This window comes from Aeromonas sp. R2-3 (assembly GCF_040908375.1).
Classification (GTDB): Bacteria; Pseudomonadota; Gammaproteobacteria; order Enterobacterales; family Aeromonadaceae; genus Aeromonas; species Aeromonas veronii.
In genome coordinates this window covers 55,170-111,654 of sequence record NZ_JBFODP010000024.1, presented here as the reverse complement: position 1 = coordinate 111,654, position 56,485 = coordinate 55,170, and the positions used below count along the sequence as shown (strand labels likewise).

General features: G+C 59.0%; 54 protein-coding genes (2 of these 54 only partly in view). 30 read left to right on the top strand and 24 right to left on the bottom strand.

The window, feature by feature from the left end; translation table 11 throughout:
- The 4 genes from AB5Z02_RS12420 to ompA form a co-directional block, all read left to right on the top strand.
- Positions 1-148: the end of a branched-chain amino acid transaminase gene (locus tag AB5Z02_RS12420; RefSeq protein WP_201930966.1), read on the top strand. 797 nt of this gene lie to the left of the window's left edge; the window shows 148 of its 945 coding nt (coding positions 798-945); its start codon lies off the left edge, out of view; the stop codon is at positions 146-148.
- Positions 149-291: 143 nt separating this feature from the next.
- Positions 292-2,133, top strand: a complete 1,842-nt coding sequence (gene ilvD, locus AB5Z02_RS12415) for a dihydroxy-acid dehydratase (protein WP_368216081.1) — start codon at positions 292-294, stop codon at positions 2,131-2,133.
- 3 nt (positions 2,134-2,136) lie between these two features.
- Complete coding sequence (gene ilvA / locus AB5Z02_RS12410) at positions 2,137-3,657, top strand: threonine ammonia-lyase, biosynthetic (protein WP_106844317.1); 1,521 nt, start codon at positions 2,137-2,139, stop codon at positions 3,655-3,657.
- Positions 3,658-3,958: 301 nt separating this feature from the next.
- Positions 3,959-5,053 carry a porin OmpA gene (gene ompA / locus AB5Z02_RS12405; protein WP_368216080.1) on the top strand — a complete coding sequence of 365 codons (1,095 nt, stop codon included), beginning with the start codon at positions 3,959-3,961 and terminating at the stop codon, positions 5,051-5,053.
- Positions 5,054-5,132: 79 nt separating this feature from the next.
- Here ompA and AB5Z02_RS12400 read toward each other — a convergent pair whose 3' ends face one another.
- The 6 genes from AB5Z02_RS12400 to AB5Z02_RS12375 form a co-directional block, all read right to left on the bottom strand.
- Positions 5,133-6,242, bottom strand: a complete 1,110-nt coding sequence (locus AB5Z02_RS12400; RefSeq protein ID WP_368216079.1) for a YeeE/YedE thiosulfate transporter family protein — start codon at positions 6,240-6,242, stop codon at positions 5,133-5,135.
- A gap of 122 nt (positions 6,243-6,364) precedes the next feature.
- Complete coding sequence (locus AB5Z02_RS12395; protein ID WP_368216078.1) at positions 6,365-7,984, bottom strand: methyl-accepting chemotaxis protein; 1,620 nt, start codon at positions 7,982-7,984, stop codon at positions 6,365-6,367.
- A gap of 180 nt (positions 7,985-8,164) precedes the next feature.
- Positions 8,165-9,061, bottom strand: coding sequence for an EamA family transporter RarD (gene rarD / locus AB5Z02_RS12390; protein WP_111900971.1), 897 nt, complete (start codon positions 9,059-9,061; stop codon positions 8,165-8,167).
- A gap of 125 nt (positions 9,062-9,186) precedes the next feature.
- The gene (locus AB5Z02_RS12385) at positions 9,187-9,357 is read right to left on the bottom strand and encodes a hypothetical protein (protein ID WP_005341999.1); all 171 of its coding nucleotides are present in this window, start codon (positions 9,355-9,357) and stop codon (positions 9,187-9,189) included.
- Positions 9,358-9,483: 126 nt separating this feature from the next.
- Positions 9,484-10,980, bottom strand: coding sequence for an aldehyde dehydrogenase (locus tag AB5Z02_RS12380; protein ID WP_042079772.1), 1,497 nt, complete (start codon positions 10,978-10,980; stop codon positions 9,484-9,486).
- A gap of 124 nt (positions 10,981-11,104) precedes the next feature.
- A complete protein-coding gene (locus AB5Z02_RS12375) occupies positions 11,105-11,647 on the bottom strand; it encodes a cupin domain-containing protein (protein ID WP_005339643.1) in 543 nt (180 codons plus the stop codon).
- 186 nt (positions 11,648-11,833) lie between these two features.
- Between AB5Z02_RS12375 and AB5Z02_RS12370 the strand changes: the two genes are divergently transcribed.
- From AB5Z02_RS12370 to AB5Z02_RS12345, 6 genes are all read left to right on the top strand, one after another.
- Positions 11,834-13,165: an aspartate aminotransferase family protein gene (locus tag AB5Z02_RS12370; RefSeq protein WP_368216077.1), complete on the top strand. Its 1,332-nt coding sequence runs from the start codon at positions 11,834-11,836 to the stop codon at positions 13,163-13,165.
- Positions 13,166-13,246: 81 nt separating this feature from the next.
- On the top strand, positions 13,247-14,743 hold the full coding sequence (locus AB5Z02_RS12365; protein ID WP_368216076.1) for a CoA-acylating methylmalonate-semialdehyde dehydrogenase: 1,497 nt from the start codon (positions 13,247-13,249) through the stop codon (positions 14,741-14,743).
- An 83-nt stretch (positions 14,744-14,826) separates the two neighbouring features.
- Positions 14,827-15,555 (top strand): glutamine amidotransferase, encoded by a 729-nt coding sequence (locus tag AB5Z02_RS12360; RefSeq protein ID WP_139441137.1) that lies wholly within the window; start codon positions 14,827-14,829, stop codon positions 15,553-15,555.
- A 183-nt stretch (positions 15,556-15,738) separates the two neighbouring features.
- Positions 15,739-16,710, top strand: coding sequence for a LysR substrate-binding domain-containing protein (locus AB5Z02_RS12355; RefSeq protein WP_005356189.1), 972 nt, complete (start codon positions 15,739-15,741; stop codon positions 16,708-16,710).
- A gap of 106 nt (positions 16,711-16,816) precedes the next feature.
- Positions 16,817-17,656 carry a PfkB family carbohydrate kinase gene (locus tag AB5Z02_RS12350; protein ID WP_005339652.1) on the top strand — a complete coding sequence of 280 codons (840 nt, stop codon included), beginning with the start codon at positions 16,817-16,819 and terminating at the stop codon, positions 17,654-17,656.
- 345 nt (positions 17,657-18,001) lie between these two features.
- Positions 18,002-18,454, top strand: a complete 453-nt coding sequence (locus AB5Z02_RS12345; protein WP_005339654.1) for an Rrf2 family transcriptional regulator — start codon at positions 18,002-18,004, stop codon at positions 18,452-18,454.
- Between the two features lie 71 nt (positions 18,455-18,525).
- Here the strand turns inward: AB5Z02_RS12345 and AB5Z02_RS12340 are convergent, their stop codons facing one another.
- Positions 18,526-19,047: a ferredoxin-type protein NapF gene (locus tag AB5Z02_RS12340; RefSeq protein ID WP_368216075.1), complete on the bottom strand. Its 522-nt coding sequence runs from the start codon at positions 19,045-19,047 to the stop codon at positions 18,526-18,528.
- A gap of 140 nt (positions 19,048-19,187) precedes the next feature.
- Between AB5Z02_RS12340 and AB5Z02_RS12335 the strand changes: the two genes are divergently transcribed.
- Both AB5Z02_RS12335 and rmuC read left to right on the top strand, forming a co-directional pair.
- Positions 19,188-19,403 (top strand): hypothetical protein, encoded by a 216-nt coding sequence (locus AB5Z02_RS12335; RefSeq protein ID WP_005339659.1) that lies wholly within the window; start codon positions 19,188-19,190, stop codon positions 19,401-19,403.
- A complete protein-coding gene (gene rmuC, locus AB5Z02_RS12330) occupies positions 19,400-20,740 on the top strand; it encodes a DNA recombination protein RmuC (RefSeq protein ID WP_368216074.1) in 1,341 nt (446 codons plus the stop codon). Before AB5Z02_RS12335 ends, rmuC begins: the two co-directional genes overlap by 4 nt.
- 138 nt (positions 20,741-20,878) lie before the next feature.
- Here rmuC and add read toward each other — a convergent pair whose 3' ends face one another.
- The 5 genes from add to glnA all read right to left on the bottom strand — a co-directional run bounded on the left by add (position 20,879) and on the right by glnA (position 26,695).
- On the bottom strand, positions 20,879-21,880 hold the full coding sequence (gene add / locus AB5Z02_RS12325) for an adenosine deaminase (protein ID WP_368216073.1): 1,002 nt from the start codon (positions 21,878-21,880) through the stop codon (positions 20,879-20,881).
- A gap of 141 nt (positions 21,881-22,021) precedes the next feature.
- On the bottom strand, positions 22,022-23,440 hold the full coding sequence (glnG, locus tag AB5Z02_RS12320; protein ID WP_005339666.1) for a nitrogen regulation protein NR(I): 1,419 nt from the start codon (positions 23,438-23,440) through the stop codon (positions 22,022-22,024).
- 9 nt (positions 23,441-23,449) lie between these two features.
- On the bottom strand, positions 23,450-24,505 hold the full coding sequence (glnL, locus tag AB5Z02_RS12315; protein ID WP_231721438.1) for a nitrogen regulation protein NR(II): 1,056 nt from the start codon (positions 24,503-24,505) through the stop codon (positions 23,450-23,452).
- 86 nt (positions 24,506-24,591) lie between these two features.
- Positions 24,592-25,170, bottom strand: coding sequence for a DUF4124 domain-containing protein (locus tag AB5Z02_RS12310; RefSeq protein WP_231721437.1), 579 nt, complete (start codon positions 25,168-25,170; stop codon positions 24,592-24,594).
- A 115-nt stretch (positions 25,171-25,285) separates the two neighbouring features.
- A complete protein-coding gene (gene glnA / locus AB5Z02_RS12305; RefSeq protein ID WP_005339672.1) occupies positions 25,286-26,695 on the bottom strand; it encodes a glutamate--ammonia ligase in 1,410 nt (469 codons plus the stop codon).
- Between the two features lie 351 nt (positions 26,696-27,046).
- Here glnA and typA point away from each other — a divergent pair, with 351 nt between their 5' ends.
- Positions 27,047-28,858, top strand: a complete 1,812-nt coding sequence (gene typA / locus AB5Z02_RS12300; protein ID WP_005339679.1) for a translational GTPase TypA — start codon at positions 27,047-27,049, stop codon at positions 28,856-28,858.
- A gap of 241 nt (positions 28,859-29,099) precedes the next feature.
- Here typA and AB5Z02_RS12295 read toward each other — a convergent pair whose 3' ends face one another.
- The 5 genes from AB5Z02_RS12295 to def all read right to left on the bottom strand — a co-directional run bounded on the left by AB5Z02_RS12295 (position 29,100) and on the right by def (position 34,925).
- Positions 29,100-30,542: a TrkH family potassium uptake protein gene (locus AB5Z02_RS12295; RefSeq protein WP_005341967.1), complete on the bottom strand. Its 1,443-nt coding sequence runs from the start codon at positions 30,540-30,542 to the stop codon at positions 29,100-29,102.
- A 96-nt stretch (positions 30,543-30,638) separates the two neighbouring features.
- On the bottom strand, positions 30,639-32,015 hold the full coding sequence (gene trkA, locus AB5Z02_RS12290; RefSeq protein WP_005339689.1) for a Trk system potassium transporter TrkA: 1,377 nt from the start codon (positions 32,013-32,015) through the stop codon (positions 30,639-30,641).
- A gap of 87 nt (positions 32,016-32,102) precedes the next feature.
- Entirely contained in the window at positions 32,103-33,395 is a 1,293-nt protein-coding gene (gene rsmB, locus AB5Z02_RS12285) for a 16S rRNA (cytosine(967)-C(5))-methyltransferase RsmB (RefSeq protein ID WP_106844304.1), read from the bottom strand.
- Between the two features lie 60 nt (positions 33,396-33,455).
- Positions 33,456-34,400, bottom strand: a complete 945-nt coding sequence (gene fmt / locus AB5Z02_RS12280) for a methionyl-tRNA formyltransferase (protein WP_368216072.1) — start codon at positions 34,398-34,400, stop codon at positions 33,456-33,458.
- Positions 34,401-34,412: 12 nt separating this feature from the next.
- Positions 34,413-34,925 carry a peptide deformylase gene (def, locus tag AB5Z02_RS12275; RefSeq protein WP_005339694.1) on the bottom strand — a complete coding sequence of 171 codons (513 nt, stop codon included), beginning with the start codon at positions 34,923-34,925 and terminating at the stop codon, positions 34,413-34,415.
- Positions 34,926-35,033: 108 nt separating this feature from the next.
- Between def and AB5Z02_RS12270 the strand changes: the two genes are divergently transcribed.
- From AB5Z02_RS12270 to AB5Z02_RS12230, 9 genes are all read left to right on the top strand, one after another.
- The gene (locus tag AB5Z02_RS12270; protein ID WP_368216071.1) at positions 35,034-36,125 is read left to right on the top strand and encodes a LysM peptidoglycan-binding domain-containing protein; all 1,092 of its coding nucleotides are present in this window, start codon (positions 35,034-35,036) and stop codon (positions 36,123-36,125) included.
- A 1-nt stretch (position 36,126) separates the two neighbouring features.
- Positions 36,127-37,242 carry a DNA-processing protein DprA gene (dprA, locus tag AB5Z02_RS12265; RefSeq protein ID WP_368216070.1) on the top strand — a complete coding sequence of 372 codons (1,116 nt, stop codon included), beginning with the start codon at positions 36,127-36,129 and terminating at the stop codon, positions 37,240-37,242.
- Positions 37,235-37,708 (top strand): DUF494 family protein, encoded by a 474-nt coding sequence (locus AB5Z02_RS12260; protein WP_005339699.1) that lies wholly within the window; start codon positions 37,235-37,237, stop codon positions 37,706-37,708. The genes dprA and AB5Z02_RS12260 overlap by 8 nt, the downstream gene beginning before the upstream one ends.
- A 55-nt stretch (positions 37,709-37,763) precedes the next feature.
- Positions 37,764-38,321 carry a type I DNA topoisomerase gene (locus tag AB5Z02_RS12255; protein ID WP_005339702.1) on the top strand — a complete coding sequence of 186 codons (558 nt, stop codon included), beginning with the start codon at positions 37,764-37,766 and terminating at the stop codon, positions 38,319-38,321.
- A gap of 74 nt (positions 38,322-38,395) precedes the next feature.
- Positions 38,396-38,899 carry a 5-(carboxyamino)imidazole ribonucleotide mutase gene (purE, locus tag AB5Z02_RS12250; protein WP_245097242.1) on the top strand — a complete coding sequence of 168 codons (504 nt, stop codon included), beginning with the start codon at positions 38,396-38,398 and terminating at the stop codon, positions 38,897-38,899.
- A gap of 135 nt (positions 38,900-39,034) precedes the next feature.
- Positions 39,035-39,595, top strand: coding sequence for a Sua5/YciO/YrdC/YwlC family protein (locus AB5Z02_RS12245; RefSeq protein WP_005356244.1), 561 nt, complete (start codon positions 39,035-39,037; stop codon positions 39,593-39,595).
- Between the two features lie 112 nt (positions 39,596-39,707).
- Positions 39,708-40,616, top strand: coding sequence for an oxygen-dependent coproporphyrinogen oxidase (gene hemF / locus AB5Z02_RS12240; protein WP_368216069.1), 909 nt, complete (start codon positions 39,708-39,710; stop codon positions 40,614-40,616).
- Between the two features lie 103 nt (positions 40,617-40,719).
- Positions 40,720-41,541 carry a shikimate dehydrogenase gene (aroE, locus tag AB5Z02_RS12235; RefSeq protein WP_368216068.1) on the top strand — a complete coding sequence of 274 codons (822 nt, stop codon included), beginning with the start codon at positions 40,720-40,722 and terminating at the stop codon, positions 41,539-41,541.
- Positions 41,538-41,798 (top strand): DUF1488 domain-containing protein, encoded by a 261-nt coding sequence (locus tag AB5Z02_RS12230; protein ID WP_368216067.1) that lies wholly within the window; start codon positions 41,538-41,540, stop codon positions 41,796-41,798. The genes aroE and AB5Z02_RS12230 overlap by 4 nt, the downstream gene beginning before the upstream one ends.
- 785 nt (positions 41,799-42,583) lie before the next feature.
- Here the strand turns inward: AB5Z02_RS12230 and yihA are convergent.
- Entirely contained in the window at positions 42,584-43,240 is a 657-nt protein-coding gene (yihA, locus tag AB5Z02_RS12225) for a ribosome biogenesis GTP-binding protein YihA/YsxC (protein WP_266135231.1), read from the bottom strand.
- Positions 43,241-43,382: 142 nt separating this feature from the next.
- Between yihA and AB5Z02_RS12220 the strand changes: the two genes are divergently transcribed.
- The 4 genes from AB5Z02_RS12220 (at position 43,383) to hemN (ending at position 47,281) form a co-directional block, all read left to right on the top strand.
- Complete coding sequence (locus AB5Z02_RS12220) at positions 43,383-44,000, top strand: cytochrome c (protein ID WP_005339710.1); 618 nt, start codon at positions 43,383-43,385, stop codon at positions 43,998-44,000.
- A gap of 836 nt (positions 44,001-44,836) precedes the next feature.
- Positions 44,837-45,424 (top strand): Der GTPase-activating protein YihI, encoded by a 588-nt coding sequence (gene yihI, locus AB5Z02_RS12215; protein WP_194494719.1) that lies wholly within the window; start codon positions 44,837-44,839, stop codon positions 45,422-45,424.
- Between the two features lie 11 nt (positions 45,425-45,435).
- Positions 45,436-45,876, top strand: a complete 441-nt coding sequence (locus AB5Z02_RS12210; RefSeq protein WP_005339712.1) for a DUF2489 domain-containing protein — start codon at positions 45,436-45,438, stop codon at positions 45,874-45,876.
- Between the two features lie 31 nt (positions 45,877-45,907).
- Positions 45,908-47,281: an oxygen-independent coproporphyrinogen III oxidase gene (hemN, locus tag AB5Z02_RS12205; RefSeq protein ID WP_368216066.1), complete on the top strand. Its 1,374-nt coding sequence runs from the start codon at positions 45,908-45,910 to the stop codon at positions 47,279-47,281.
- A 737-nt stretch (positions 47,282-48,018) separates the two neighbouring features.
- Here the strand turns inward: hemN and AB5Z02_RS12200 are convergent.
- From AB5Z02_RS12200 to AB5Z02_RS12190, 3 genes are all read right to left on the bottom strand, one after another.
- Positions 48,019-48,387 carry a hypothetical protein gene (locus AB5Z02_RS12200; RefSeq protein ID WP_005339715.1) on the bottom strand — a complete coding sequence of 123 codons (369 nt, stop codon included), beginning with the start codon at positions 48,385-48,387 and terminating at the stop codon, positions 48,019-48,021.
- A gap of 1 nt (position 48,388) precedes the next feature.
- Positions 48,389-49,036 (bottom strand): AAA family ATPase, encoded by a 648-nt coding sequence (locus tag AB5Z02_RS12195; RefSeq protein WP_005339716.1) that lies wholly within the window; start codon positions 49,034-49,036, stop codon positions 48,389-48,391.
- 97 nt (positions 49,037-49,133) lie between these two features.
- Positions 49,134-49,310, bottom strand: coding sequence for a hypothetical protein (locus tag AB5Z02_RS12190; protein ID WP_005339717.1), 177 nt, complete (start codon positions 49,308-49,310; stop codon positions 49,134-49,136).
- Positions 49,311-50,057: 747 nt separating this feature from the next.
- On the opposite strand from AB5Z02_RS12190, the gene arcA reads away from it, so the two are divergent.
- The 4 genes from arcA to AB5Z02_RS12170 all read left to right on the top strand — a co-directional run bounded on the left by arcA (position 50,058) and on the right by AB5Z02_RS12170 (position 54,881).
- A complete protein-coding gene (gene arcA / locus AB5Z02_RS12185; protein ID WP_005339718.1) occupies positions 50,058-51,278 on the top strand; it encodes an arginine deiminase in 1,221 nt (406 codons plus the stop codon).
- A 62-nt stretch (positions 51,279-51,340) separates the two neighbouring features.
- Positions 51,341-52,267: a carbamate kinase gene (gene arcC / locus AB5Z02_RS12180; RefSeq protein ID WP_005339719.1), complete on the top strand. Its 927-nt coding sequence runs from the start codon at positions 51,341-51,343 to the stop codon at positions 52,265-52,267.
- 79 nt (positions 52,268-52,346) lie between these two features.
- Positions 52,347-53,351 (top strand): ornithine carbamoyltransferase, encoded by a 1,005-nt coding sequence (gene argF, locus AB5Z02_RS12175; protein ID WP_005339721.1) that lies wholly within the window; start codon positions 52,347-52,349, stop codon positions 53,349-53,351.
- A 123-nt stretch (positions 53,352-53,474) separates the two neighbouring features.
- Positions 53,475-54,881, top strand: coding sequence for a YfcC family protein (locus AB5Z02_RS12170; protein WP_005339725.1), 1,407 nt, complete (start codon positions 53,475-53,477; stop codon positions 54,879-54,881).
- 130 nt (positions 54,882-55,011) lie between these two features.
- Here AB5Z02_RS12170 and AB5Z02_RS12165 read toward each other — a convergent pair whose 3' ends face one another.
- From AB5Z02_RS12165 to pyrB, 3 genes are all read right to left on the bottom strand, one after another.
- Complete coding sequence (locus AB5Z02_RS12165) at positions 55,012-55,503, bottom strand: arginine repressor (protein WP_005339728.1); 492 nt, start codon at positions 55,501-55,503, stop codon at positions 55,012-55,014.
- 200 nt (positions 55,504-55,703) lie between these two features.
- Positions 55,704-56,168, bottom strand: a complete 465-nt coding sequence (gene pyrI, locus AB5Z02_RS12160) for an aspartate carbamoyltransferase regulatory subunit (protein ID WP_368216065.1) — start codon at positions 56,166-56,168, stop codon at positions 55,704-55,706.
- A 15-nt stretch (positions 56,169-56,183) separates the two neighbouring features.
- On the bottom strand, positions 56,184-56,485 hold the final stretch of the coding sequence (pyrB, locus tag AB5Z02_RS12155) for an aspartate carbamoyltransferase (RefSeq protein ID WP_005339735.1). It continues 619 nt past the right edge of the window; the window shows 302 of its 921 coding nt (coding positions 620-921); its start codon lies off the right edge, out of view — the gene reads right to left on this strand; its stop codon occupies positions 56,184-56,186.

The window sequence follows — 56,485 nt, the reverse complement described above, 5'->3', positions numbered from 1 at the left end:
AGTGACCCCGGTGCGCTCCGTCGATCGGATGAAGGTAGGGGCTGGCAGCCGTGGCCCGGTGACCGAGCAGCTGCAGAACGCCTTCTTCGGCCTGTTCAATGGAAAGACCGAGGACAAGTGGGGTTGGCTGACGCCCGTCAACGACTGATGAGGGAGGGGAGGCACCATGCCTCCCCGAGTCGCTTCCGGTGAGAGCTTCTCAGAGGAGTGCTCACCAGGATCGATTCCGATCCACTCGTATCATCACCGCATAACGCATCGAGCCCATATGGGCATTCAGGGAGTAGAGACATGCCGAAGTTGAGATCCGCCACCACCACCCACGGACGTAACATGGCCGGGGCCCGCGCCCTGTGGCGTGCCACCGGAATGACCGATCAGGATTTCGGCAAGCCCATCATCGCCGTGGTCAACTCCTTCACCCAGTTCGTGCCGGGCCACGTCCACCTCAAGGACCTGGGCCAGCTGGTGGCGCGTGAGATCGAGGCCGCAGGCGGCGTTGCTAAGGAGTTCAACACAATCGCCGTGGATGACGGCATCGCCATGGGCCATGGCGGCATGCTCTACTCCCTGCCATCGCGGGAGCTGATTGCCGACTCGGTGGAGTACATGGTCAATGCCCACTGCGCCGATGCCATGGTCTGTATCTCCAACTGCGACAAGATCACCCCGGGGATGCTGATGGCCGCCTTGCGCATCAACATCCCGGTCATTTTTGTCTCCGGCGGCCCGATGGAAGCGGGCAAGACCAAGCTCTCCGACCAGATCATCAAGCTGGATCTGGTGGACGCCATGATCCAGGGCGCCGATCCCAAGGTCTCCGACGCCCAGAGCGAGCAGGTGGAGCGCAGCGCCTGCCCCACCTGCGGATCCTGCTCCGGCATGTTTACCGCCAACTCCATGAACTGTCTGACCGAGGCGCTCGGTCTCTCCCAGCCGGGCAACGGCTCCCTGCTGGCGACCCACAGCGACCGCGAGCAATTGTTCAAGCTGGCGGGTCAGCGCATCGTGACTTTGGCCAAGCGCTGGTATGAGCAGGACGATGCCTCGGCACTGCCGCGCAACATCGCCACCAAGGCGGCGTTCGAGAACGCAATGGCGCTGGATATCGCCATGGGTGGCTCCACCAATACCGTGCTGCACCTGCTGGCGGCGGCGCAGGAGGCGGGTGTCGACTTCGCCATGGCCGACATCGACCGCATGTCCCGCAAGGTGCCCCAACTGTGCAAGGTGGCACCCTCCACCCAGAAGTACCATATGGAAGATGTGCACCGTGCCGGTGGTGTGGTCGCCATTCTGGGCCAGCTGGAAAAAGCGGGTCTGGTGCATGGAGATACCCGTACCGTGCTGGGTTGCTCCCTCGTCGAACAGCTCAATGAATATGACGTCAGCCGCCAGCCCAGTCAGGAGGTGGTGGACTTCTACCGCGCCGGCCCTGCCGGTATCCGCACCACCAAGGCGTTCAGTCAGGATTGCCGCTGGCCGGAGCTGGATCTGGACAGAGCCGAAGGCTGCATCCGCTCGCTGGATAACGCCTACAGCCAGGAGGGCGGCCTTGCCGTGCTTTCCGGCAACCTCGCGGTCAACGGTGCCATCGTCAAGACTGCCGGAGTGGATGAAGAGAACCTCACCTTCCGTGGCCCGGCCCGGGTATTCGAGAGTCAGGAGAGCGCGGTGAGCGGCATCCTTGACGGTACCGTGAAAGCGGGCGAGGTTGTGGTGATCCGCTACGAAGGGCCGAAAGGGGGTCCGGGCATGCAGGAGATGCTCTACCCCACCACCTATCTAAAATCCATGGGACTCGGCAAGGCGTGTGCCCTCATCACCGATGGCCGCTTCTCCGGCGGTACCTCGGGTCTCTCCATCGGCCACGTCTCGCCGGAGGCTGCTTCCGGCGGCACCATAGGTCTGGTGGAGGATGGCGACATCATCAGCATCAATATCCCGGCCCGCAGCATGGTGCTGGAGGTGGCCGACAGCGTGCTGGCTGCCCGCCGTGTTGCCGTTGAAGCCCGTGGCTGGAAGCCGCTCGATCGTCAGCGTCAGGTCTCCTTTGCCCTGCGCGCCTACGCCATGTTCGCCACCAGCGCTGATAAAGGCGCGGTGCGCGATCGCTCGATGCTGGGGGAATAAATCATGGTCTCTGCGGCGGATTATCTACGCAAGGTGTTGCTCTCCCCCGTCTATGAGGCGGCGCGGGTCACCCCCTTGCAAACCCTGAAGAAACTCTCCGAGCGGCTCGGCAACCACGTCAGCCTGAAGCGGGAGGATCTGCAACCGGTCCACTCCTTCAAGCTGCGCGGTGCCTACCACAAGATCGCCACCCTGACCGAGGAGCAGAAGGCGCGCGGTGTCATCGCAGCCTCTGCCGGCAACCACGCCCAGGGGGTCGCCCTGTCGGCCGCCAAGCTCGGCATCAAGGCGATCATCGTGATGCCCAAGACCACGCCGGATATCAAGATCGATGCGGTGCGCCGGCAGGGCGGCAACGTCATGCTGTTTGGCAACAGTTTCGACGAGGCCTACGGCGAGAGCCGCCGCCTCGCCACGCTGGAGGGCTACACCCTGATCCCGCCGTTTGACGACGTCGAGGTGATCGCCGGGCAGGGCACCATCGGCAAGGAGCTGTTGGAGCAGGATACCCACCTCACTCACGTGTTCGTGCCGGTGGGCGGCGGCGGGCTGGCCGCCGGGGTAGCGGTCTATATCAAGCAGCTGCTGCCGGATGTGAAGGTGATCGGGGTGGAGGCTGAAGGCTCCGCTTGTCTCAAGGCAGCCATGGCTGCTGGCGAGCCGGTCAATCTGGAGCGGGTCTCCCTGTTTGCCGACGGGGTGGCGGTCAAGCGTATCGGCGAGGAGACCTTCCGCCTCTGCAACCAGTATCTGGACGAGGTGGTGACCGTCTCCAACGACCAGATCTGCGCCGCACTGAAAGACATCTTCGACGACTGCCGCGCCATCGCCGAGCCGTCGGGTGCCCTGTCTCTGGCAGGCCTCAAGGCCTACAGCGAGCGGGAGCAGGTGAAAGGGGGGCGGATGGCGGCCATTCTGTCCGGTGCCAACGTCAACTTCCACAGCCTGCGCTACGTGTCGGAGCGCTGCGAGATTGGCGAGAAGCGCGAGGGCATGCTGGCGGTGACCATCCCCGAGCGCAAGGGGGCCTTCCTCGACTTCTGCCGTCAGCTCGGGCCGCGCATGGTGACCGAGTTCAACTACCGCTATGCCGATGCCGAGCAGGCGTCGCTGTTCGTCTCGGTGCGTCTCACCGGCGGTGACGAGGAGCTGGGCCAGATCATCGATCAACTCGGCGGCAACGGCTACCCGGTGGTCAATATGACCGAGAGCGAGCTGGCCAAGAATCATGTGCGCTATATGATTGGCGGCCGCCCGGCCCGGCCCCTTGGTGAACGTCTCTACAGCTTCAAGTTCCCGGAGCAGCCTGGCGCTTTGATGCGCTTCCTCGAGACCTTGGGCTGTCGCTGGAACATCAGCCTGTTCCACTACCGCAACCACGGTGCCGACTACGGCCGCGTGCTCTGCGCTTTCGAGCTGCCGGACGAGGACGTGGCCGCCTTCCACGACTACCTGCGCGAGATTGGTTACGGCTGGAAAGAGGTGAGCGACGACCCGGCCTACCGGCTGTTCCTGGCCAGTTGAGCAAGGGGGCTGCAACAACTCGTCGGGAGGGAGGCGTTATGCCTCCATTTTCTATTGCTGCGTGTGGATAGGTCCACTCCGTACGACGCAACGTCATGGTTTAACTGGCAAAATAGTGTGAATAGGTACACAGGTGATTTTTACGCCGGATATTGCTGGCAAGCTCACACTCCTGATGGCTTGGTCATTTGAGGCTGCGTTCGGATGGGATACCCTGAATAGCGGAGAGGCCGCCTGACGGCTTCACACAGGGAAAGTGCGCACTCAGGCGCCCATAACGACTTATTGCAGAGGCGAAAATATGAATAAATCCATGCTTGCCGTATTGGTCAGTGGTTTGCTGGCGGCCGGAGCCGTGCAGGCCGCCGCTCAGGACAATACCTGGTATGTCGGTGGCAAGGCCGGTTGGTCCAATTACTATGGCGTTGACCACAACCAGTATGCCGAGTCGATTGCCCAGACGTTGGGTAATACCAGCGAGAACACGGATGATCTGGGTCTGGGCCTGTTCGCCGGTTACCAGCTCAACCCCAACCTGGGCTTCGAGCTGGGTTATGACTGGCTTGGCAAATACGACACCACTTCTGGCACTGGCGCCAATACCCTCAATACCGAAGCCAAGAGCCAGATGATTCAGGCCACCATGAAGATCAGCTTCCCGGCAACAAATGTGCTCGATCTTTATGGTCGACTGGGCGGCGCCTATGCCTGGACGGATAGCGAGATCAGCTTCGCCAATACCAGCGAGACCGGTAAAAAGCATGGCGCCGCCTTCGTTGGTGCGCTGGGTGCCGAATATGCCATCGATCGTGATTGGGCAGCCCGTCTGGAGTACCAGTACACCACGCCGCTGGGAGATGCGTCTCTCGATCGCTCCGGTATCGAGATGGATAACGGCCTGATCTCGTTCGGGATGCTCTATCGCTTCGGTCAGCAAGGTGGCGAGGTTGCTGCACCGGCGCCCGCTCCGGCAGCCGAACCGGCACCTGTAGCCGTGGTTGAGCCCAAGACCTTCAGTCTGAGTTCCGATGTGCTGTTCGAGTTCAACAAGGCGACCCTGAAACCGGCTGCCAATCAGGCGCTCGATGCCCTGTTCAGCCAGATTGTGGCGGCCAATCCGAAAGATGGTGTCGCAACTGTCATCGGTTATACCGACCGCATCGGTTCCGACAACTACAACCTGGCCCTCTCCGAGAAGCGGGCCCAGAGCGTGGCCAGCTATCTGGTATCCAAAGGCTTGTATGCCGACAAGGTACGGGTCGAGGGGCGTGGCAAGGCCAATCCGGTTACTGGCAACAACTGCGCCAGCCGCTCCAAGCAGGAGCTGATTGCCTGTCTGGCACCGGATCGCCGGGTGGAAATCCATCTGGAAGGGGTCTCCCAGCCTGTCCAATAAGCAGAGCAACGGGATCGATAAATGTAAAAACGGGAGGCTTGGCCTCCCGTTTCTTATGGGGTGTTTACGATGTCGTGCCTCAGAGCCCGAACAGCGGGCGCAGGCGGATGCCGATCAGGCTGCCAGCGAGGGCCATCAGCATCCAGACCCAGCCATGCAGGCTGCCAGAGGCGGTGCCATCGAAGAAGCCGCCGAGGTTGCAGGCGGCGTACATGGCGCCCATCCCCATCAACAGGCCGCCGATGATGGAGGCCAGACTGTTGCCGATCCGCATCGGGGCGAAGTTGCCGCCACCGCTCAAACAGCGCGCCAGCATGGCCCCCAGAATGCCGAGCCAGAACATGCCGACCATGGGATTGATGAAGAGTGGCTGGGCCAGCTTGGGGTTGCCTTCGAACAGGCCGAACAGGGAGGCGCCGCGCAGCGCCATGTCATAGACGGCGCCGGTGATGGTCCAGGCCGAGCCGTGCAGGGCGACGACAGTGGAGTTGAGCAGGGCGATGATGATGCCGCCGGTCAGCACGGTGAAGCGGCCATCGCGCCAGAACAGATTGCCGCCGCTGAAGAGGGGCTTGAGCTCGCCGGTACGCTTGAGTTCGCTGTTGCGAAATAGCAGGAACAGCGCGGCGACCAGCGCCAGGTTGAGCAGCATGCCGCTCCAGATATTGCCGGTCAGATCCCGGGCTAATACCACATGGCTGGAGAAGGTAGCCTCCAGTTCGGGGCGGAACTGGTTGCTGATGAGGGTGCCGATGCCGTAGCAGATCAGCACCAGCCAGAAGCGGGGTTGCCCCTCACCGCAGCAATAAAGAGTGCCGGTGGCGCAGACGCCTGCCAGCTGCATGCCGATACCGAACAGGAAGGCACCGATGATGAAGGGAATGCCGATAGCCATCACGTTGCCCACCATGGCATCGCCAAACAGGGCGTGGCTAAAGGAGAGGAAGGTGGTGAACAGCAGAATTTCGATGGCGATGGTGAGCAGGTGAACCCGCACATAGTAGCTGTTGCGCTTGGTCAGCATTTCGCGCCAACCGAATACAATGCCGAAGCGACTGAAGGAGAGGGTGAAGCCGAATCCGAATCCGATCAGGGCCATCAGAGCCCATTTCATACCAAAGGTGTTGCCAAGCCAGAGTAACGCTCCCCCCGCGATTGCCACGATGGGGAGCGACCATTTTCGAGTCATGTCAGTTGATCCTTGCAGTTGGTTTTTAGAGGGGCGGATCCTATTCCCTCACGGAGTCTAATGCTACCCATTTAACCAGTGCAGAGAAAAAGAGGAGCGCTGACTCCCGTCAGCGCCGGGGATCAATGGCGGGTGGTGTCGAGATGGAAGTGGTGAGTCTGTCTGGTCAGGATGCGGGCGTGCTGGGCGACCATGGTCGCCTCTTCGGCGGCCTGACTGGCGCTCTGGTTGGCCTCGGCCGCCAACCGCGACATCTCCCCGACCTGATGGTGGATCCCCTGCACCAGCCGGGTCTCATCGCTCATCAACTGATCGACATGAGCGATGCGCTGGTTGATCTCCTCGCAGCTCTGCGCGATCCGGGCGACGCTCTGGCGCGCTGTCATCGTGTGAGTGACCGCCTGTTCGACCCGGGCCAGCTCGGTATCCATCTCGCTGGCGGCGCGCAGGCTGACATCCTGGATCTTGCCGATGATGGTGTTGATCTCGGTGGTGGCGCTGCCGGTGCGGGTCGCCAGCGAGCGTACTTCATCAGCTACCACGGCAAAACCGCGTCCCTGTTCACCTGCCCGCGCCGCTTCAATGGCGGCGTTCAGCGCCAGCAGATTGGTCTGCTCCGCAATATCGTGAATGGCGCCCGCCAGCCCGGCAATCTGCTGCGAGAGGCCAGCCAGATCCGAAATGGTATGGGAGACCTGCTTCACTCCCGTGACTTGCTCCCCGATCACCTGTTCCACGGTGTGGATGGCGAGTGTCGCCTCTTGTGCCCGCTCTGCTGACTGCAGGGTTTGCTCCCCCACCTGATGCAGCTGGCTACCCGCCTGTTCAATGGAGTGGGTGAGCTGTTCGATGGCCTGTTCGATATGGTGGGCCGCCCCGACCTGTGCCTGACTGTCATCGGTGTGCCGTTGTGCCATGGCGGTCAGGCTGGTGGCGCGATCATCCAGCGTACTGGCGCTGCGCTGCAGCGACTCCACTAGGGTTGCCAGCTGGTCACGCATGGCCCCGATCTGGCGGATCAGCTCGCCGATGGCGTCGAGGCCCGGCTCTGGCATGGGGCGGTTCAACTCCCCTTCGGCGATGGCGGCGGTGGCCTTGCCAGCGGCCAGCAGCCGCTGTTGGGTGGGGCGTCCCAGCCAGAAGATGAGCCCAGCCCCCAGCAGTGCGGCGCACAACAGCAGTCCGTAGCAGAGTCGGGTGGTGTTGGCGAGATGGGCCATCTGCTCGGCTGCATACTCGTTGCCGCGGATGACGGTGGCGTCCACCCCTAGCCGGTGGGCGTTATAGAGGGTGTGCAGGCGCGTCGCAATCGTGCCCGCCTGTGCCAGATCCCCCGCCTTTATGGCGGGGACAAACCTGTCGTTGAGCAACTGCCAGAACAGCTCCCCCTGCACTTTTTGCTCCCCCAGCAGCAGCTCCCTGAGGGGCTCGTTCAGGCTGCTCTCTTGCCAGAAGCGGTTGCGGCTCTCGAACTCTTGCTGCAGCCGGGCGAGGGTTTGCAGCAGGGCCTCCCGCTCCTCCGGTTTGGCATGGAGCAGGGTGTAGACCTGCAACTGGGATTCGATGAGGTAGAGGGGCGGCGGCAGAATATCGGCTACCACATCCTTCCCCTGTCCCATCTGATCGGCTGCGCTCCGGACCGAATAAAGCCCGAAAAAGCTGATGGAGATCAGCGTGATAATGACCATGATCCCCAGAACCTGACCAAAAAGCAGGGATCTGTCGTGAATGTGCTTGAGCATGTTGCCTCCATTCGGCTCCGTTCATGGATAGCATAGCTCTCTGGCGGGATAGTGAGACTCGGGTGTGGTCTGTTGATGGCGAGTCGGCTCTGGAGAAGGGGAGGTTGCAGTCAGAAGGCCGCTGGTGGCACGAAAAAGAACCCCGGCTGATGAGCCGGGGTCGATGGTGGTGAGGCGGTGTCAGGTCCGGCTTGGCGCGGCTTTGCCGCTGCGCAGCCCATCCAGACTGAACAGCACCAGCGCGCTCCAGATGCAGGCAAAGGTGAGCAGTTTGTCCATCGCCAGCGCTTCCCCATAGAGGGTGACCGCGAGGATGAACATCAGGCTGGGGCCTATGTACTGGAAGAAGCCCAGGGTGGAGAGCTTGAGCCGGGTCGCGGCGGCGGTGAAGCAGAGCAGGGGGGCCGTGGTGACGGCGCCTGCGGCGATCAGCAGCAGGTTGAGGTGCCAGTCGTTCTGGGTGAGATGGCTGGTGGGGCTGTCGGCAAAGCCCCACAGATAGATGGCCGCTGGCGGCAGCATGATCATGGTTTCGATCAGCAGACCGGTGAGGGCATCTAGGGCCAGTTTTTTGCGCACCAACCCATAGATGGCAAAGCTCGACGCCAGCACCAGCGCAATCCAGGGCAAGGAGCCAAAGGCGATAAGCTGGATGGCTACGCCGGCAAAGGCCAGCGCCACCGCCCACCACTGCAGGCGGCGCAGTTTCTCGCTCAGAAACACCATTCCCAACAGTACGTTGAACAGCGGGTTGATGTAGTAGCCGAGGCTGGCATCCAGCATATGGCCGTTGTTGATGGCCCAGATGAACAGCAGCCAGTTGCCGCCGACGGTAATCGAGGTAAACGCCAGGGTGAGCAGCACTTTTGGCTGGCGCAGCACCGCCTGCACCTTGTGCCACTGGCGCCCTGCCAGGGTGAGCACCATCAGCAGCACGCAGGACCAGATCATCCGGTGGGTCAGGATCTCGGCGGCCGGAACGGCAGAGATGGTCTTGAAATAGATGGGGGCTATGCCCCAAAGGGTATAGGCGCACAGGGCGTAGATGACGCCCTGACGCTGGATCTGTTGCGGCATGCGGATGACCTTTACTGAAGCGTTGGATGCGGGAAAACATCGCAAAAAATCAGTGTAGCGATCCTTTTGCGGGGAAAGAAGCGAATAAACGAAGTTTGAGGGATAAGAGGAGTGTGGCTGGCCGGTCAGCCTTTACCACGGCGGATCTTGTCGACGTCCATCAACAGCCACAACATCAGGGCGATGGCGGAGATCCAGGGGCCCCAGGTCACGTAGGCCTCGCCGTGCCCCAGCACGAAGAACAGCAGGGGCAAACCGATCACCAGAAAAAGTACGCTTCCCAGAAAAAATAGCATTTTTGTCTTTATATTTAACATGTTGGCTTTTTTATCATTATAAGGATTGAGCCCGGTGATGGAAGGCCAAAAATGCAAAAGGGGGATTTCTCCCCCTTTTTGATCCGATACTGCTGCTTTGTCGTGTTATTCCAGCTGAATCCAGGTGCTTTTCAGCTCGGTGTACTTCTCCAGTGCATGAAGTGACTTGTCGCGACCGTTGCCGGACTGTTTGAAGCCGCCAAACGGCATGGTCATGTCACCACCATCCCAGTTGTTGACGAACACGGTGCCAGCGCGCAGGGCGCGGGAACCTTTCACCGCCTTGTTGAGATCCGCCGTCCAGATCGCCGCCGCCAGGCCGTAGTCGGTGTCATTGCCTAGCGCAATGGCCTCTTCCAGTGTATCGAAGCCGGTCACCGCCAGCACAGGGCCGAAGATTTCCTCGCGGAAGATGCGCATCTGCGGGGTCACGTCGTCGAAAATGGTGGGTTCGATATAGAAGCCGCCACTCTCCATATTGGTGCGGTTGCCGCCCAGCAGCAGCTTGGCCCCCTCCTGCTTGCCAATCTCGATATAGCGCAGCACCTGCTCCATCTGGATGTGATCCACCATGGCGCCGATGCGGGTCGCAGGGTCGAGCGGGTTGGCCGAGATCCACTCGCGGGCATGGGCCAGCAGTCGCTCCATAAATTGCGGTTTGATGCTGTTTTGCACCAGCAGGCGGGAGGCGGCGGTGCATACTTCGCCCTGGTTGTAGAAGATAGCGCCAGCGGCGCTCTTGGCCGCGGCGTCCAGATCCGGCGCATCCGCCAGTATGATGTTGGGGCTCTTGCCGCCGCACTCCATAAAGGCTCGCTTGAGGTTGGACTTGCCGGAGCACTCCACCAGATGTTTGCCGATCTTGGTGGAGCCGGTGAAGGTGATGCAGTCCACATCCATATGCATGGCCAGCGCCTCGCCCACGGTGTGGCCAAAGCCCGGCAGCACGTTGAACACGCCGTCCGGAATACCCGCCTCCTTGGCCAGACCTGCGATACGCAGGGCTGTCAGGGGCGATTTTTCGGAAGGTTTGAGAATGACCGAGTTGCCGGTAGCGAGCGCCGGGCCCAGCTTCCAGCAGGCCATCACCAGCGGGAAGTTCCACGGCACGATGGCGGCAACCACCCCGAGCGCTTCGCGGGTCACCAGCGCCAGTGCTGACTCCTCCACCGGGGCGACCTGATCGTAGATCTTGTCGATCGCTTCGGCGTTCCAGGCGATGCAGTTGGCGGCGGCGGGGGCGTCATAGCCCATAGCGTCGCCGATGGGTTTGCCCATATCCAGCGACTCCAGCAGCGCCAGCTCCACCTTGTTGAGGCGCATCAGCTCGGCGAAGCGCTGCATGATCTGTTTGCGCTGTTTCGGCGGCAGGCCGCTCCAACGCTTGTCGTTGAAGGCGTCACGGGCAGCCTGTACCGCCAGTTCGGCATCGGCGGCATCGCAGGCCGCCACCTTGGTCAGCAGCTTGCCGTTGGCCGGGTTGATGCAATCGAAGGTGGCGCCATTGACGGCATCCCGATAGCTGCCGTTGATAAAGGCTTGCGAGGGCAGGGTCAGATGGGCGGCCTTGTGTTGCCACTGGGCCAGGGTAAGGTCACTCATGTTCACTCCTTGAACCGGCAAAAGTCAGTTTCCGCGTATCAATATGCTAAACATCCTGCCGCTTGTAAATCCATCTTGTAACAATTCATTAAACATTGCCCCCCTGCCGATGCGCCTCTGAATGTCAGAAACTGGCGGGGGTGTTGGCTGAAATCAGCACGCACTCCTGTTCGCCACTATTGCGAAAACGGTGGGGGGTGCGGCTGTCGAAGTAGTAGCCATCCCCGGCGCCCAGCAGGTAGATCTGCTCGCCCACGGTCACTTCAACTTCGCCCTTGATGACGATGCCGCACTCTTCACCCTCGTGGCTCAGCATGTCGTCGCCGGTGTCGGCGCCAGGTGGCAGCACCTCCTGCAACATGCCGATGGCGCGGTTGGCTCGGCTGTGCCCGACCAGCCGGTAGCTGATGGGATGCGTGCCGAGATCCGGCATATCGGCGGCGCGGAAGATCACTTCGGTGCCCATTTCAGTCTCTTCGGTGAAGAAGCTGGCCAGCGACATGGGGATCCCTTCCAGCACCTTGCGCAGGGAGGCGACAGAGGGGCTCACCTGATTTTTCTCGATCTGGGAGATAAATCCGTTGGTCACACCGGAGCGCTTGGCCAGCTCGCGCTGGGAGAGGGCTGCCTTGGTGCGAACCGCCTTGAGGCGGTGACCGATATCCATCTATAGACACTCCTTGACTGTTTACTATTATTAAAATTGTGTTAAATATCTTATACCACCCTGCTGATGCGTCTAGCTAGGGGTGGCACCAGACAGGGCGATAACGGGCCCTTTTTTATGGATTCAGGTGTTTAATTTAATAGGCATTGGCCGACAGTTGCTAAACACCTTAAGGATGAGGTGACCATGAAACCGATCAGCGACATCAATACGCCCTCCGACATGTCCGCCTTCTGGATGCCGTTCACCGCCAACCGGCAGTTCAAGGCGGCGCCGCGTATCCTGAAGTCGGCAGAGGGGATGTATTATCACTCAGAGGATGGCCGCAAGATACTGGATGGCACAGCCGGACTCTGGTGTTGCAACGCGGGCCATGGTCGGCGCGAGATTGCCGAGGCGGTCTCCCAGCAGATTTCCCACCTCGATTTCGCCCCCACATTCCAGATGGGCCACCCCCTGCCGTTCGAGCTGGCCAACAAGCTGGTGGAGATCGCTCCCAAGGGGTTTGGCCACGTTTTCTACACCAACTCCGGTTCCGAGTCGGTCGATACCGCGCTCAAAATCGCGCTGGCCTGGCAGCGGACTCGCGGTCAGGGCACCCGCACTCGGCTGATTGGCCGCGAGCGTGGCTATCACGGGGTCGGCTTTGGCGGCATCTCTGTGGGGGGGATTCCCGGCAACCGCAAGTGGTTCGGCTCCCTGCTGACCGGGGTGGATCATCTGCCCCATACCCTCAACATCGCCAAGAACGCCTTCACCAAAGGGCTGCCTGAGGAGGATGTGGCGCTGGCCGACGAGCTGGAGAAGATCGTCTTCCTGCACGATGCCAGCAATATCGCGGCGGTGATCGTCGAGCCCATCGCTGGCAGTACCGGCGTGTTGATGCCCCCCAAAGGCTACCTCAAGCGGCTGCGGGAGATCTGCACCAAACACGGCATCCTGCTGATTTTTGACGAGGTGATCACCGGTTTCGGCCGCCTCGGTTCCCCCTTCGCCGCGCAGGAGTTCGATGTCATCCCCGACATGATCACCTGCGCCAAGGGGCTGACCAACGGCGCTATCCCCATGGGCGCGGTGCTGGTGCAGAAGCACATTTATGACGACATGATAGCGGCAGGAAAGGGGGCTATCGAGCTGTTCCACGGCTACACCTACTCCGGTCATCCTGTGGCTGCGGCTGCGGGGCTCGCGACCCTCGAAATCTATCGCAACGAGAACCTGCTCAGCCGCGCCGCCGATCTGGCGGGCTACTGGGAGGAGGCGGCCCATTCGCTGAAGGGCTGCAAGCATGTGAAGGATGTGCGCAACTACGGGCTGGTGGCGGGTATCGAGCTGGAGTCCATGCCGGATGCACCGGGCAAGCGCGCCTACGAGGTGTTCGTGCGCTGCTTCGAGAAGGGGGCATTGATCCGGGTGACCGGCGACATCATCGCCCTGTCGCCGCCCCTCATCATCGAGCGCAGCCAGATCGACGATCTCTTCACCCTGCTGCAGGATGCCCTGCAGGCACAACCCTAACCCATTTGATGGCCCCGCACTGGCGGGGCCTTGCGTTGGTTTGCTCAGCGCATTTACCACATCAGTTATCACGGAGGATACATGACATACAGGGTCAGCAACTTCATCAACGGCCAACCGCAGGAGAGTCGCAGCGAGCGCCAGGGGGCCATCTTCAACCCAGCCTGCGGCAACCAGCAGGGGAGTGTCGGGCTTTCCAGCGCCGCCGAGTGTCAGGAGGCGATCGCCATCGCCGAGCGCGCCTTTGCCGACTGGTCGCAAACCCCCCCGCTGGTGCGGGCCCGGGTCTTTTTCCGCTTCAAGGAGTTGATGGAGCGGCACAGGGACGAGCTCGCCCAGCTCATCAGCCGCGAACACGGCAAGGTCTTCTCTGATGCGCAGGGTGAGCTGACCCGCGGGTTGGAGGTGGTGGAGTTTGCCTGCGGCATTCCCCATCTGCTCAAGGGGGAGCACTCCCTCAACGTCGGTCGCGGGGTAGACAGCTACTCTATGATGCAGCCGGTCGGGGTTTGCGCCGGTATCACCCCGTTCAACTTCCCGGCCATGGTGCCGCTCTGGATGTTCCCGGTCGCCATCGCCTGCGGCAATACCTTTATTCTCAAACCCTCCGAGAAGGATCCCTCTCTCTCGCTACGGATGGCCGAGCTGCTCAAGGAGGCCGGTCTGCCTGACGGCGTGCTCAACGTGGTGAACGGTGACAAGGAGGTGGTGGATGTGCTGCTGACCGACCCGCGAGTAGGGGCCGTGTCGTTTGTCGGTTCCACCCCCATCGCCCAGTACATCTATGCCACCGCGTCGGCCCACGGCAAACGGGTGCAGGCGTTGGGCGGCGCCAAGAACCACATGGTGGTGATGCCGGATGCAGACCTCGATCAGGCGGTCTCCGCCCTGATGGGGGCCGCTTATGGGGCCGCGGGTGAGCGCTGCATGGCTATTTCGGTGGCCGTGGTAGTGGGGGACGAAACCGCCGATGCGCTGGTGGCCAAACTGACGCCGCTGGTGGAAAAACTGCGGGTGGGCCCGGGGCTGGGGCAGAGCCCGGAGAACGAAATGGGGCCGCTCATCAGCAAGGAGCATCTGGCCAAGGTGCGCGGCTACGTGGATCAGGGGGTGGCCGAAGGGGCCGTGCTGCGGGTCGATGGTCGCACGCTGAACCACGATGAGGGTTACTTCATCGGTGGCTGCCTGTTTGATGAGGTAACCCCCGAGATGCGTATCTATCGCGAGGAGATCTTCGGCCCTGTGCTCTCTATCGTGCGGGTGCCGGACTACGAGACGGCGATGCGCCTTATCAACGAACACGAGTACGGCAATGGTACCGCCATCTTTACCTGTGATGGCGACACCGCGCGGGACTTCACTGCGCGGGTGCAGGTCGGTATGGTAGGGGTGAACGTCCCCATTCCGGTGCCGATGGCGTTTCACAGCTTTGGCGGCTGGAAGCGCTCCATCTTCGGGCCGCTCAACATGCACGGGCCGGATGGGGTTCGCTTTTATACCCGGATGAAGACGGTGACGGCGCGCTGGCCACAGAGTCTGCGCAGTGGTGCCGAGTTCTCCATGCCGACCATGAAGTGACGCGCTGGCGCGTGCTCATGGCCTAACCTCTTGCCCCCGCCGGTCAATGATTGACGGGGGCGAACTCTGTAAAGGAACAACAGATGCGATTGGGAATTCTCGATTGTGACCGGCTCGATCCCGATCTGGCGGATCGTTTTGGCCCCGTTTACTCCGAGATGTTTATCAGGGGCTTTGCGGCCCTGGCCCCCGAACTGGAATTTCGGGTCTGGTCGGCTCTCGATGGGGAGCTGCCGGAGGATCTGCACGAGTGCGATGCCTGGCTCATCACAGGCTCGCGCCACGATGCTTACAGCGATATTCCCTGGATTCAGGCACTGCGGGCGTGGATCCGTCAGGCGCACGATGCCGACGTCAAGCTGGCCGGTGTCTGCTTCGGTCATCAGGTGATCGCCCAGGCGCTGGGCGGCGAGGTGGTGAAGTCTACCAAGGGGTGGGGACTGGGAGTGTCGGTACATCCCATGTTGGCAGATGAGCCCTGGATGGCGCCGTCGCGGGATCAGATCCGCATTCTGGCCAGCCATCAGGATCAGGTGGCCCTGCTGCCGCCGGGGGCGACCCGACTGGCGGGCAACGATTTTTGTCCCAACTTCATGTTTTTGCAGGGTGATCACATCGTCGCCATTCAGGGGCATCCGGAGTTCTCGGTGGAGTACAACCGGGCGCTGATCGAGCGGCGCCGCGGCCTGTTGCCCGACGAGCGCTACCAGAGCAGCCTCTCCTCGCTGGAGGGGGAGGTGGATTCGGCGACTATGATGCAGTGGCTGCTGCAGTTTCTGGGGATCCTGCCGCTGCGGGCTGGCGCGGCCTGAACCCGGTTTGTCAGCCACCCCTTCGGATGCTAGATTTTGTAGCAAAATGAAGGATCAAGCGCTGAAATGTCGGGATCGGATGGTACACTGGCCGCCCATGTGGCGGCCTGTTTGTCTGGCTTGATTGCCGTCCCGGCCTGAGCCAAACCTGTCTGAGCCAAACCAGTGTGAGAGTGTGACGCCTTGAAACTACAGCAATTGAAGTATTTGATCGCGATCCGGGACCACAACCTCAATGTGTCCGTGGCTTCCGATGCGCTCTTCACCAGTCAGCCGGGGGTCAGCAAACAGATTGGCCTGCTGGAGAGCGAGCTGGGGGTGCGGATTTTCGAGCGCCGTGGCAAGCACCTGCACCGCATTACGCCGGTGGGGGAAGAGATCATCAAGTGTGCCGAGGCGATGCTCAATATCGAGAGCAAGATCAAGGCGATCTCCCGCGAGTATCTGGACCCGACCGTGGGCACCCTCAATATTCACACCACCCACACCATCGCCCGCTACCTGCTGCCCAAGTCGGTCACCTACTTCACCAAGAAGTACCCCAAGATCTCGTTCCACCTCCATCCGGTAATGTCGGCGAGCAAGGAGCAGATCAGCAAGGGTTACTCCGATTTCTCCATCGTTGCCCACGAGATTGGCTTCGACAAGGAGCTGATCGCGCTGCCCGCCTACCTCTGGACCCTCTCGCTGGTGGTGCCGCAGGATCACCCGCTGGCCAAGGTGAAGAAGCCGACCCTGGAGCAGCTCTGCCACTACCCGATCCTCAGCTACGAGAGTGGCGCCACTGGCCGACAGGTGCAGGACGAGGTATTCCATGCCGCCGGTCTCACCCCGAGCTACTACATGACGGTGATGGACGCCGGGGTGATCAAACGCTACGTGGAGCTAGGCTTTGGCATCGGCATCATCTCCTCGCTGGTGGCCAACGACACCGACAGCCCCGGGCTGGTCTCCATCAATCTGGAGCACCTGTTCAAGCCCTGCCCGGCGCAGATCTGTTTCAGCAAGAGCATCCTGCTGCAGAACTACATGTATGACTTCATCAGCTCCTTCTCGCCCCACCTCACCAAAGAGGTGATCCAGAGCGTGATGCAGCAGCCGAGTCAGGCACGCATCGACGAGCTGCTGGCCGGGGTGGAGCTGCCCATCTATTGATCCCGATCGGATTCCCGATCGCTGCCGGTTGTCTCTTCTGTCAGGCTGGGCTCTACTCGGGGTTCAGCCTGTCTCTTTTGGGCTATCTCCATCGTCCGAGGTCTCTATGTCCCGCATTCTGCTGCTTGCCAATCTCAACTGTGATCATGTGCTCTCCCTCTCCGAACCTCTGGTGGCGGGGGCCCGGCTGCAATATGTGGATCAGGGGCGCAGGCTGGGAGGTGGTGCCGCCAATACCGGCATCGGGCTGGTGTGGGCGGGCCACGAGGTGACCATTGCTTCCCGTATCGGGCTGGACGAGACCGGCGACTGGCTGCTGGAGCAGGCGGCCGGTTACGGGCTGGATTGCAGCCATGTGGAACGCTTTGGCGGCGAGACCGGCGAGCTGCTGATCCTGGTCGACTCCACTGGCGAGCGCACCATACTGCGCCGCCCGCGGCGTCCCGACCTGCCCGGCGATCTGCCGCTGGAGGGGGTGGATTGCCTCTATGTGAACTATCCCGGCACCGCCATCATCAGTTACATGCGCCAGATGCTCGGCAAGAGCTTCGTGGTAGCCCAGTATCCCAAGGGCGGCCAAGCGCGCCGTCCCTGTCACGTGCTGGTGGCCTCCCGCTCCGATCTCGGCGAGGTGAGCGACCCTTGGCAACATGCCCGCCAGCTGGCGGGGGAGCAGCTCGAATGGCTGGTGCTGACCGAAGGAAAGGCGGGCGCAGTGGCCATCCACGGCGATGAGCAGATCCGGGTTGCCGCTCGGCCCGTCTCGGTGGTCGATACCACGGGGGCAGGGGATGCCTTCGCCGGCGGATTGATCCATGGCCTGGCGCGGGGCATGGCGATCAAGGATGCGTTGCAGTGCGCGGTGGACTGGGGCGCATTTGCCGTCGCCTCCGAGAGCTCCATTCCCTCGGTCGCGCTGAAAAACTGGCTGAAACAACCCCACTGAACCACCTCTCTACTGGTCGATTGAGGGGCGGTTTGCGGGCCATATGGCTGCTGGTCGAAGGGGCTTGGTGAGGGGGACAATTCGGGAGATTTACCCGCTATAAAGCGGGTAAACGCCGGGCTAACCCGGCAAGTTTGCGATCAATCAAAGAAAGTGTCGATTTATGTGCATCTTCATCGACACCCGGTTGTGCTGCTCTTAACCTGTCACTCCGCAACTCAGATTAAGAGACAGGCCCCCCTCTGGCGAACCAATTGGCAAACAGAGGTAAACCGGTTGTCTCCTGCCTCTTAGCTCAACGTTGTCGTCCTGATTCCTGGCTTGTAGTAAGAGGCAAGTGCGACCATGCAACTGACACGATTTACCGACTACGCCCTGCGTACCCTGACCTTCCTGGCGGTTCAGCCGGGGGATCGTCTGTCGACCATTACCGAAGTGGCCGATACCTTCGGCATCTCTCGCAACCACGTGGTCAAAATTGTGCACCAGCTTGGCATCAAGGGGTACATCGAGACGGTACGCGGCAAGCACGGTGGCATCCGCCTCGGTCGCTCGGCGGTCTCCATCAATTTGCGGGATGTGGTGATGGACATGGAGCATGTGCTCTGTCCGGTCGATTGCAAGCGTGAAAACTGCCGTCTCTCCGGTGGTTGCCGCATTCAGGGCATTCTGCGCCGCGCCATGAACGCTTTCCTCGAAGTGCTGGGTGAGTACACCCTGGCTGATGCGGTGCGCGATCCCAACCGTCTCTGCCACCTGCTGGGTATCGAGCAAGAGACTATTGTGACCATGGCCTGACAGGGCGCGGATATCGAACAAGATGTGAAAGGGGCCTGATGGCCCCTTTTGCTTTTGTACGCAGGTGGTTTTTAGCGACTGCCTGGCTGGCGGATCAGGGTGATGGCGCCGTGCAGGCAGGCGAGGCCACAGGCACCGCAGCCATTGCAGGCATCCATATTGACGTTGATGCCATCGGCCGTGGCCTTGATCGCCTGTTGCGGGCAGGCATCTTCACAGAGCAGGCAGTAGAAGCCCTGCCGTGCCTGACAACTCTCTTCAATCTGTACCCGGGTCTGCACCTGACGGCCCAGTTGCAGGTCGAGGGCGCCGGTGGGACAGGCTCTGGCGCAGCTGCCGCAGTAGCTGCACTGGCCGCAGGCGAGATCGAGTACCGGGGTACCGGCGATGGGGCTCCCCTCGTACTCCTCCTGGGTGGCCGGTTTGAGCAGACCGCGCGGGCAGGCCTTGAAACACGCGCCACAGCGGGTGCAGAGGGAGAGGTACTGGGACTCCTCGATGGCCCACGGCGGGCGCGCTTCATGGCAAACCACGGCGGGCTTGCGCGAAGCTTGCCAATCTTGTGTCAGCCAACGGAGGAAATAGTGAGTCATGCTCGCCCCTGATACCCATTAGGGGTTAATTTTATCGAAGTTTCGGGAAGCAGGCCAGAGAATAGCGGCCGTCAGGATCGCAAGCGCAGTTGCCCTTGTGTAAGCTAGGCGGGTCTTTTTACGTGGTTGAATGAAAACATATGTGGCTATTTCTCTGGCGTGCGTCCCTGCTCTATGTCTTTCCTCTGCTGATGTGGGCCTACTGCCGCATCAAGGATATCGAGTTCGCCGAGCTCGATACCGGCGTCAACACCCACAAGTGGGTGGTGCTGGCCGCCTACCTTATCTACGTGGTGCTCTGGATCCTGGTTAACCGTTATCTCGAACTCTTCCTGCGTCAGCGGAGCCGTAAATGATCGACCCCGGGCTCTGGGGGATCTTGCTGCCCGCCGCCGTGCTGGCCCTCGGGCTTGGCTGGCTGATCGGGCGGCGTACCGCCACGGCGCAGGCTCAGGAGCTGATGCTGGCGCAGGAGCGTTATCAGGCGCTGCAGGATCGCTTCGACGAGTTGCAGGATGAACGGATGCAGGGTCAGCAGAAGCTGGATCAGCAGCAGACCCTGCTGATCAAACTCACCGCCCGTCTCAAGGATGCGGAGGCGACCCTGCGCAGCGAGCGGCTGGCCGCCGCCGAGAAGCTGCAACTGCAACAGGAGGCGGAGCAGCGCCTCAGCCAGCAGTTCGAGAATCTCGCCAACCGGATCTTCGAGCAAAACTCCGGCAACTTCCGCGAATTGAACCAGAACAGCCTCGATTTGCTGCTCACGCCACTCAAGGAGCAGCTCGAGGGTTTTCGCCGTCAGGTAGGCGAGACTCACGCTCAGGAGACGGCCCAGCGCCACAGCCTCAAGTTCGAACTGGAGCGCCTTGCCGAGCTCAATGCCCGCGTGACCGAAGAGGCGGCGGCGTTGACCCGCGCCCTCAAGGGCGATAGCAAGCAGCAGGGCAACTGGGGGGAAGTGGTGCTGGCACGGATCCTCAGTGAGTGCGGCTTGCGCGAAGGTCACGAGTACCACACCCAGGTCAATATCGAGGTGGAGAAGGGCAAGCGCTACCAGCCCGATGTCATCGTCCACCTGCCGCAGGAAAAAGACATCATCATCGACGCCAAGGTGTCGCTGACCGCCTACGAACGCTGGTACAACGCCGAGGACGAGCTGGAGAAGGCGGTGGCGCTCAAGGAGCACGTCGCCTCGGTGCGTAACCATATCCGCGAGCTGGGTCGCAAGGATTACCAGCAGCTACCCGGGGTGCGCACCCTCGACTATGTGCTGATGTTCGTGGCGGTAGAGCCCGCCTTCCTTACCGCGATGGAGGCCGATCCCTCGCTGGTGCGTTACGGCCTCGACAACAATATCCTGCTGGTGAGCCCCACCAACCTGATGGTGGCGCTGCGCACTATCGAAAACCTGTGGCGCTACGAGCGGCAGAACCAGAATGCTCGCCAGATCGCCGAACGGGCCGGTCGCCTCTACGAAAAGCTGCGGCTGTTTGTCGAGGAGATGCAGCAGATGGGCGGCAGCCTGCACAAGGCGCAGGAGAGCTACGACAAGGCGATGGGACGGCTGGTCAACGGCCGTGGCAACCTGATTGCGCAGGTCGAGCGTTTCCGCGAGCTGGGGGTGGAGGTAACCAAGAGCCTGCCCGAGCCGTTGGTTGAGCGGGCGCTGGAGCGCGACAAGGAGCGGGAGTAGTTTTCCGCTGTACTGCTATTAGCCAAGGCCCAAACCCGGTTTGGGCCTTTTGCTATCTACCGTTTGCCTATCATCAGAAAGCTGAACAGCAAACGGCCCACCGAAGTGGGCCGTTTTTATTTGCAGTGCCGGTGTGGATCAGCGGCTGGCTGCGCGGGCGCTCAGTTCGGCTTTCTCGCTATCGCTCAGGAAGGCAAGGGTCAGGCCGTTCTGCTGGGCGGTGCGGATTTCGCTGGCGGTCATGCCAGCGGCCGGAGCGGCCACCTCATATTCGTGCGGCAAGTCGATCCCTTCCACCGCCGGGTCATCGGTGTTGAGGCAGGCCAGCACACCGGCGGCCAGGAACTGGCGGATCGGGTGTTCGGTCAGGCTCGCCACTGTGGTGGTTTGGACGTTGGAGGTGAGACAGGATTCGATGCCGATGCGGTGTTCGGCCAGATAGGCCATCAGGGCCGGATCCTGAATCGCTTTGACGCCGTGGCCGATACGCTCGGCGCCCAGCTCGCGAATGGCTTGCCACATGCTCTCGGGGCCAGCGGCTTCACCGGCGTGTACGGTGACGCGCATGCCTGCATCGCGCACCTTGCGGAAGTGGTCGACAAAGAGTTCCCCCGGGAAGCCCAGTTCGTCACCGGCCAGATCGATGGCGACCAGCTTGTCGCGGTGAGCCAAGCAGGCGGCCAGCTCCTGATTGCACTGCTCGGTGCCGAAGGTGCGGCTCATGATGCCGATCAGGTTGGTCTTGATACCGAAGTCGCGGCTGCCTGCGGCCACGCCGTCGATGATGGCTTCAACCACGCCTTGCGGGTGCAGCTTATGGGCCATCGCCATATAGGCCGGACTGAAACGCAGTTCGGCATAGTCGATACCGGCGTGCAGCAGATCTTCCACGTTCTCGTAGGCGACCCGGCGGCAGGCATCATAGTCAGCCAGCACGGCCACACCCCAGTCCAGTTTCTTCAGGAAGGCAACCAGACTCGGCTCGTTTTCGACGATCTGTACGTGGGGGCGCAGCGCTTCCAGTTCGAAGGCGGGCAGCTGGATATTGTGTTGGCGACCCAGCTCGAGGATGGTTTGCGGGCGGATGTTGCCGTCCAGATGGCGGTGCAGGTCGGTCAGGGGGAGAGATCTGTCAATCATGGGGGCGCCCTCGTCGAGTCAGGTTTGAAAGCCTGCCATTCTAGGCGGGGCTTTCAAAAAAGATACCCCGTTTATGGTTAAACGGGGTTCTGGCGGGCGGTGATTTGTCAGGGCGTGATGGGAATCGTTTTTCCCGGGGACTCAGGAGAGATCGAGTTCCTTCAGCTTGCGGGTGAGGGTGTTGCGACCCCAGCCAAGCAGGCGCGCCGCCTCCTGCTTGTGGCCGTGGGTGTGCTCCAGCGCCGTCTCCAGCATGATCCGTTCGAACTGGGGCATGGCATCGGCCAGGATGTCTGTCTCTCCCAGCGCCAACTTGCTGGCCACCCACTCCTGCAACTGTTGCTGCCAACAACCTGGCAACGCCGGTTGACCCGGTTCGGCGTTGTGGGTTATGGGGGTGAGCAGCTCGGCAGGCAGGTCGCCGACCAGCACTTCTTGCCCCGAGGCCATCACGGTAAGCCAGCGGCAGACGTTCTCCAGCTGGCGCACGTTGCCCGGCCAGGGCAGGCGGCTGATATAGGCCTGGGTATCGGGGTGCAGGCTCTTGGCCTCGACGTTCAGCTCCTTGGCGGCGCGCAGCAGGAAGTGACGGGCCAGCTGGGGGATATCCTCACGGCGCTCCTTGAGGGCGGGGATGTGGATGCGAATGACGTTGAGGCGGTGGAACAGATCCTCGCGAAATTCGCCATCGGCGACCCGTTTCTCCAGGTTCTGGTGAGTGGCGGCGATGATCCGTACATCCACCTGCACCGGCTGATGGCCGCCGACCCGGTAGAACTGGCCATCGGCCAGCACCCGCAGCAGTCGGGTCTGCACATCCAGCGGCATGTCACCGATCTCGTCGAGAAACAGGGTGCCACCGTCGGCCTGCTCGAAGCGGCCGTGGCGGATGTTGTTGGCGCCGGTGAAAGCCCCCTTCTCGTGACCGAACAGCTCGGATTCGATGAGATCTTTCGGGATAGCCGCCATGTTGAGGGCGATAAAGTTCTTGTGGGCGCGCGGGCTGTGCTTGTGCAGGGCGTGGGCGACCAGCTCCTTGCCGGTACCGCTCTGACCGTTGATCAGCACCGAGATGCTGGAGCGTGACAGGCGACCGATGGCGCGGAACACCTCCTGCATCGCCGGTGCCTCACCGATGATTTCGGGAGTGGCGGTGGCTTCTTGCTGGCGAGACTTGCGCTTGGTGCGCTGCTCCTTGAGATGATTCTCGGCGCGGCGCACCAAGGTCACGGCTTCGTCGATGTCGAACGGTTTGGGCAGGTACTCGAAGGCGCCACGCTGGTAGGCGTTGACCGCGCTGTCGAGATCCGAGTGGGCGGTCATGATGATGATGGGCAGATCGGCCTGACGGCGGTGGATCTGCTCCAGCAGGCTCAGGCCGTCGATGCCCGGCATCCGGATATCGGAGAGGATCACATCGGGCGAGCGCAGCTCAAGGGCGTGCAGCAGGGCTTCGCCATCGGCAAAGCTCTCGCAGTTGAAGCCTTCGCTGCCGAGAGTGCGCTCCAGCACCCAGCGGATAGAACTGTCGTCATCGACGATCCACACTTTGGCGGTCATGGGGTTCCCTTACTTGCGAAGCGGTAGAAAAATGGTGAATTCGGTGTGACCCGGCCAGCTGATGCAGTCAATTCGCCCCTTGTGCTGGTCGATCAGGTTCTGGGCGATGGAGAGGCCGAGCCCGGTTCCCCCCTCCTTGCCGGTGATCATCGGGTAGAACAGGGTGTCGCGAATGGCATCGGGAATGCCGGGACCGTTGTCGATGATCTTGATCTCCGCAGCCAGCCGGTAGCGCTGGCCGTGGATGGTGATCTGGAACGCGGTGCGGGTCTTGATACGGATAAGCCCGGTCTGCTCCCCCAGTGCTTCGGCGGCATTGCGCACTATGTTGAGAAACGCCTGCTGCAGCTGATCCGGCTCCATCTCGAATTCGGGGATGCTGGGGTCGTAATCCCGCTCGATGCGAACAGAGGGAGGGAGTTCGAGCTCCACCAGTCGGCGTACCTGCTCCAGCACCGAATGGACATTGTGCATCTGGTGACGGCCGGGGCGCTGGGGGCCGAGCAGCCGATCAACCAGTACCCGCAGCCTGTCAGCCTGTTCGATGATGATGCCGGTATATTCGCGCAGCGCCGGATCCGGCAGCTCTTTTTGCAGCAGCTGGGCCGCGCCGCGCAGGCCGCCGAGGGGATTCTTGATTTCGTGGGCCAGCCCGCGCACCAGCTCCTTGGCCGCCAGCTGTTGGGCATGTTGCTGCTGCTCCTGACTGATCTTCTTCTGCTGGTCGATCTTGCGCAGCTCCACCACCAGCAGACGCTGTTCGTGGTCGGCCATCGGGGTGGCGCTCAGCTCCACCAGTCGCGGTTCTCCCTCTACCACCAGAGTCACTTCGCTATCGGTAAAGCCTTGCCCTGACACGAGGCACTGCTTGAGCCGCTGCAAATCGAGGGAGATATGTTCCAGCAGATGGGGCAGTTCGATTCCGATCAGCCTGCGTTCACTGAGGGAGAGCAGTTGTTCAGCCGCCGGGTTGACGAACTGGATGCAGAGCCGCTCATCCATCAGGATCACGGCGGTCAGCAAATTATCCAAGAGTGTTTTGGCGTTGTCCGAGCGGGTTGGCACAGGTTTCTCCCTAAAGCGGTGCTACACACCTGTTATGCACCGATATGGTGCATAGAGTTTACCCGCATCGGTGCGCTATATCACCCCTAGTCGGCTTTGGGGGTGGGTTTGGGAGCCGGCGTCACGCTCGCTCTATGCAGGTAAAAGGTGACTGCACTGGATTTAGCAAGGATCGTACCGTCTTTGGCGAGCAGCTCGAGCTGAGCTTCGTGGGCGCCGCGATCGACGTTTTCGACCCGGACAGAGAGGCTGTTGCTGACGATGGGGGCGGTTTTGCCATCCAGGGTCAGGCGCACATCATACTGGGTCGGAGGTTTGGGGCTGATGGTGCCCTGAAAGACGATGTTGCCTGTGTTGTCGCGTAGGGTGCTGCCCTGTTCCGGGGAGAGCAGTTCGATGGTCAGCTTGGCTGCCTCTTTCTCTTTCTTGGCATCAGCGCCGGTCAGGCTGTTGAAGTTATCCACCTGCACCGATCTGGGCGCGCTGCTGCCCAGCAGCGGGGCGACCCGCAGATCGACCTCTTTGGCGTTTTTGCCGGGTGGTGGCGCATCCGAGTAGTGGGTGATGCCATTGCCATCGACCCAGGAGTAGACCTTGGCCGCGTCCGCAGCGAACGAGGTCAGCAACAGGAGGCTGAGCACCCCTATGCCATGCTTGTTGTTCATCCATCTCTCCTTGACGGTATTTTGCTTAATCCTATCAGAGAAAAAACCCGCCAGATGGCGGGTTTTGTCACGATTAAGCAAGCTGACCTGATTTAAACGGCCAGTCTGCTGAGACTTAGACGGAGTAGTAGAGCTCAAACTCCAGCGGGTGCGGGGTCATGCGCACACGGTCAACATCCTGCTGTTTCAGTTCCAGATAGGAGTTGATGAAGTCATCGCTGAACACGCCGCCGCGGGTCAGGAACTCGCGGTCAGCATCCAGAGCGGCCAGGGCTTCGTCCAGAGAACCGGCAACGGTCGGCACTTCTGCGGCTTCTTCCGGCGGCAGGTCATACAAGTTCTTGTCCATGGCATCGCCCGGATGGATCTTGTTGATGATACCGTCCAGACCGGCCATCAGCTGGGCAGCGAAGGCCAGGTACGGGTTGGCAGCCGGATCCGGGAAGCGCACTTCGATACGACGGGCTTTCGGGCTCGGTACCACCGGGATACGGATGGAGGCAGAGCGGTTGCGGGCAGAGTAGGCCAGCATGACCGGTGCTTCATAACCCGGAACCAGACGCTTGTAGGAGTTGGTGGTCGGGTTGGCGAAGGCGTTGATGGCCTTGGCGTGCTTGATGATACCGCCGATGTAGTGCAGCGCCATCTCGGACAGACCGCCATACAGGTCACCAGCGAACAGGTTGACGCCGTTCTTGGCCAGAGACTGGTGGCAGTGCATGCCGGAGCCGTTGTCACCGAACATGGGTTTCGGCATGAAGGTGACGGTCTTGTTGTAGGCGTGAGCCACGTTGTGGATCACGTACTTCAGTACCTGTACTTCGTCAGCTTTCAGCGTAAGAGTGTTGAAGCGGGTAGCGATCTCGTTCTGACCGGCAGTGGCCACTTCGTGGTGGTGAGCTTCAACGACCTGGCCCATCTCTTCCAGCACCAGACACATGGCGGCGCGGATATCCTGGGAAGAGTCGACCGGTGCAACCGGGAAGTAACCGCCTTTCACGAACGGACGGTGACCCTTGTTGCCATGCTCATAGGCAGTGCCGGAGTTCCATGCAGCTTCTTCAGATTCGATTTTCACGAAGCTGTGGCCCATGGTGTTGGAGAAAGTAATGTTATCGAACATGAAGAATTCCGGCTCCGGCCCGAACAGCACGGTGTCAGCGATGCCGCTGGACTTCAGGAAATCTTCTGCACGCTTGGCGATGGAGCGCGGATCGCGGTCGTAGCCCTGCATGGTGGCAGGCTCCAGCACGTCACAAACGATGTTCAGGGTGGTCTCTTCGGTGAACGGGTCCAGCTTGGCGGAGGCTGCGTCCGGCATCAGTACCATGTCGGATTCGTTGATGCCCTTCCAGCCGCCGATGGAGGAACCATCGAACATCTTGCCGTCTTCGAAGAAATCTTCATCAACCTGGTGAGCAGGGATGGATACATGCTGCTCTTTACCCTTGGTGTCGGTAAAGCGCAGATCAACAAACTTGACTTCGTGTTCCTGGATCAGGGCCAAAACGTTCTGGGCTGACATGCTAAGTAACCTCCGGTGTTAAAACTCTCTGGGTGAATGCGTCGTCGTATTCACATAAGCCAGTATCGTGCCAAGTTTGTGACAGCTTGATTTCAGGGCAATCTCGCTGAAGAGGCTCCCCAAAATCAGGCGATCTCGACTCGCGTTGCATCAATTTAGTGCGATGGTGGATCGTTTTGGTGCACTGTAATGGTGCGCGAAATACGGTCACCGCCCATCTAAGCAGGGTTTGTCAGAGAGGTCTATGATCCAGATCTGTTGTTATGCGCGAATGTACTGCAATTCTGCTAGGCAGATCACAAAGGCAAGAGTACAATTAGCGCCCAATTTTACCCGGTGATTGAGGCGAGAATGTTAGAGAATTTACGCAATATTGCGATTATTGCGCACGTTGACCACGGCAAAACGACTCTGGTTGATAAGCTGCTGCAGCAGTCCGGCACCCTGGACCGCTCCACGGAAGGCCAGGAACGGATCATGGACTCCAATGATCTGGAACGGGAACGTGGCATCACCATTCTCGCCAAGAACACTGCGATCCGCTGGAATGACTACCGTATCAACATCGTTGATACCCCGGGTCACGCCGACTTCGGTGGTGAAGTAGAGCGCGTACTGTCCATGGTTGACTCCGTGCTGCTGCTGGTTGACGCCGTAGACGGCCCGATGCCGCAAACCCGTTTCGTGACCCAAAAAGCGTTCGCTCAGGGTCTGAAGCCGATCGTGGTCATCAACAAGGTTGACCGTCCGGGTGCTCGTCCTGACTGGGTAATGGATCAGGTATTCGACCTGTTCGACAACCTGGGCGCGACTGATGAACAGCTGGATTTCAAAGTTGTTTACGCCTCTGCACTGAACGGTTGGGCCACCATGGATCAGGACGTCGAGTCCGAAAACATGGAGCCGCTGTTCCAGGCTATCGTTGACAACGTTGAAGCGCCGAAGGCTGATGCCGAAGGTGGTTTCCAGATGCAGATCTCCCAGCTGGACTACAACTCCTACGTGGGCGTTATCGGTATCGGCCGTATCACCCGTGGTCGCGTCAAGACCAACCAGCAAGTCACCATCGTTGGTGCTGACGGCAAGACCCGTAACGGTAAAGTCGGTCAGGTGCTGGGTTATCTGGGTCTGTCCCGTACTGAAGTTACCGACGCGCAAGCGGGTGACATCATCGCTATCACCGGTCTGGGCGAGCTGAAAATCTCCGACACCATCTGTGACAACGGTGCCGTTGAAGCCCTGCCGCCGCTCTCCGTTGACGAGCCGACCGTGAACATGACCTTCCAGGTCAACACCTCACCGTTCGCCGGTAAAGAGGGCAAGTTCGTGACCTCCCGTAACATTCTGGAGCGTCTGAACCAGGAGCTGGTCCACAACGTGGCCCTGCGCGTGGAAGAGACCGATGATCCGGACAAGTTCCGTGTATCCGGTCGTGGTGAGCTGCACCTCTCCATCCTGATCGAAAACATGCGTCGCGAAGGTTACGAACTGGCTGTGTCCCGTCCGGAAGTAATCCTGCGTACCGTTGATGGCGTTCTGCAAGAACCGTTCGAAACCGTAACTGTGGACGTTGAAGAAGCGCACCAGGGTTCCGTGATGGAGCAACTGGGTCTGCGTAAAGGCGAAATGACCAACATGACCCCGGATGGCAAGGGTCGTGTCCGTCTGGACTTCATGATCCCGAGCCGTGGCCTGATCGGTTTCCAGACCGAGTTCATGACCATGACCTCAGGTACCGGTCTGCTGTACCACACCTTCGACCACTACGGTCCGCACAAGGGTGGCAGCATCGGCGAGCGTCAGAATGGCGTGCTGATCTCCAACGCTACCGGTAAAGCACTGACTTACGCCCTGTTCGGTCTGCAAGACCGCGGTCGTCTGTTCATCGGTCACGCGACCGAAGTGTACGAAGGCCAGGTGATCGGTATCCACTCCCGTTCCAACGACCTGACTGTTAACTGCCTGAAAGGCAAACAGCTGACCAACATGCGTGCCTCCGGTACCGACGAAGCTCAAGTGCTGACTCCGCCGATCCGCATGACTCTGGAACAGGCTCTCGAGTTCATCGATAACGACGAACTGGTAGAAGTGACTCCGAAGAACATCCGTATCCGCAAGAAATTGCTGACCGAGCTGGATCGCAAGCGCTCTGGCCGTGGTTAATGCCATGTGCTGAGTCTCGGCAGCCCTTGCGGCCGCTGACGGTTCACTGATAAACGGACCCAAACTTCTGGTTTGGGTCCGTTTTTTTATGCTTGTGATCCGCTCTGGCCATCCTGATGAGCTCGTTCAGGCTATCCGGTAATGGGGCTGATGAGCGTTGAGCGAAGGTCGTGGGGATGGGTGAGATAAAAAAGCCGCAGCGGATGAACGCTGCGGCTTTTTGCTGGCTTGCAGTGAGGGATTACTGGCGCCAGAAGGAGGGGAAGAAGAGCACGGCGACCGTCAGGATCTCCAGCCGTCCCAGCAGCATGCCGAATGACAGCAGCCATTTGGCCGATTCCGGCAGGCTGGCAAAGTTGGTGCTGGGGCCGACCACCGGGCCCATGCCCGGGCCGACGTTGGCAACGGCGGTGATGGAGCTGGATATGGCCGTCAGAGGGTCAAGCCCGATGGCGCCCAACAGTGCAGCTATCACCAGAATGATGGCGAAGTAGGCCAGCACGAATGAGATCATCGAGCGGATGATGGCGTCATTGACCGTCCGGCCGTTGTACTTCTGGGGGAATACGGCAGAGGGGTGCATCAGCTGGCGCATCTGCTTTCTGAACAGGGCGAATGCCACCTGTACCCGGAAGATCTTGAGGCCGCCCGCAGTGGAGCCTGAACAGGCCCCAAGAGCCAGCAGCACGATGAAGACGATGCTGGCGAGCGGCCCCCAGGTGCCGAAGTCACCAAGGCCGTAGCCGGTGGTGGTGAGCACCGAGACGATGTTGAAGCAGCTGATGCGCAGGGCATCCCAGAAGCCGAACAGGTCTCTCTCCCACAGATAGAAGGTCATGATGACGGTGACCCAGACCACCAGCCAGAAGAAGCCGCGCACCTGGGCATCCTTGAACAGGCTGTTGTCCCTGTGGTTGAGGCTCTGCACATAGAGCAGGAAGGGCAGGCCGCCGAGGAACATGAATAGAGTGCCAATCCAGTGTGCCGAGTTGGAGAAGTGGGACATGGATTGATCGGAGGTGGAGTAGCCGCCGGTACTGAGAGTGGTCATGGCGTGGTTGATCGCCTCGAACATGTTCATGCCGCTGGCCCAGTAGGCCATGAAGCAGAGCATGGAGAGCACCAGATAGACCACGACGATGTTGTTGGCGACCGTCTTGGCACGCGGGGCGCTTTTGTCCGACCAGTCCGAGCTCTCGGTCTGGAACAGCTTCATACCGCCGACGTTGAGGTAGGGCAGCACGGCTACCGCCATCACGATAAAGCCGACCCCGCCCAGCCACTGCAGGATGGAACGCCACAACAGGATGCTGTGGGCCATGTTGTCGAGGCCGGAGAGCACGGTAGAGCCCGTGGTGGTCACCCCCGACATGGTCTCGAAGTAGGCGTCGGTGAAGTTGATGTGGGTGATGAAGACAAAGGGCAGGGCGCCGAAGGCGCAGGCCACCACCCAGACTGAGGTGGTGAGCAGGAACATCTCCCGCACCCCCAGATGAAACTCCGCCTTGCGACCATAGTGGAGGCAGAGCAGGGCGGCGCCGTGGGTGATCAGCACGGACTTGAGAAACTCGACAAATCCCTCTGACCCGGTGAGCAGTGCCAGCAAGGTGGGCAGCCACATGAAGAGCGCCAGCTTGGAGAGCACCAGTCCGAGGGTAAAGATAATGGGACGCAGCTTGATCATGTTCGATAACCTGGTCGTTGATTAACAAAAGACCCGGACCATCCCCTTGGGGGAGCTGAGCCGGGTCTGGTTTGACAGCCTGTGCGCATGAAGACGTTACAGGAAGAAGGGGCTTGGCTGGAACAGCCGCTCCACTTCCGGGATGTACTTCTTGTCCACCAGGAACATGACCACGTGGTCATCCTGCTGGATCTTGGTGCGATCGTGAGCGATCAGCACCTCATCTCCTCGCACTACGGCACCGATGGTGGTACCCGGCGGCAGCTTGAGCTCGCCTACCGTCTTGCCGACCACCTTGGAGGTGTTCTCATCACCGTGGGCAATCGCCTCGATCGCCTCGGCCGCGCCGCGGCGCAGGCTGTAGACGTTGGCGATATCGGCCCGACGCACGTGGGTCAGCAGGGCCGAGATGGTGGCCTGCTGGGGCGAGATGGCGATATCGATAGAGCCACCCTGCACCAGATCGACGTAGGCGCCGCGCTGGATCAGCACCATGGTCTTCTTGGCGCCCATCTTCTTGGCGAGCAGCGCCGACATGATGTTGGCCTCATCCTCGTTGGTCACGGCGATGAAGACGTCGATCTGGTCGATGTGCTCCTCGGCCAGCAGCTCCTGATCCGCCGCATCGCCACAGAAGACGATGGTGTTCTCCAGCAGTTCGGAGAGCTGCTCCGCTCGCTTCTGGTTGCGCTCGATAAGCTTGACGCTGTAGCGCTTCTCCAGCTGGCGGGCGAGACCGGCGCCGATGTTGCCACCACCGACGATCATAATGCGGCGGTAGGGGCTCTCGAGGCGCTGCAGCTCAGACATCACGGCCCGGATATGGCCCGCGGCGGCGACGAAGAAGACCTCGTCATCCGCTTCGATGATGGTGGTGCCTTGCGGACGGATCGGGCGGCCCTGACGGAAGATGGCCGCTACCCGAGTTTCGATGTTGGGCATGTGCTCGCGCAGGGTGGAGAGGGCATTACCCACCAGCGGGCCACCGTAGTAGGCCTTGACCGCCACCAGACCGACGCGGCCACCTGCAAAATCAACCACTTGCAGGGCACCCGGGTATTCGATCAGGCGACGCACATAGTCGGTTACCAACTGCTCCGGCGCGATCAGGTGATCCACCGGCACCGATTCGGGCAGGAACAGGCGATCCCGTTCGGTCAGATAGGCTGGCGAGCGGATCCGCGCCACCTTGTTAGGGGTATTGAACAGGGAGTAGGCCACCTGACAGGCGATCATGTTGGTCTCGTCACTGTTGGTGACGGCGACCAGCATGTCGGCATCCTGAGCCCCCGCTTCGCGCAGCACCTTGGGGTGTGCGCCGTGACCGTTGACCACCCGCAGGTCAAACTTGTCCTGCAGTTCGCGCAGGCGTTCGCTGTCGGTGTCGACGATGGTGATGTCGTTGTTCTCCCCGGCCAGGTTCTCGGCCAGGGTGCCGCCGACCTGGCCGGCTCCCAAAATGATGATTTTCATAGGGAACGTCTACTCACGTTGAGGCTGTAAAGGGGAGCGCCAGAACGGAGCTGGCGGCTCTCCCGAATGAGGTTTGTCATGCCCGACTCAGAGCTTGACCAGTTTGGCGTAGTAGAAGCCATCCATCTCGGCTTCACCCGGCAGGAACTGGCGACCCGGGCAGTCCGGGGTGTCCTGTTCGTGCAACGGTACCAATTTGGCATCTTTGGTCGCGGCAAGGAAGGCGCGGATCTGTTCGCGGTTCTCTTCCGGCAGGACGGAGCAGGTGGCGTAGAGCAGGGTGCCGCCGCTTTTCAGCTTGCCCCAGAGGGCATTGAGAATGCGGCGCTGCAGCTCGGCCAGCTCGCGAATGTCCTGATCACGGCGCAGCCACTTGATGTCTGGGTGGCGGCGGATGACGCCGGTGGCGGAGCAGGGGGCATCCAGCAGGATGCGGTCGAACTGGCCCTCCGGCCACCACTGTTCCGGCGCCGCCGCATCGCCATGGATCACCTTGGCGGTGAGGCCGATACGGTTCAGGTTCTCCTGCACCCGCTTGAGGCGGTTTTCGTCGGCATCGACTGCAACCACGCCAGCCAGCTTGGGCTGACGCTCCAGCAGGTGGGCAGTCTTGCCTCCGGGGGCGGCGCAGGCATCCAGCACCCACTCGCCCGGTTGCGGGTCGAGCAGTGCCGCGGCCTGTTGTGCTGCACCATCCTGTACCGAGCAGTCACCGACCTCGAAGCCGGGCAGCTTGGTCACATCACAAGGACGTTCCAGCAGGATGCAATCCTCACCCTCTTCACCGGCCACGGCATTGATGCCGACTTCAGCCATGCGAGCCAGCATGGCATCGCGGCTCTGGCGCTGGCTGTTGTTGCGGATCCACATGGGGGGACGCTGGTTGTTCGCCTCCATGATGAATTCCCACTCATCGTGATAGGCCTGACGCAGGCGCTTGGTGAGCCACTCCGGATGACCGAGGCGAATGCTGGGAACACGGTCGATACGCAGCAGAATGACTTCGGCGCTGCGCTGGAAGTTGCGCAGCACGCCGTTGATGAGGCCACGCAGGGAGGTGCCCTTGAGCAGTTTGACGGCGTTGACGGTCTCGGCCACCGCGGCGTGAGCCGGAATGCGGGTGTAGATGAGCTGATAGAGACCGACCAAGATGAGGTAGTGGAAAATGCGGCTCTTGTTCTTGAGCGGCTTGTCCATCATCTCGTTAACTGCCGCATCGAGGCGGGGCAGCCAGCGCAGGGTGCCGTAGCAGAGTTCTTGCAGGAGAGCGCGATCGCGAGGTGCAACCTTCTCCTGGGCAGCAGGCAGAACAGCGGAGAGGGATTGACCCTGATCCAGCACCTGTTGAATAACGAGAGCGGCCTGTGCACGTGTTTTCATAGAGTTACCTTAGATGCGCAAGTCGGGGCCTGGGCCCCGCTTGTGTCAATTCAATCCAGTTCAATTCAATTGCGTGCCGGGTTCAAACCAGTCGCGGCGAGAGTTGAGCAGATCCGAAACGGACATCGCCTTCTTGCCGGGCGGTTGCAGGGTCAGCAGGCGCAGCACCCCTTTGCCGGTAGCGATATCGATCCCCTGCTTGTCGGCCTTGAGCAGGGTGCCGGCGGGTTGGCCGTGGTCGCTGTCAATGACGGCGGCTTGCCATACCTTGACGGTCTGATCAGCCACTTCAAACCAGCTGATGGGCCAGGGGTTGAACGAGCGGATGCAGCGTTCGATGGCAACAGCCTCCATCGACCAGTCGATGCGGGCCTCTTCCTTGGAGAGCTTTTCGGCGTAGTTGGCCAGCGTATCATCTTGCGCCTCGGCAGCGGTTTCACCGGCGGCCATGGCATTGATGGTGTCGACCAGTGCCTGCGGGCCCAGCTCGGCCAGCTTGTCATAGAGGCTGGCGGAGGTCTCGTCGGCGGCGATGGGGCAGCTAACCTTGCGGATCATGGCGCCGGTATCCAGTCCCACATCCATCTGCATGATGGTGACGCCGGTTTCGGCATCGCCCGCCCAGATGGAGCGCTGGATCGGTGCCGCGCCGCGCCAGCGGGGCAGCAGGGAGCCATGGACGTTGATGCAGCCCAGACGCGGGGTATCGAGCACCACCTTGGGCAGGATCAGGCCATAGGCCACCACCACCATCAGGTCGGCGCCAAGGGCGGCCAGTTCGGCTTGCGCCTCTTCCTTGCGCAGAGAGGCAGGTTGGTAAACCGGCAGGTTATGGGCCAGTGCCAGCTCTTTGACCGGGCTGGCGGTGAGCTTCTGGCCACGGCCAGCAGGCTTGTCAGGCTGGGTATAAACGGCAACGACCTCGTGGTCGGAAGACAACAACGCCGCCAGGTGACGGGCGGCGAAGTCGGGAGTACCGGCAAAAATCAGTTTCAGCTTATTCAATGGGGCAGATCCTCAGAGGACTTTGCGATCTTCACGGGCCATCTTTTCCAGCTTCTGGCGAATGCGCTGGCGCTTGAGCGGGGACAAGTAATCCACAAACAGCTTGCCGACCAGATGATCCATCTCATGCTGGATGCAGATGGCGAGCAGATCATCGGCTTCCAGCTCGAACGGCTTGCCGTGGCGATCCAGGGCGCGGATTTTGATCTGTTCGGCGCGAGGCACCAGAGCACGGCTGCCGGGCACGGAGAGGCAACCCTCTTCAATGCCGGTGCTGCCGCACTGCTCGATGACCTCCGGATTGATCAATACCAGAGGATCTTCACGGTTTTCAGAGACATCGATCACTATGATGCGCTGGTGAATGTCGACCTGAGTCGCGGCCAGGCCAATGCCTTCCTCCGCGTACATGGTTTCGAACATATCATCTACAATCTGTTGTAACTCGGGTGTAAAGGTCTCGACAGGGGCTGCAACGGTGCGCAGGCGCTCATCGGGAAAACGCAATACATCTAGAATGGCCATAGTTTTTTCTTTAGTTTCGTATAAATGCAGTCAATATTGGCGTAATTCTAGTCATTTACGCCGACAAAAAACAGCAACACTTTGCGTACAGAAGTAACAGGGAGTGTTATGTATCTGAAGCAAACCATCCTCGCCTGCCTGCTGGTGACCGTGAGTCAGGCAGCATTGGCCGATCAGCTCAGGCTGAAAGCGGGTTACCCCGAAAGTTATGTAGTGCAAAAAGGCGACACCCTGTGGGATATCTCCGGCAAGTATCTTTCCGAACCCTGGCTCTGGCCCCGTCTCTGGAACATCAATCCGCAGATAGCCAATCCTCACTGGATCTACCCCGGTGATGTACTGCATCTGAGCTGGGTCAATGGTGAACCCCGGCTCGGCAAGGCGATGCAGGGTAGCAAGCAAGTTATCCGTCTCGGCCCGAAAACCCGTTACGAAAACAAAGCCAACCCCATTCCGACCCTGCCTATCAGCGAGGTCGGTCCTTTCCTGCAAACCGACCATATTCTGGCAAACAGCCAGCAGCAGAAAACCTTGCCCTATCTGCTGGGGTCGGATCAGAAGCATATCGGCATGCTGGAGGGGGACACCCTCTATGTGCAGGGCTCCCTGACGCCGGGGCAGGTTTATGGCATTTATCACCCCGGAGTGGTCTACAAGGATCGCGAAACCGGTGAACTGCTGGGCCAGGAGGCGATCTTTGCCGGTGTGGTGCGGGCCGTGGCGCGTCTTGATGGCGATCGGACTGAGGTGACTCTGACTCATAACCAGCGCGAAGTGCTGCAGGGCGACAAGGTGATGCCGCTGCCGGCTCAGGAAAACATGCCCGCCGTCTTCACACCGAAAGCGGCACCTGCCATCACGCCGGGCTATATCATCGATTTGCCGAACAAGACCCGGGGCGGTGGCAAGTTTGATGTGGTGCTGATCAACCGGGGTGGCCGCGATCAACTGGTCGCCGGGGATGTACTGGATGTCAGGCGGCCCGGTGCTGCTCTGGTCACCAAGAATGGCGATGTACAGTACAAGGAGCTCTCGTCGGTTTTTAACCGGGTGTTTTACAGCAGTAACAAGAAGGCACCACTGCCCTCTGAAGCGATTGCCCGTGTCATGTTGTTCAAGGTGTATGACAAGCTGAGTTACGGTCTCATCATGCAGAGTAACGACATGGTGAGTGCGGGCTATCAGGTCACTCACTTCTGACGTGAACTACCCCGACGCGCGTCTGGCGCTCTGGCTCACTCTCGATGCGGTCACCGGTATCGGTCCGGTAACCGCAGCACGTCTGTTGGAGCGGACCGGGGGAAGTATTGAGACCCTGTTCCAGAGCGATGAAGCGCAACTGCATGGTATGGGGTTATCGTCAGAGCAGATCAAACAACTGCGCTGGCCCTCGCCGGTGGTTGAGCAGAGCCTGGCTTGGGCCGCTTTGCCTGACAATCTCCTTATTCCGCAAGATCACCCGATTTATCCACCCTTGTTGCGGGAAATTCCCGCGGCACCCCTGCTGCTCTACTGTCGTGGCGATCTTGCTGCGCTGTCGCTACCCCAGTTGGCAATGGTGGGGACACGCCATCCTACCTATGCAGGCAAAGATAATGCCTCCCGCCTTTGTAGCGAGCTGGTTGGATGCGGGTTAGCCATCACTTCGGGCCTTGCGCTCGGTATCGATGGTGTTTGCCATCAGCAGGCGCTGGTTTGTGGCGGTATCACCCTTGCCGTGTTGGGTTCCGGGTTGGATTGCCTCTACCCCAAACGCCACCAGGGGCTGGCAGGCCAGATTCTGGAAAGTGGTGGTTTGCTTATCTCCGAGCTGGCACCGGATAAAGGGCCGCTGGCTGAACATTTTCCTCGTCGCAACCGTATTATCAGTGGTTTGTCGCTGGGAACTCTGGTGGTGGAGGCGACCGAGCAGAGCGGTTCGCTGATCACCGCCCGCTATGCGCTTGAGCAGGGGCGCGAAGTGTTTGCGGTACCCGGCGCCCCGCAAAATGCCCAGGCGATAGGGTGCAACAGATTAATTCAGCAGGGGGCCAAACTTGTGCTGAGTGCGGCCGATATAGTGGAAGAGCTGCCAGAGTGGGTCGCACGGCCACATCCGTCAGTCATACCATCTGAGCAACCGCATAATAGCGAATTGCCTTATGCCGATTTGTTGGATAACGTAGATTATGAGACCACGAGCGTGGATACCGTTGCCGAGCGGGCCCAGCTTCCTGTTGAAGTGGTATTGGGCAGGTTGGTAGAGCTGGAGCTGGCCGGTGCAGTGATGGCGGTAGCCGGTGGATACGTCAGAGCGAGGAGGGCGAATCATGTTTGATGTATTGATGTACCTTTTCGAGACCTACATCCACAGCGATGCAGATGTGATGGTCGAGCAGGATGAGCTCACCGACGAGTTGAGCCGGGCCGGTTTCGATAAAGAAGAGATCGACAAGGCGCTCGACTGGCTGGAGCGGCTGGCCAATCTGCACGATAGCGAGCGGGAGGTCTATGTTACCGCCAGCGCGCAAGGCTCGATGCGTATCTATGCTCCGCAAGAGCTGGCACGTCTGAGCACCGAGTGCCGCGGCTTTCTGCTCTTTCTGGAACAGGCCCAGGTGCTGAATGCCGAAACCCGCGAGATCTGTATCGAGCGCCTGCTCGAGCTGGACAAGCCGGATATCGAGCTGGATGACCTGAAGTGGGTCGTCATGATGGTGCTGTTCAACGTACCGGGCAGTGAAAATGCCTACCAGCAGATGGAAGAGCTGGTGTTTGATGAGTCAGACGGCGTCATTCACTGACAGTCCGGTGCCGCGCTGGTAGAATTCAGGCCATCTGGATTTCAAGGCGCGGCCCATGTCAAAAATCGATCATCACCTCTTTTCAGCCCACGAACATGCCTTCGAGCGCGAGCCGTGCCCGCAGTGCGGGGCCGAGCTGGTGATCCGCCAGGGCAAACATGGCCCCTTTCTTGGCTGTTCTGCTTATCCTGCCTGTGATTACATACGCTCCCTGACGCCATCCGGCCGCGACATCGAAAAGGTGCTCGAAGGTTCTGCCTGTCCCGATTGCGGAGAGCCGCTGGCGATCAAGAAGGGGCGTTACGGTCTGTTTGTCGGTTGTACCCAGTATCCGGCCTGTCAGCACATCGAATCCCTGCAGGAGAGCGATGATACCCAGATCCTCTGCCCCGAGTGCGGCAAGGGTCATCTGGTGAGCCGCACCTCCCGCTACGGCAAGCAGTTTTACTCCTGTGATGGCTATCCACACTGCAAATATGTGGTGAACGACAAGCCGATCCCCATGCCTTGTCCCGCGTGTGGTTGGGGCATCATGGTAGAGAAAAAAGTGAGGGGAACTCTGCGTTGGGTCTGTCCGCAAAAGAAATGCGGCCACCAAAGTGAGCAGGTATAATCCCGCCGCCGCAACCGGATTGAAACGTTTTCGGTGAACTTCAACCCCCCACTTGGAGTAAGGAAATTCCCACCATGAATAAACCCTTTGTTGCCGTATTGATGGGCTCTGATTCTGATTTCCCCGTGATGCAGACTACCCTCGAGGTGCTCAAGTCATTTGATATCGCAGTGGAAGTCAAAGTCACCTCCGCGCACCGCACGCCGGCTGCGACCCATCAGTATGTGACCGATGCCGAGGCCCGTGGCTGCAAGGTCTTTATCTGTGCTGCCGGTCTGGCGGCGCATCTGGCGGGTGCCGTAGCCGGCATCACGACTCGTCCCGTGATCGGGGTGCCCATCGACGGTGGTCCGCTCAAGGGGCTGGATGCGCTGCTCTCCACCGTGCAGATGCCGGGTGGTGTACCGGTAGCGACCGTGGCGATCGGCAAAGCCGGTGCCAAGAACGCAGGTTATCTGGCAGCCCAGATGCTGGCAGTAGCCGATGATGAACTGGCGGCCAAGGTTCGGGCCGAACGCCAGAAGAATGCCGAAGAGGTGATTGCCAAGGATGCCGCCCTGCAGGCTCAACTCAAGTAAGTGAATAGGTGGCGATCCGGATGTGTCGTATTTTTCCTGTGCAACAGCAACACGTCACTTTGCCATGGTCGCCGCCATACGGATTCAACTTGCTACTAAGTGACGAGGCGGCAGCCAGGCTGCCGCATTTTTCCTATGCCAAATGAATTTGAACAGGCAGTTGCCGCCCTCCAGCAGGAAGGGGTGATCGCTTATGCGACCGAGGCCGTGTTTGGTCTGGGATGTGATCCCGACTCCGAAGTTGCGGTGCAGCGACTGCTGGCCATCAAACAGCGTCCGGTGGAGAAGGGGTTGATCCTCATTGCTGCCGACGTAGAGCAATTGCAGGATTACATCGATCTGAGCCAGCTTAGCGGTGAGCAACTGGCTCGGGTTGAAGCCAGCTGGCCCGGTCCTTTTACCTGGATCATGCCTGCCCGTGCAACGACGCCGGCCTGGCTGACCGGGCAGTTCGAGACCTTGGCGGTGCGCGTGACGGCTCATCCTCAGGTACAGGCGTTGTGCCGTGCCTTTGGTAAGCCGCTGGTCTCTACCAGCGCCAACCTGACCGGTGAGGAGCCTGCCCGTCGAGTGGCCGATATCGGTGAGCGGCTGGCAAGCAAGTTAGCCTATATCCTGCCCGGTGAAGTGGGTGGTCAAGCTAACCCCTCCGAGATCAAGGACGCCCGAACCGGCGCTATTATTCGCCCCTCCTGAGCAGGCGGATACGTCATTATTTGCTATCAATCCGCTGAGCGGTGAGCTCATCGGATTGATTTAACTATAAAAATGGACAGGGCGTTCACGATCCTGCCTGACTGGAGACAAGATGAGCAAACCGGATGTGGCCCAGGTCAAGGCCTTCCTGTTGCAGTTGCAGGACGAGATCTGCCGTGGTCTGGAGCAGGCCGATGGCAGTGGACACTTTGTGGAAGATGCCTGGAGCCGTGAAGGCGGTGGCGGTGGTCGCACCCGTGTGCTGCGCCACGGCGCGGTGATCGAGCAGGGGGGCGTCAACTTCTCCCATGTCTATGGAGATGCCATGCCTGCCTCTGCTACAGCCCATCGGCCAGAGTTGGCCGGTCGCAAGTTCGAGGCGATGGGCGTGTCGCTGGTGATCCATCCGCACAACCCCTATGTGCCTACCAGCCACGCCAACGTCCGTTTCTTCATCGCCGAGAAAGAGGGTGAAGAGCCCATTTGGTGGTTTGGCGGTGGCTTCGATTTGACGCCCTTCTACCCGTTTGCCGAGGATGTGCAGCATTGGCATCAGGTCTCCCGTGATCTCTGCCAGCCCTTTGGTGATGAGATCTACCCCGAGTTCAAATCCTGGTGCGATCGCTACTTCTTCCTCAAGCACCGCAACGAGACGCGAGGGGTGGGCGGTCTCTTCTTCGACGATCTGAATCGCTGGCCCTTTGCCGACTGCTTTGCCTTTATGCAGGCGGTAGGTCGGGGCTATCTCGAGGCCTACCTGCCGATCATCGAGCGACGCAAGGCACTGCCCTATGGCGAGCGGGAGCGGGAGTTCCAGCTCTATCGTCGTGGTCGCTATGTGGAGTTCAATCTGGTGTATGACCGTGGCACCCTGTTCGGGCTGCAGACCGGCGGACGTACCGAGTCGATCCTGATGTCGATGCCACCGCTGGCACGTTGGGAGTATGACTGGCAGCCGGAAGCGGGCACTCCTGAAGCCTTGCTCTACACCGATTACCTCACGCCGCGAGAGTGGCTGTGACCCGAGGGGCCATGATGGCCCCTTTTTACTGGCCGATATTCGGCTTGTTCCCGAGTGCGAAAACCCGTTAAATCGGAATATTGCCCTCTGATGGAACTCTTTGATGGATCGTTATCTGGTTTTTGGCCACCCGGTGCGCCACAGCAAGTCCCCCTTCATTCACACCCTGTTTGCCAGACAAACCCAGCAAGAGCTGGAGTATGGGTTGGCTGAACCCGCCGTCGACGAGTTTGCCCAAGCCCTGCGCACCTTCTTTGACCAAGGGGGCAAGGGATGCAATGTCACCGTTCCCTTTAAGGAGCAGGCATTCACTCTGGTCGATTGCTTGAGCCCGAGGGCCAAGCGGGCGGGCGCGGTCAATACCATCAAGCTGACCGATGATGGCGTGTTGCTGGGGGATAATACCGATGGCGCCGGATTGGTCGCCGATCTCAAGTCCCATGGTGTGACGCTGGCGGATAGCCGGATCCTGCTGCTGGGTGCCGGTGGCGCGGCTCGTGGTGCATTGGCGCCGCTGCTGGCTGAGTTGCCGAGCGAGCTGGTGATCGCCAACCGCACCCACACAAAAGCGCAACAGTTGGCTGCCGAATTCCACGATCTGGGGCCAGTGACTGCCCAGGCCTATGAGCAGTTGGCAGGGCCATTCGATCTCGTCATCAACTCTACCTCCGCCAGCCTGCAAGGGGAGCTGCCGCCGTTGGCCCCTGCCCTGATCCACACTGATATTGCCATCTACGACATGATGTATGGCGCCTCGGATACGGCCTTTATCAGTTGGGCCAAACAGCATGGGGCCCGTCAAACCATGGATGGACTCGGCATGCTGGTGGAACAGGCCGCCGAAGCGTTTACCGTGTGGCGCGGAATTCGTCCCGGGACTAAACAGGTATTGAGAGAGTTGAAGCGTAACTTGGGGGTGATATGAACCAGGGTATTCTGTTTCCCGACCTGATGGAGTGGCAGGCTGACGAACAGCGGGTGCGTTTTCCTGCCCAGCAGATGGGGGCGCTGATAGATTGTTACATCAGCCAGCGGCGACTGGAGAGAATGACAGGTCTGGCGCTGACGAGGGAGGATGATATCGTCAGAGCCTTTGAAAGTGTGCGTTTTGACATTGAAGATCTGGCTGAAAAACTCATTGAAGAACAAGAGTTTGCCGAAGATGGTGCTATCTACATCTGATTTTTCAAAGTTTTTTTGTTTTGTAGCGGAACTACTTTGAAATGGCGCTGACTAACTAGATAGTTGAGGAAGTGCTAGCTAGTCACCTTTATAACTCCCCGGTATTCGTACTGGGGATTTTTTTATCTACATGAAAATAAAAGATTTTTTCTTAATCTGTAAGTTGTGAAACTAAATTACATAAATTACATAAATTACTTTCACTTTCTGCTGCCTTGCTGTACAGTTGTCTGCGTAGGGTACAGAGGTAAGATGTTCTATCTTTCAGACCTTTTATTTCACGTAATTGAATGTGGCTGAATAGCTGCCCCGATGAGGTTCTCGTCGGGGTGTTTTTTTATGCGTGCCATTTAGAGTAAATGCTTTAAATTGGCGATGCATTTGATAGAATGAGGCTGCTTCTTGAGGAATACCTGTCGTCTGGTACTCAAGATTCAGCTTCTTCCCAATTTTTTGAACTTATTATTTCAGGCTGGATGGCATCACTGTCGTCCGGCCTCATTTTTATCCATCTCGGTTAGATCTTGTAATTAAATTTCATTTTTGTCTATTTTTGTAATTCTGGTTCGTTTTGAAAGAACGAATTTGAAAACGCTATCAACGTCTTCAAAAGTTAATTTCTTTCATGAATTAATGACCTATCTATATGAACTGTAAGCGGTAATGGATATAACAGGGGAGACGAATGCGGGGTGTTCGTCGTGAGGCAGGTGAAAGCGGCAATCTGAAACCCTTTCAATCAGCGGAGGGGTGCTCCGCCAATTGCAAGGAGAGCGAGGAGTAGATTACTCCTCGGCAGGTTGTTGTTCGTCAGCGTTCAGCACGTCGGTATCGTCACCACTGACGTACCATTCGGTCAGGGTTTGCGCCAGCTTCTCCACGCCGATATTGGTGAGAGAGGAGAATGCTTCGACCTGGATCTGGGAACCGAGGTCGGCAACGGCCTGGCGCACCTTGATTACCTGGTTGTTGCGTGGGCCTGGGCTCAATTTGTCAGCCTTGGTCAGCAGCAGCATGACGGGCAACTGACGGTGCGAGCTCCACTCCAGCATGTTCATGTCGGTATCTTTGAGTGGGTGGCGGATGTCCATCAGGATCACCAGACCTTTCAATGACTCACGGCGCTGCAGATACTCTGCCAGTGACTTTTGCCACTTGAGCTTCATTTCCAGCGGAACTTGCGCATAACCATAACCCGGCAAGTCGACCAGACGCTTGCCCGGTTCCAGCTCAAACAGGTTGATCAGCTGGGTACGACCGGGAGTCTTACTGGTGCGCGCCAGGTTCTTGTGTTTGGTTAAGGTGTTCAATGCAGATGACTTACCGGCGTTGGAACGGCCGGCAAACGCGATCTCGACACCCCCATCATTTGGCAGGTGACGGATGTCGGGTGCGCTGGTCACAAAATGCACCTTATTGAAATTCAGAGTTTGTGTATCCAACGTAAATTCCCCATGGAGATAGAGGGTTATAGAGTTACTTTTTTGTAAAATGGTGTAAAATAGCGTCGCTTAAACGCGTTTATTTTAACATGCCTTCAGCGGCATGGGATCTGGAAGCCTAATAACGAAAAGTTGGAACGCCATGAAGAACCTAGTCATTACTCTTGCTCTGATGGTTGGCGTAACGGGGATGGCACAAGCCAAGGGCGATGCCGCTGCGGGACAGACCAAGGCTGCCGTTTGTGCGGCTTGTCATGGACCGGACGGAAACAGCCTGGTTGATATGTACCCCAAAATTGCTGGTCAGCACGCATCATATATCAAAAAGCAGTTAGTTGAACTGAAGGCTGCCGCTTCTGGTCAAATTGGCCGGGTTGCGCCAGTGATGGGGCCGATGGCGTTACCTTTGTCGGAACAGGACATGGATGACCTGGCGGCTTATTTCTCCAGCCTGAAGGTTACCCCTATCGCTGTCCCTGACGACGTGGTCGAAGCGGGCAAGGCACTCTATATGGGTGGTGACATGAGTCGCGGTCTGGCAGCTTGTACGGCTTGCCATGGTCCCCGTGGCTCGGGTGTCGAACAGGCGAAGTATCCCAACCTGTCCGGCCAGCATCCTGCCTATATCAAGGCTCAGCTCACCGCATTCCGTGCCGGGACGCGTGACAATGATCCGAATGGAATGATGCGGGACGTTGCCAAGAAACTGACTGATCAGGATATCGAAGCTCTCTCCAAATATGTAGCGGGTCTGCACTGATATAGTCGATACGGTCGATTTGAGTTGAAACGGGGAGCTTGGGCTCCCCGTTGTTTTTATGGCTTTCAGATAATTCTCGGTTTAATCCCCCCGTTCTGTAAGAGATCTCCCATTCTCAAGGCAGGCCAAGGCTCATAAAATTGCATAAAATATTAAATAATCATTATTTATCAAGTAATTATGTGAATATTGATATTTTTCGACATGTTGAGAATGTTTTGAGTGGATTGAGCCGCTTTATAGAGTTGGTACAGTAGGCTTAATGGATTCACCCACGGATTGGGTGGCGGTTTCACGACAGGGTGTTGTGAGTAGAGGATGGCTGGCGTTGCGGGATGCCATGGGCTCGGATGAGCTGGCAAAGGATTGAAGGATCAGGATGGTGACCATCTCCGGAGCGGGATGGGGTTGCGGGATGCAGACTCCCCGGCACGATGGCAGGATGCGGTCGAGACGGGTCAAACAGGCACACGCACATTCAGGAACGACCAATATAAGGTCAGGATGACCACACAACGATATGATGCGGCGACAAGTTGTCACGGAGAGGACGAAACAGATGGTTTTGCCATTCAGGATGGCGCACGCATGAACATATCAAGGCAGCTTCGGCTGCCTTTTTTCTTTTGGGTCATTAACCCGATCAGCCATTCTGTGTCAAAATACCAGCAACATGCCCAGAGGATACCGATCCTGCGGTGTTCAGTGGCCTGATTGGGCCGGATTGGTGCGGGATCCTGCTCTTGTTCCAGCCTTACTGTTCCTCGCATCGTATCCCACCGGGTGAGATCATCCCGGGTACGGGTCAAACCAGTTATTTTCGGAGTTAGCCATTCATGTCTGCCAAACAACCCACTCGCAAGCCTACTGGCAAGCGCAAAGAATCTGATGTCAGTGCTCAGGAAGGCCGTGAGCGTAAACGGGCTGCCAAGCGCAAGGGCCTGAAGGCTGGTTCTCGCCAGCAAGTTGAACAGCCGAAGAGCAAGTCTGGCAACAGCCAGTCCAAAGATCCGCGTATCGGTTCCCGCAAGCCGGTAGTTCTGGTGGTGGATGACAAACAGAAGAAGCCGGCAGCACTCAAGGCGGTGAAAGAGAAGAAGCTGGTGATGACGCCCGAGCAGGAGCTGGCTTCCATCGAAAACGATGACCGCTTGAATGATCTGCTGGATCGTCTGGATGCCGGTGAAACTCTGGAAGCGGCCGAGCAAGCCTGGGTTGATCAGCGCGTCGACCGTTATCAGGAGCTGATGGATGAGCTGGGCATCATCGACAACGACGATGATGAAGATGACGAGCTGCCGTTTGATGATGGCGATGACGCCGAGTTCGACGAGCAGAAACCAGCTTCCGAAGAGGAGCTGTGGGACCGTTTCAACCAGGTCGATTTCAAGCCGGAACCCAAGCCTGAGCCGAAGAAAAAGTGATGAGTGGATGGATGCTGGCCGCCCTGTTGGGCGGCCTGATTTTGTCAGGGTTGGCCATCTATGCAGGCATGCTGCTGGCCAGGCTGAGACGACAGCAAGCGATGCAGTGGCAGGCTATTACTGCTCGCAATGAACGAATTCTGGAGAGCGTGCGGGTCATTGCCCATGCGGTGCAGGAGGGGCAGTGCGATTACTCCGAAGGCGCCATTCGGCTGACCAATCTGCTGGATGCGTTGCAGATCAAGGGGGGGCGGGCGTTCGTTGCCGAATTCCCGGGTCTGTACGGGCTGTATGAGAAGGTGAAAGATATGCCGACTCATGAGGCCAGACGCGCCCTCAAGCGCAATGAAGTGATGAAGATGGATCTCGAACGAAGCGGCTACGAGGCCGAGCTGGAGGCTCAGATCCTCAAGGATGTTGCCCAGCTGAAGGATTTTCAGTTAGGTCGGTGAGCCAACAATAACAACAAGAGAGGAAGCGAGCGTGCAAGCAGAACAGATTGTGTGGGATCAGGCCCTGATCGAAAAATATAACTACAGTGGCCCGCGATACACCTCTTATCCCACTGCGCTGGAGTTTAACGAGAGCTTCGGCTATCCGGATTTTGTCCGCGCTGCCAGCCAGTATCCCGAGCGCAATCTGTCGCTCTACGTGCACATCCCTTTCTGTCACAAGCTCTGCTACTACTGCGGCTGCAACAAGGTCATTACCCGCCATCAGCACAAGGCTGACGAGTACCTCGACTACCTGGAGCAGGAGATCAAGGCGCAAGCCCCGCTCTTCAAGCACCGTATGGTCACCCAGCTGCACTGGGGTGGCGGTACACCCACCTATCTGGATGAAGCGCAAACGCGCCGCCTGATGGCCATGCTGCGTGAGCACTTCCATTTCGCCGAAGAGGGGGAGTTCAGCATCGAGGTCGATCCGCGCGAGATTGCCATTACCATGCTGGATGTGCTGCGAGACGTCGGCTTCAACCGCATCAGCCTTGGGGTGCAGGACTTCAACAAGGATGTGCAGGTTGCGGTCAACCGCGAGCAGGACAACGACTTTATTAAAGCCATGTTGGAGCGGGCCCGTGAACTTGGCTTCCGCTCGACCAACCTCGACCTTATCTATGGCCTGCCGCATCAGGATCGTGCCAGCTTCCACCATACGCTGGAAGAGGTGCTCAAGACGGATCCGGCGCGCCTCTCCATCTTCAACTATGCCCATCTGCCGAGCCGCTTTGCCGCCCAGCGCAAGTTGAAAGAGATGGATATGCCTGCGCCGCAGGAGAAACTGGCCATGCTGCAGGACACCATCGCCTTCCTCACCGGTCAGGGTTACCAGTTCATCGGTATGGACCATTTTGCCAAACCCGATGACGAGCTGGCAGTGGCGCAGCGCGAGGGCAAGCTGCACCGCAACTTCCAGGGCTATACCACTCAGGGTGATTGCGATCTGCTGGGGCTGGGTGTCTCCTCCATCAGCATGATCGGTGATGCCTACTCCCAGAACCAGAAAGAGCTCAAGGCGTATTACGCACAGGTTGCAGAGCTGGGTCATGCCCAGTGGAAAGGCTGCTCGCTCAATCAGGATGACCTGATCCGCCGTGAGGTGATCAAGCGGCTCATCTGTGATTTCCGTCTGAACTTTGCCGCTGTCGAACAGGCGCACGGGCTCAATTTCAGAGAGTATTTTGCTGACGATCTCAAGCTGCTGCAGACCTTCATCAACGATGGATTGGTGCGTATGACGGAGGATGGTCTGGAGGTCTCCTCCACGGGGCAGCTGCTGATCCGCAATATCTGCATGTGTTTCGACGTGTACTTGCGCAACAAGGCGCGTCAGCAGCAGTTCTCTCGCGTGATATAAGCTTGTTTGCCGATTAGAAAACAGAGAAGGGCGCCATCGTGGCGCCCCTTTCATATGTATTTTTGCTTAAGCAGCGGGTCGGGAAGGTTCTGGTAAGAAGTCTCTGCGCTGAGGCAAGTAATTGAGAGCCAAGTAAGGGGACGGTGAAATGCAGATAAAAAGATGGGGGCGACTTGCGTCGCCCCCGGTAGTCGTATCGCTCAGATCCTTGAACGAAGTTGCTCCCTGCAATCCCTGACTGTTTACCTCTTCCTTTAGGTTTCCCCTTCCCAATCCTTTGGGGTGTCCTTTAGCCATCTTGGCCTGACGAGTCATCCTGTCCCGTCGCACTTTCTCCGTCCTGGGAGGTGTCCTTTACCACATCCTGTGGTGAGTCCATTTGCCCAACCCTGGCAGCCAGTCTTCCTGACCGACTTCATTGCGTCCGTGCATGATTAACTATAAGGATTTTCTAACCGGCTACAACGCTAGATTGGAAAACGTTTTTGTTATTAGCTATTTCGAAAGTGGCGTGTTTCGATTTATTCATTTATAAACAACTAGTTAAGTTTATCATCTTCATGTTTTAAGATCTTATCTTCCGATTATCTCGGGGATCTTTTCGGCCGTTGGCTTACATCTGGAATGGCAAATCTCTTACACGGCGTTTTGGTTGCTTCAGAAACAGATGTTGCAGTCTGATGATGGTCATTCGGGGTGAGTTGGCGAGGCACACAAAGAGCGGCTGAATGGAGAAATTATGAGCGCTGGTTGAGCCGCTCATAGATGGTCTGGCGCTCCTCAGGAGTCAGCGAAGAGAAGTAGTGGGTAAAGAGGCGTAGCAACAGGGACTTGTTCATGCCATCTTGCTGGGTCAGATTACCCAGCTCGTCGATGGCCACTGTGCTCATGGAGAAGGTAGCCTTTTTGTAGCTGGGCTTCAGGTGCTCGCCACTCTCGATAAAGGCCAGCGCCGACAACGCCTCGTCACGATGCAGGCCCAGTTCAAGGCTGACCACCTTGGGCTTGCCCTTGGCGTAGAACTCCGCATCTTCGATAAATTCGTCGACGGTGAACTTCTTCTGGTGATGCAGCTGGTGCTTTTTCTTCAGATCGGCCAGACCCATCTCACACCCCCACTTGCAGGAACTCTTTGGCGATGGCCCGGATCTCTTCGGCGGATTTGCCATCCGGCTCGATCTCCATCACCGACAGTCCCTTCTCTTCGCTGTCGTCATAGACGTTGCGGCCATAGGTGATGGCGTTCAGGACGTCGACACCGAACGAGGAGCAAACCTCTTTCGCTTCGAGAATGCGTTTTACCTGATTGGGCAGGGCGGGGCACTGGGTCAGCACTACTGCTGCATTGAGGGTCGGGTTGACCATCTTGCAGGTGGTGATGAGATCTTCCATATGGGGCAGGGTCTTGAGGTCACGGCGTTTCGGGCGCAAGGGGATCAAGGCGTGGGTGGCGACAGCCATGGTGGAGCGCAGTGCCCGGTTGTCTTGCCCGCCGCAATCGACGATGACGTAGTCGTAGCGGTTTTTCAGGCTGAGCAAGTCGTTGCGAATATTGCCATAGAGCTGCACGCAGTTGATTTGTGGTAGCTCCGGGTTGTCGTTGCGCTCCTGAATCCAGTCAGAGGTGGTGCGCTGCGGGTCGCAGTCGACCAGTAACACCTCCCCCTGAAATTGGGATCTGAGGTAGACCGCCAGATTTTGTGCCAAGCAGCTCTTGCCACTCCCCCCCTTCTCTCCACCGACCAACAAGATCATGACGTTCCCCTATCCATGAGAAAACCGCTGATTTCAGTATAGGAGGGGCCTGTCTCATCACAAGGCGAGAGGAGTGATGCTCCTCTCGTTGTTTCGACTAGTAATGAACGCTGCCTCCCTGCCAGCGGCAGACATAGTCAGGCACCAGCATTTGAGGGGCCTTGTCGACATGGCATACCACCATGGGCATGGCAGGGGCTCCTTCAGCCTGGCTGAGGGTGGGGAGCGCAGAGAGCAGCAAAGTCGCGAGCAACAGCATGGGTTTCATCTTCATAACAACTCCTTGGTAGTGCCATTCCTGTGTGATCTGGATCACTTTCTGAGTTAAGTCGAGGTTGGCGCCAGCGCAAGGTGAGACGAATAAATTCAATTAATGAAAAAAGTATCAAAAGGCGTTGTGGTGACCGACGAGGATGGTTGCCCACCTTGATGCGGACTTTGTGCATATTAAGTTGAACTGCACAAAGAGGTGGTGACTTATGGGGCTGAGCCTGATGGGGTTGGCATCAATGCCATGATCTGGAACAAGAAAAGATTTATGCAGTGAATGTGGTCGATGTGAGTATTTATTTCTCCCGCATTCCTCCCGTCACGGCGATGTATTCAATACCTAGGGAGTAATATTCAAATTATATTTGTAATATTGCTTATTGTAATGATTTTTAACGGTTTTTGTTATTTGCATTTAATCGTCCCAGTGAACTGGCATGAATAAAAAATGAATCAACCTGAAATATAGCGGGGTGGTTTTGCATGGTTATTCGGTGAGCTTTGTGTGGAAAATGCGCAATTTGCTACCGGGGTCATAGATTGGACGGTGAATATATTCAGTTCTGAGTGAATGTGATCAATGTCTAAGTTTGTCGTGATTCGCAGGGCTAACCTCGGTCTCGAAAGGCAAGGGCAGGATAGAACATAAGCCGATTACCCTACATAAAGAATATCCCGCCTTAGCCACGAGCATGAATAGAAGGAATCTATTCAATCACTCGCAGGGACCACTGCTAGACGGAATATAATCATGAGCAAATTTTATGTAGGTTCTGAAGTTGGCCAATTGCGCCGTGTCATGTTGCACCGCCCCAACCTCAGTCTGAAGCGTCTGACTCCTTCCAACTGCCAGGATCTGCTGTTCGATGACGTCCTGTCTGTTGAACGCGCCGGTCAGGAGCACGACAAATTCGCTCAGGTACTGCGCGATCAGAATGTCGAAGTTTTCCTGCTGACCAATCTGCTGGCCGAAACCCTGGATGTGCCGGAAGCCAAAACTTGGCTGTTGCAACATCAGGTCTCCGACTACCGCCTCGGCTCTTCTTTTGCCAACGACGTGCGCTGCTTCCTGGCTGACATGCCGCACCGCGAACTGGCCCGCATTCTCTCCGGCGGCCTGACTTACTCCGAGATGCCCTACAGCGGTGTCAACATGGTAGTGGGCATGCACGCTCCGACCGATTTCATCATTGAGCCGCTGCCCAACCACCTCTTTACCCGTGACACCTCCTGCTGGGTTTATGGCGGCGTCTCCATCAACCCGATGGCCAAGCCGGCTCGTCGCCGCGAAACCAACCATGTGAAGGCCATCTACCGCTGGCACCCGATGTTTGCCGGCCAGGACTTCATCAAGTACTTCGGTGACGAGGAGCGTGACTACGACAACTCCACTATCGAAGGTGGCGACGTACTGGTTATCGGCCGCGGCGCTGTGCTGATCGGCATGTCCGAGCGCACTACCCCGCAAGGGGTCGAGCATCTGGCTCGCAGCCTGTTCAAACATGGTCAGGCCAAGCAGGTCATCGCCATGGAGCTGCCGAAACACCGCAGCTGCATGCACCTGGATACCGTCATGACCCACATGGATATCGACACCTTCTCCGTCTATCCGGAAGTGATCCGCAAGGATGTGCAGTGCTGGAGCCTGACTCCGGGCGGCGCCACCGGCATGAACATCAAGGAAGAGGGTTACTTCGTCACCGCTATCGAGAAAGCACTGGGCGTCGATCAGCTGAAGATCATCACCACTGGCGGTGACAGCTTCGAAGCCGAACGCGAGCAGTGGAACGACGCCAACAACGTACTGACCGTACGTCCCGGCGTGGTGGTGGGTTACGAGCGCAATACCTACACCAACGAGAAGTATGACAAAGCCGGTATCACAGTTCTCTCCATCCCGGGTGATGAACTGGGCCGTGGCCGCGGCGGCGCCCGCTGCATGAGCTGCCCGATGGAACGCGACAGCATCTGATGAGACGGCGTGGCGCCGGCAGAAGCTGGCGCCACACAGAACCAAACTCGAGATTAACCACTATGAAAAAACCAACTGTCGTCGTCGCTCTGGGTGGCAATGCACTGCTCCGTCGTGGTGAGCCACTGGAAGCGGATATCCAGCGCAAGAACATTGCAACTGCCGCCAAGACCATCGCCCTGATCGCTCAGGAGTACAACGTGGTGCTGGTGCATGGCAACGGCCCGCAAGTCGGCCTGCTGGCCCTGCAGAACAGCGCCTACACCAAGGTATCCCCCTATCCGCTGGATGTGCTGGGTGCCGAGTCCCAGGGCATGATCGGCTACATGCTGATCCAGGAGCTGAAAAACCTGATGCCGAGCCGCAACGTCACCGCGCTGCTGACTCAGGTGCAGGTCGATCCCAAGGATCCGGCATTCGCCAACCCGACCAAATTTATCGGCCCCGTCTACGAAGAGGCAGAAGCCCGCACCCTGGCAGAAGAGAAGCACTGGGTGGTCAAGGCTGACGGCAAGTTCTTCCGCCGCGTAGTGCCATCCCCGCTGCCCCAGCGCATCGTCGAAGGCGATGCCATCGAAACCCTGATTGCCCAGGGCCACCTCATCATCTGTACCGGTGGTGGCGGTATCCCGGTGACTTGGGATGGCCAGAGTCTGACCGGTATCGAAGCCGTCATCGACAAAGACATGTCTGCCGCCTATCTGGCCAAGCAGATCAAGGCCGACGCCCTGCTGATCCTGACTGATGCCGATGCCGTCTATCTGGATTGGGGCAAACCGACCCAGCGTCCGCTGCGAGTCACCAGCCCGGACGAGCTGGCCGGGGTCAAGTTCGATGCAGGTTCCATGGGACCGAAAGTCGAAGCCTCCTGTGAATTTGTCAAAGCGACCGGCGGCATGGTTGGCATCGGCTCGCTGGAAGATGGTCTTGCCATCCTCAAGGGTGAAGCCGGCACCAATATCGTCGCCACCCGCACCGTACATGCGTAATTACCGATATCTGTACTGAGAATGCGTAGTCAACACTACTGCCCGAACTGGTCTGAAACATATATAGAGAGAACTCATCATGGCTTTTAATCTGCGTAACCGTAACTTCCTGAAACTGCTGGACTTCACCCCGCGCGAAATCCAATACATGATCGACCTGGCCATCGACCTGAAAAAAGCCAAATACGGTGGCTACGAGCGCAAGCATCTGGTCGGCAAGAACATCGCCCTGATTTTCGAGAAGACCTCCACCCGTACCCGTTGTGCGTTTGAAGTGGCGGCCTTCGACCAGGGCGCGCAAGTCTCCTACCTTGGCCCAAGCGGTTCCCAGATCGGTCACAAGGAGTCCATGAAGGACACCGCCCGGGTACTGGGTCGCATGTATGACGGTATCGAATACCGCGGCTACGGTCAGGAGATCGTCGAAGAGCTGGGCGCCTACGCCGGAGTCCCGGTCTGGAACGGCCTGACAAACGAGTTTCACCCGACCCAGATCCTGGCCGACTTCATGACCATGCTGGAGCACGGCAAGGGCAAGCGTCTGGATCAAATCAAGTTCGCCTACCTGGGTGATGCCCGCAACAACATGGGTAACTCCCTGATGGTCGGCGCCGCCAAAATGGGCATGGACATCCGTCTGGTCGCGCCGAAAGCCTTCTGGCCAGAAGAGGAGCTGGTTGCCAAGTGCCGCCTGATCGCCGAAGAGACCGGCGCACGCATCACCCTGACCGAAGATGTGAAAGAGGGTGTGCTGGGTGCGGACTTCCTCTACACCGACGTCTGGGTATCCATGGGTGAAGCGAAAGAAGCTTGGGATCAGCGTGTCAAACTGATGACTCCGTATCAGGTCAACATGGATGTCATCAATGCCACCAAGAACCCGGATGTGAAGTTCATGCACTGCCTGCCCGCGTTCCACAACGACGAGACCACCATGGGCAAGGAAGTGGCTGATAAATATGGCATGAAAGGCCTGGAAGTGACCGAGGACGTGTTCGAATCCGAGCACAGCATCGTGTTCGACGAGGCCGAAAACCGGATGCACACCATCAAGGCAGTGATGGTTGCTACGCTGGGCGACTAAGGTCGCAGTAGTGGTGCCGGGGGGCGACCCCCGGCTTTTCGACCATGTGACAGCGGCATAATACCTCTAACCCTACAACCCGCAGCCTGCATGGATACCACACCCACAGAAGGAAGCTGGACCATGACCAAATTCAAGTTCCCGTCAGCCTACACGATACTGTTTGTGCTGATCGCCCTGGTGGCCGCCCTGAGCTGGATAGTGCCGGCCGGCAAATATGAGATGACCATGAACGAAGCCCTCGGCAAAGAAGTGCCGGTGGCGGGTACCTACAAACTGGTGGAGGGGAATCCCCAGGGGATCGTCGACGTGCTGCTGGCACCTATCGATGGCCTCTACAACCACGACACCTATGAGGCAGGCGCCATCGACGTCTCCCTCTTTATCCTGATCATCGGTGGTTTTCTTGGCATAGTGACCAAGACAGGTGCCATCGATGCCGGTATTGAACGTGTGACCGACCGCCTGCGCGGCCGGGAAGAGTGGATGATCCCGATCCTGATGGCGCTGTTCGCCGCAGGCGGCACCATCTACGGCATGGCCGAAGAGTCGCTGCCTTTCTACACCCTGCTGGTGCCGGTGATGATGGCCGCCCGCTTCGACCCAGTGGTGGCAGCGGCAACCGTATTGCTGGGTGCAGGTATCGGTACTCTCGGTTCCACCATCAACCCGTTTGCGACTGTTATTGCGGCCAACGCCGCCGGTATCTCCTTCACCGACGGTATCTGGCTGCGCGTTGCCATGCTGGTCGCCGGTTGGCTGCTCTGTGTTGCCTACGTCATGCGTTACGCCAAGATGGTGCGCAGCGATCCGAGCAAATCTCTGGTGGCTGACAAGTGGGAAGAGAACCGTGCCCACTTCCTTGGCAACAAGAGCGACCAGATGCTGGAGTTCACCCTGACCCGTAAAATCGTGCTGGGTATCTTCGTCGCCGCCTTCGCCGTGATGATCTACGGTGTGGCCGTGCTGGGCTGGTGGATGGCGCAGATCTCCGGCGTGTTCCTGGCTGCCGCCATCATCGTTGGTCTCATCTCCCGCATGAGCGAGGAGGAGTTGACCTCCAACTTTATCGACGGTGCCCGTGACCTGCTGGGTGTGGCGCTGATCATCGGTATCGCCCGCGGTATCGTGGTGGTAATGGATAACGGCATGATCACTCACACCATTTTGCACAGTGCAGAAGGGATCGTGACCGGCCTCTCCACCATCGTCTTTATCAACGTGATGTTCGTGCTGGAAGTGGTGCTCTCTTTCCTGGTGCCGTCCTCCTCCGGTCTGGCCGTACTGACCATGCCGATCATGGCGCCGCTGGCCGACTTCGCCAACGTGGGCCGCGATCTGGTGGTGACTGCTTACCAGTCTGCCTCCGGTCTGGTGAATCTGGTGACCCCGACCTCCGCCGTGGTCATGGGCGGTCTGGCCATCGCCAAGGTGCCTTATGTGCGCTGGCTGAAGTGGGTGGCTCCGTTGCTCGGTATCCTGACCGTGCTGATCGTGGTCTGCCTGAGCCTGGGCGCCGTGCTCTCCTGAGGATGGCAAGCAAGATGAAGCGGGAGCCTGCGGGCTCCCGTTTTTTATGGGCGCAAGAAGTGATGGGCACAAAGTCGCAGGCAACAAAAAGGCGACCCGCAGGTCGCCTCGATGCATTCGATGAAAGGGGTTAGCGGGCTTGCGCCAGTGTGCGCACCACGGCGGCGTGGGCCTGACGGGTGCGGCTGATATGGCGCGGCGCGACCAGCACCACGTCATTGCCCGCGACGGCGCCCATGATCTCGGGATTGGCGTTGCGATCCAGCAGGCGAGCCACCACGGTGGCGGCCCCCGGAGTGGTGTGGATCAGCACCATCTGCTGGTTGTGTACCACTTCGCGCACCATGTCGTGGATAGAGCGGGTACTGCCAGCGGGTTCCAGCTGCTCATCGACTAGGGTGTAGACCTTCTTGCCGTTGGCATTTTGGGCCTTGGCCACGCCGAGGCGGCGCAGCAGGCGGGAGATGGTGGACTGGCTGATGTCGGCAAAGCCGCGCTCCGACAGCTCGCGACGGATCTCTTCCTGGGTGCTGTAGCAGTGCTGACCGATGATCTGGCGACAGGCATCCAGCTGGGCCAGATCGGGCTCTTGGGCAACGGGACGACTGAGGGTTTTGACCACGGCGAATTCCTTTGATGATGACCGGAGGTAAACGCGCGATATCTGCCATAGCAGTCAGTTATCAGGTAAAAACACTGATAATCAGCCTATATGCAGGGAATGAGCGGGCATTACCATCTTGCGATGGCAAATTATAGCTGACTGGAAATTTGGTGATGTGACAGGGTTCAAAAATGGGCCCCGCGGGGCCCAATCAGATATCAGTCACGCTCGCTGACGATGTCCTGAGTGAAGGACTTCTCGCAATATTTGCACTTCATCCGTACCACGCCTTTCACTTCGCGCACCCGGAAGTAGCTGTCTACCGGCTCGTTGTGGGAGATGCAGTTGGAGTTGGGGCAGTGGAACACCCCAGCGATGAACTCCGGCAGATCCAGCTGGTGCTTCTTCACCACATTGAAGTCTTCGATGATGTTGACGGTCGCTTTCGGGGCGAACAGCGCCAGCTGGTTGGCCTGTTGCTCGGTCAGGCGGGTGTTCTCAATCTTGATGAGATCCTTCTTGCCCAGCGCGCCGGATTTCAGGTTGAAGCCGACGGTGATCCGCTCCTGGGTTTCGACCAGCTGGAACAGCTTGAGGATCTTGATGCCCTGGCCAGCGGGGATGTGATCGATGACGGAGCCGTGACGGATGGCTTCGACTTGCAGTTGGTTCTTGTCAGACATGATATTCCCCTAAGCTCAGACAGTTTCGTTCAGTACCAGTGCCAGCAGCGCCTGGCGTGCATAGACCCCGTTCTCCGCCTGCTGGAAGTAGCAAGCGTGGGGAGTCTTGTCGACCGCCACATCGATCTCGTCGACGCGGGGCAGGGGATGCAGGATCTTCATGGTGGGCTTGGCCCCTTCCAGAGTCGCCAGCTCCAGAATGAACTTGGCGGCCATGTGCTTGTATTCGGTCTCGTCGAAGCGCTCTTTCTGGACGCGGGTCATGTAGAGAATGTCCAGCTCCGGCATCACCTCTTCCATGGTCTGGTGGACGCTGA

What these genes read in the sequence shown, in the direction of transcription:
- arcA (WP_005339718.1), top strand. Translation starts at nt 50,058, where the DNA reads ATGAGCAAATTTTATGTAGGTTCTGAAGTTGGCCAATTGCGCCGTGTC.
- rarD (WP_111900971.1), bottom strand. Translation starts at nt 9,061, where the DNA reads ATGCCGCAACAGATCCAGCGTCAGGGCGTCATCTACGCCCTGTGCGCC.
- trkA (WP_005339689.1), bottom strand. Translation starts at nt 32,015, where the DNA reads ATGAAAATCATCATTTTGGGAGCCGGCCAGGTCGGCGGCACCCTGGCC.
- rsmB (WP_106844304.1), bottom strand. Translation starts at nt 33,395, where the DNA reads ATGAAAACACGTGCACAGGCCGCTCTCGTTATTCAACAGGTGCTGGAT.
- typA (WP_005339679.1), top strand. Translation starts at nt 27,047, where the DNA reads ATGTTAGAGAATTTACGCAATATTGCGATTATTGCGCACGTTGACCAC.
- AB5Z02_RS12255 (WP_005339702.1), top strand. Translation starts at nt 37,764, where the DNA reads ATGTCAAAAATCGATCATCACCTCTTTTCAGCCCACGAACATGCCTTC.
- purE (WP_245097242.1), top strand. Translation starts at nt 38,396, where the DNA reads ATGAATAAACCCTTTGTTGCCGTATTGATGGGCTCTGATTCTGATTTC.
- ilvD (WP_368216081.1), top strand. Translation starts at nt 292, where the DNA reads ATGCCGAAGTTGAGATCCGCCACCACCACCCACGGACGTAACATGGCC.
- AB5Z02_RS12385 (WP_005341999.1), bottom strand. Translation starts at nt 9,357, where the DNA reads ATGCTATTTTTTCTGGGAAGCGTACTTTTTCTGGTGATCGGTTTGCCC.
- aroE (WP_368216068.1), top strand. Translation starts at nt 40,720, where the DNA reads ATGGATCGTTATCTGGTTTTTGGCCACCCGGTGCGCCACAGCAAGTCC.
- AB5Z02_RS12190 (WP_005339717.1), bottom strand. Translation starts at nt 49,310, where the DNA reads ATGAAGATGAAACCCATGCTGTTGCTCGCGACTTTGCTGCTCTCTGCG.
- ilvA (WP_106844317.1), top strand. Translation starts at nt 2,137, where the DNA reads ATGGTCTCTGCGGCGGATTATCTACGCAAGGTGTTGCTCTCCCCCGTC.
- AB5Z02_RS12340 (WP_368216075.1), bottom strand. Translation starts at nt 19,047, where the DNA reads ATGACTCACTATTTCCTCCGTTGGCTGACACAAGATTGGCAAGCTTCG.
- AB5Z02_RS12260 (WP_005339699.1), top strand. Translation starts at nt 37,235, where the DNA reads ATGTTTGATGTATTGATGTACCTTTTCGAGACCTACATCCACAGCGAT.
- AB5Z02_RS12395 (WP_368216078.1), bottom strand. Translation starts at nt 7,984, where the DNA reads ATGCTCAAGCACATTCACGACAGATCCCTGCTTTTTGGTCAGGTTCTG.
- add (WP_368216073.1), bottom strand. Translation starts at nt 21,880, where the DNA reads ATGATTGACAGATCTCTCCCCCTGACCGACCTGCACCGCCATCTGGAC.
- AB5Z02_RS12400 (WP_368216079.1), bottom strand. Translation starts at nt 6,242, where the DNA reads ATGACTCGAAAATGGTCGCTCCCCATCGTGGCAATCGCGGGGGGAGCG.
- AB5Z02_RS12195 (WP_005339716.1), bottom strand. Translation starts at nt 49,036, where the DNA reads ATGATCTTGTTGGTCGGTGGAGAGAAGGGGGGGAGTGGCAAGAGCTGC.
- hemF (WP_368216069.1), top strand. Translation starts at nt 39,708, where the DNA reads ATGAGCAAACCGGATGTGGCCCAGGTCAAGGCCTTCCTGTTGCAGTTG.
- AB5Z02_RS12245 (WP_005356244.1), top strand. Translation starts at nt 39,035, where the DNA reads ATGCCAAATGAATTTGAACAGGCAGTTGCCGCCCTCCAGCAGGAAGGG.
- AB5Z02_RS12335 (WP_005339659.1), top strand. Translation starts at nt 19,188, where the DNA reads ATGTGGCTATTTCTCTGGCGTGCGTCCCTGCTCTATGTCTTTCCTCTG.
- glnG (WP_005339666.1), bottom strand. Translation starts at nt 23,440, where the DNA reads ATGACCGCCAAAGTGTGGATCGTCGATGACGACAGTTCTATCCGCTGG.
- AB5Z02_RS12270 (WP_368216071.1), top strand. Translation starts at nt 35,034, where the DNA reads ATGTATCTGAAGCAAACCATCCTCGCCTGCCTGCTGGTGACCGTGAGT.
- AB5Z02_RS12375 (WP_005339643.1), bottom strand. Translation starts at nt 11,647, where the DNA reads ATGGATATCGGTCACCGCCTCAAGGCGGTTCGCACCAAGGCAGCCCTC.
- AB5Z02_RS12370 (WP_368216077.1), top strand. Translation starts at nt 11,834, where the DNA reads ATGAAACCGATCAGCGACATCAATACGCCCTCCGACATGTCCGCCTTC.
- AB5Z02_RS12295 (WP_005341967.1), bottom strand. Translation starts at nt 30,542, where the DNA reads ATGATCAAGCTGCGTCCCATTATCTTTACCCTCGGACTGGTGCTCTCC.
- rmuC (WP_368216074.1), top strand. Translation starts at nt 19,400, where the DNA reads ATGATCGACCCCGGGCTCTGGGGGATCTTGCTGCCCGCCGCCGTGCTG.
- AB5Z02_RS12200 (WP_005339715.1), bottom strand. Translation starts at nt 48,387, where the DNA reads ATGGGTCTGGCCGATCTGAAGAAAAAGCACCAGCTGCATCACCAGAAG.
- AB5Z02_RS12380 (WP_042079772.1), bottom strand. Translation starts at nt 10,980, where the DNA reads ATGAGTGACCTTACCCTGGCCCAGTGGCAACACAAGGCCGCCCATCTG.
- pyrI (WP_368216065.1), bottom strand. Translation starts at nt 56,168, where the DNA reads ATGTCTGACAAGAACCAACTGCAAGTCGAAGCCATCCGTCACGGCTCC.
- AB5Z02_RS12350 (WP_005339652.1), top strand. Translation starts at nt 16,817, where the DNA reads ATGTCCCGCATTCTGCTGCTTGCCAATCTCAACTGTGATCATGTGCTC.
- ompA (WP_368216080.1), top strand. Translation starts at nt 3,959, where the DNA reads ATGAATAAATCCATGCTTGCCGTATTGGTCAGTGGTTTGCTGGCGGCC.
- AB5Z02_RS12210 (WP_005339712.1), top strand. Translation starts at nt 45,436, where the DNA reads ATGCTGGCCGCCCTGTTGGGCGGCCTGATTTTGTCAGGGTTGGCCATC.
- AB5Z02_RS12230 (WP_368216067.1), top strand. Translation starts at nt 41,538, where the DNA reads ATGAACCAGGGTATTCTGTTTCCCGACCTGATGGAGTGGCAGGCTGAC.
- glnA (WP_005339672.1), bottom strand. Translation starts at nt 26,695, where the DNA reads ATGTCAGCCCAGAACGTTTTGGCCCTGATCCAGGAACACGAAGTCAAG.
- argF (WP_005339721.1), top strand. Translation starts at nt 52,347, where the DNA reads ATGGCTTTTAATCTGCGTAACCGTAACTTCCTGAAACTGCTGGACTTC.
- yihI (WP_194494719.1), top strand. Translation starts at nt 44,837, where the DNA reads ATGTCTGCCAAACAACCCACTCGCAAGCCTACTGGCAAGCGCAAAGAA.
- arcC (WP_005339719.1), top strand. Translation starts at nt 51,341, where the DNA reads ATGAAAAAACCAACTGTCGTCGTCGCTCTGGGTGGCAATGCACTGCTC.
- def (WP_005339694.1), bottom strand. Translation starts at nt 34,925, where the DNA reads ATGGCCATTCTAGATGTATTGCGTTTTCCCGATGAGCGCCTGCGCACC.
- AB5Z02_RS12365 (WP_368216076.1), top strand. Translation starts at nt 13,247, where the DNA reads ATGACATACAGGGTCAGCAACTTCATCAACGGCCAACCGCAGGAGAGT.
- AB5Z02_RS12310 (WP_231721437.1), bottom strand. Translation starts at nt 25,170, where the DNA reads ATGAACAACAAGCATGGCATAGGGGTGCTCAGCCTCCTGTTGCTGACC.
- AB5Z02_RS12345 (WP_005339654.1), top strand. Translation starts at nt 18,002, where the DNA reads ATGCAACTGACACGATTTACCGACTACGCCCTGCGTACCCTGACCTTC.
- AB5Z02_RS12360 (WP_139441137.1), top strand. Translation starts at nt 14,827, where the DNA reads ATGCGATTGGGAATTCTCGATTGTGACCGGCTCGATCCCGATCTGGCG.
- AB5Z02_RS12170 (WP_005339725.1), top strand. Translation starts at nt 53,475, where the DNA reads ATGACCAAATTCAAGTTCCCGTCAGCCTACACGATACTGTTTGTGCTG.
- AB5Z02_RS12220 (WP_005339710.1), top strand. Translation starts at nt 43,383, where the DNA reads ATGAAGAACCTAGTCATTACTCTTGCTCTGATGGTTGGCGTAACGGGG.